This window comes from Kitasatospora sp. NPDC048545 (assembly GCF_040651155.1).
In the GTDB taxonomy this organism is placed as follows: domain Bacteria; phylum Actinomycetota; class Actinomycetes; order Streptomycetales; family Streptomycetaceae; genus Kitasatospora.
In genome coordinates, this window is record NZ_JBEZIQ010000002.1 from 114,396 (window position 1) to 172,066 (window position 57,671).

General features: G+C 75.4%; 43 protein-coding genes (1 of these 43 only partly in view). 19 read left to right on the plus strand and 24 right to left on the minus strand.

The annotated features are described in order from the left end of the window. Positions 1–3,192: the 5' portion of a hypothetical protein gene (locus AB0D10_RS02610; RefSeq protein ID WP_360249988.1), read on the minus strand. 27 nt of this gene lie to the left of the window's left edge; only the first 3,192 of its 3,219 coding nucleotides appear in the window; it begins with the start codon at positions 3,190–3,192; its stop codon lies beyond the left edge, outside the window. Positions 3,193–3,788: 596 nt separating this feature from the next. Between AB0D10_RS02610 and AB0D10_RS02615 the strand changes: the two genes are divergently transcribed. Genes AB0D10_RS02615 through AB0D10_RS02630 form a run of 4 tightly spaced genes read left to right on the plus strand, consistent with a single transcriptional unit; the run spans position 3,789 to position 11,381 of the window. Further along, entirely contained in the window at positions 3,789–6,722 is a 2,934-nt protein-coding gene (locus AB0D10_RS02615; protein ID WP_360249991.1) for a hypothetical protein, read from the plus strand. Then, on the plus strand, positions 6,719–7,906 hold the full coding sequence (locus AB0D10_RS02620; protein ID WP_360249994.1) for an aminoglycoside phosphotransferase family protein: 1,188 nt from the start codon (positions 6,719–6,721) through the stop codon (positions 7,904–7,906). Before AB0D10_RS02615 ends, AB0D10_RS02620 begins: the two co-directional genes overlap by 4 nt. Further along, positions 7,885–9,816: a glycosyltransferase gene (locus AB0D10_RS02625; protein ID WP_360249997.1), complete on the plus strand. Its 1,932-nt coding sequence runs from the start codon at positions 7,885–7,887 to the stop codon at positions 9,814–9,816. Before AB0D10_RS02620 ends, AB0D10_RS02625 begins: the two co-directional genes overlap by 22 nt. After that, on the plus strand, positions 9,813–11,381 hold the full coding sequence (locus AB0D10_RS02630; RefSeq protein WP_360250000.1) for a family 16 glycosylhydrolase: 1,569 nt from the start codon (positions 9,813–9,815) through the stop codon (positions 11,379–11,381). Before AB0D10_RS02625 ends, AB0D10_RS02630 begins: the two co-directional genes overlap by 4 nt. A gap of 58 nt (positions 11,382–11,439) precedes the next feature. Here the strand turns inward: AB0D10_RS02630 and AB0D10_RS02635 are convergent, their stop codons facing one another. The 7 genes from AB0D10_RS02635 to AB0D10_RS02665 all read right to left on the minus strand — a co-directional run bounded on the left by AB0D10_RS02635 (position 11,440) and on the right by AB0D10_RS02665 (position 20,881). Further along, positions 11,440–12,258 (minus strand): polysaccharide deacetylase family protein, encoded by an 819-nt coding sequence (locus AB0D10_RS02635; protein ID WP_360250003.1) that lies wholly within the window; start codon positions 12,256–12,258, stop codon positions 11,440–11,442. Then, positions 12,255–13,373: a glycosyltransferase family 2 protein gene (locus AB0D10_RS02640; protein WP_360250006.1), complete on the minus strand. Its 1,119-nt coding sequence runs from the start codon at positions 13,371–13,373 to the stop codon at positions 12,255–12,257. Before AB0D10_RS02640 ends, AB0D10_RS02635 begins: the two co-directional genes overlap by 4 nt. Beyond that, positions 13,370–14,740 carry a hypothetical protein gene (locus AB0D10_RS02645; RefSeq protein WP_360250009.1) on the minus strand — a complete coding sequence of 457 codons (1,371 nt, stop codon included), beginning with the start codon at positions 14,738–14,740 and terminating at the stop codon, positions 13,370–13,372. Before AB0D10_RS02645 ends, AB0D10_RS02640 begins: the two co-directional genes overlap by 4 nt. Before the next feature lie 7 nt (positions 14,741–14,747). After that, the gene (locus tag AB0D10_RS02650; RefSeq protein ID WP_360250011.1) at positions 14,748–16,064 is read right to left on the minus strand and encodes a glycosyltransferase; all 1,317 of its coding nucleotides are present in this window, start codon (positions 16,062–16,064) and stop codon (positions 14,748–14,750) included. Further along, positions 16,064–17,197 carry a glycosyltransferase family 2 protein gene (locus AB0D10_RS02655; protein WP_360250013.1) on the minus strand — a complete coding sequence of 378 codons (1,134 nt, stop codon included), beginning with the start codon at positions 17,195–17,197 and terminating at the stop codon, positions 16,064–16,066. Before AB0D10_RS02655 ends, AB0D10_RS02650 begins: the two co-directional genes overlap by 1 nt. 569 nt (positions 17,198–17,766) lie before the next feature. Continuing rightward, entirely contained in the window at positions 17,767–19,881 is a 2,115-nt protein-coding gene (locus AB0D10_RS02660; RefSeq protein WP_360250016.1) for an EAL domain-containing protein, read from the minus strand. A gap of 193 nt (positions 19,882–20,074) precedes the next feature. Beyond that, entirely contained in the window at positions 20,075–20,881 is an 807-nt protein-coding gene (locus AB0D10_RS02665; RefSeq protein ID WP_360250019.1) for an SAM-dependent methyltransferase, read from the minus strand. 201 nt (positions 20,882–21,082) lie between these two features. Here AB0D10_RS02665 and AB0D10_RS02670 point away from each other — a divergent pair, with 201 nt between their 5' ends. Next, the gene (locus AB0D10_RS02670; protein ID WP_360250022.1) at positions 21,083–22,864 is read left to right on the plus strand and encodes a glycoside hydrolase family 15 protein; all 1,782 of its coding nucleotides are present in this window, start codon (positions 21,083–21,085) and stop codon (positions 22,862–22,864) included. 94 nt (positions 22,865–22,958) lie between these two features. Further along, on the plus strand, positions 22,959–23,462 hold the full coding sequence (locus tag AB0D10_RS02675) for an SRPBCC family protein (RefSeq protein WP_360250025.1): 504 nt from the start codon (positions 22,959–22,961) through the stop codon (positions 23,460–23,462). Between the two features lie 152 nt (positions 23,463–23,614). On the opposite strand, the gene AB0D10_RS02680 is transcribed toward AB0D10_RS02675, so the two are convergent. Next, the gene (locus tag AB0D10_RS02680; protein WP_360250028.1) at positions 23,615–24,205 is read right to left on the minus strand and encodes an antibiotic biosynthesis monooxygenase; all 591 of its coding nucleotides are present in this window, start codon (positions 24,203–24,205) and stop codon (positions 23,615–23,617) included. A 208-nt stretch (positions 24,206–24,413) separates the two neighbouring features. Here AB0D10_RS02680 and AB0D10_RS02685 point away from each other — a divergent pair, with 208 nt between their 5' ends. From AB0D10_RS02685 to AB0D10_RS02715, 7 genes are all read left to right on the plus strand, one after another. Further along, entirely contained in the window at positions 24,414–25,691 is a 1,278-nt protein-coding gene (locus AB0D10_RS02685) for an aminotransferase class I/II-fold pyridoxal phosphate-dependent enzyme (protein WP_360250030.1), read from the plus strand. Between the two features lie 301 nt (positions 25,692–25,992). Further along, entirely contained in the window at positions 25,993–27,264 is a 1,272-nt protein-coding gene (egtA, locus tag AB0D10_RS02690) for an ergothioneine biosynthesis glutamate--cysteine ligase EgtA (RefSeq protein WP_360250653.1), read from the plus strand. After that, positions 27,261–28,721 carry an ergothioneine biosynthesis protein EgtB gene (egtB, locus tag AB0D10_RS02695; protein ID WP_360250032.1) on the plus strand — a complete coding sequence of 487 codons (1,461 nt, stop codon included), beginning with the start codon at positions 27,261–27,263 and terminating at the stop codon, positions 28,719–28,721. Before egtA ends, egtB begins: the two co-directional genes overlap by 4 nt. Then, the gene (gene egtC, locus AB0D10_RS02700) at positions 28,721–29,470 is read left to right on the plus strand and encodes an ergothioneine biosynthesis protein EgtC (RefSeq protein WP_360250034.1); all 750 of its coding nucleotides are present in this window, start codon (positions 28,721–28,723) and stop codon (positions 29,468–29,470) included. Before egtB ends, egtC begins: the two co-directional genes overlap by 1 nt. Before the next feature lie 45 nt (positions 29,471–29,515). After that, positions 29,516–30,487, plus strand: coding sequence for an L-histidine N(alpha)-methyltransferase (gene egtD / locus AB0D10_RS02705; protein WP_360250036.1), 972 nt, complete (start codon positions 29,516–29,518; stop codon positions 30,485–30,487). Between the two features lie 191 nt (positions 30,488–30,678). Next, entirely contained in the window at positions 30,679–32,103 is a 1,425-nt protein-coding gene (locus tag AB0D10_RS02710) for a sugar porter family MFS transporter (RefSeq protein WP_360250039.1), read from the plus strand. A 293-nt stretch (positions 32,104–32,396) separates the two neighbouring features. Continuing rightward, entirely contained in the window at positions 32,397–33,527 is a 1,131-nt protein-coding gene (locus tag AB0D10_RS02715; protein ID WP_360250656.1) for a nitric oxide synthase oxygenase, read from the plus strand. Between the two features lie 109 nt (positions 33,528–33,636). Here the strand turns inward: AB0D10_RS02715 and AB0D10_RS02720 are convergent, their stop codons facing one another. Next, a complete protein-coding gene (locus tag AB0D10_RS02720) occupies positions 33,637–34,299 on the minus strand; it encodes a TetR/AcrR family transcriptional regulator (protein WP_360250042.1) in 663 nt (220 codons plus the stop codon). Positions 34,300–34,484: 185 nt separating this feature from the next. Between AB0D10_RS02720 and AB0D10_RS02725 the strand changes: the two genes are divergently transcribed. From AB0D10_RS02725 to AB0D10_RS02740, 4 genes are all read left to right on the plus strand, one after another. After that, on the plus strand, positions 34,485–35,648 hold the full coding sequence (locus AB0D10_RS02725; protein ID WP_360250045.1) for an acyl-CoA dehydrogenase family protein: 1,164 nt from the start codon (positions 34,485–34,487) through the stop codon (positions 35,646–35,648). 30 nt (positions 35,649–35,678) lie between these two features. Next, positions 35,679–36,878: an acetyl-CoA C-acyltransferase gene (locus tag AB0D10_RS02730; protein WP_360250048.1), complete on the plus strand. Its 1,200-nt coding sequence runs from the start codon at positions 35,679–35,681 to the stop codon at positions 36,876–36,878. Between the two features lie 40 nt (positions 36,879–36,918). Continuing rightward, positions 36,919–37,677 carry a 3-oxoacyl-ACP reductase FabG gene (gene fabG, locus AB0D10_RS02735; protein ID WP_360250051.1) on the plus strand — a complete coding sequence of 253 codons (759 nt, stop codon included), beginning with the start codon at positions 36,919–36,921 and terminating at the stop codon, positions 37,675–37,677. A 347-nt stretch (positions 37,678–38,024) separates the two neighbouring features. Then, positions 38,025–39,395, plus strand: coding sequence for a S53 family peptidase (locus AB0D10_RS02740; protein WP_360250054.1), 1,371 nt, complete (start codon positions 38,025–38,027; stop codon positions 39,393–39,395). 207 nt (positions 39,396–39,602) lie between these two features. On the opposite strand, the gene AB0D10_RS02745 is transcribed toward AB0D10_RS02740, so the two are convergent. Continuing rightward, complete coding sequence (locus AB0D10_RS02745; protein ID WP_360250057.1) at positions 39,603–41,663, minus strand: hypothetical protein; 2,061 nt, start codon at positions 41,661–41,663, stop codon at positions 39,603–39,605. 404 nt (positions 41,664–42,067) lie between these two features. On the opposite strand from AB0D10_RS02745, the gene AB0D10_RS02750 reads away from it, so the two are divergent. Continuing rightward, positions 42,068–42,577 carry an HAD domain-containing protein gene (locus AB0D10_RS02750; RefSeq protein WP_360250060.1) on the plus strand — a complete coding sequence of 170 codons (510 nt, stop codon included), beginning with the start codon at positions 42,068–42,070 and terminating at the stop codon, positions 42,575–42,577. Between the two features lie 235 nt (positions 42,578–42,812). Here AB0D10_RS02750 and AB0D10_RS02755 read toward each other — a convergent pair whose 3' ends face one another. From AB0D10_RS02755 to AB0D10_RS02815, 13 genes are all read right to left on the minus strand, one after another. Beyond that, positions 42,813–46,745: a LysM peptidoglycan-binding domain-containing protein gene (locus AB0D10_RS02755; RefSeq protein ID WP_360250063.1), complete on the minus strand. Its 3,933-nt coding sequence runs from the start codon at positions 46,743–46,745 to the stop codon at positions 42,813–42,815. Further along, a complete protein-coding gene (locus AB0D10_RS02760; protein WP_360250066.1) occupies positions 46,745–47,140 on the minus strand; it encodes a hypothetical protein in 396 nt (131 codons plus the stop codon). Before AB0D10_RS02760 ends, AB0D10_RS02755 begins: the two co-directional genes overlap by 1 nt. A 214-nt stretch (positions 47,141–47,354) precedes the next feature. After that, the gene (locus AB0D10_RS02765; RefSeq protein ID WP_360250069.1) at positions 47,355–47,837 is read right to left on the minus strand and encodes a TadE/TadG family type IV pilus assembly protein; all 483 of its coding nucleotides are present in this window, start codon (positions 47,835–47,837) and stop codon (positions 47,355–47,357) included. Next, a complete protein-coding gene (locus AB0D10_RS02770) occupies positions 47,834–48,208 on the minus strand; it encodes a TadE/TadG family type IV pilus assembly protein (protein ID WP_360250072.1) in 375 nt (124 codons plus the stop codon). The genes AB0D10_RS02765 and AB0D10_RS02770 overlap by 4 nt, the downstream gene beginning before the upstream one ends. Before the next feature lie 38 nt (positions 48,209–48,246). Next, positions 48,247–48,531 carry a hypothetical protein gene (locus AB0D10_RS02775; RefSeq protein WP_360250075.1) on the minus strand — a complete coding sequence of 95 codons (285 nt, stop codon included), beginning with the start codon at positions 48,529–48,531 and terminating at the stop codon, positions 48,247–48,249. Positions 48,532–48,639: 108 nt separating this feature from the next. Beyond that, the gene (locus tag AB0D10_RS02780) at positions 48,640–49,518 is read right to left on the minus strand and encodes a hypothetical protein (protein ID WP_360250077.1); all 879 of its coding nucleotides are present in this window, start codon (positions 49,516–49,518) and stop codon (positions 48,640–48,642) included. Beyond that, positions 49,515–50,477 carry a type II secretion system F family protein gene (locus tag AB0D10_RS02785; protein WP_360250080.1) on the minus strand — a complete coding sequence of 321 codons (963 nt, stop codon included), beginning with the start codon at positions 50,475–50,477 and terminating at the stop codon, positions 49,515–49,517. The genes AB0D10_RS02780 and AB0D10_RS02785 overlap by 4 nt, the downstream gene beginning before the upstream one ends. Beyond that, positions 50,477–52,081 carry an ATPase, T2SS/T4P/T4SS family gene (locus tag AB0D10_RS02790; RefSeq protein ID WP_360250083.1) on the minus strand — a complete coding sequence of 535 codons (1,605 nt, stop codon included), beginning with the start codon at positions 52,079–52,081 and terminating at the stop codon, positions 50,477–50,479. The genes AB0D10_RS02785 and AB0D10_RS02790 overlap by 1 nt, the downstream gene beginning before the upstream one ends. Next, positions 52,071–53,438 (minus strand): hypothetical protein, encoded by a 1,368-nt coding sequence (locus tag AB0D10_RS02795; protein ID WP_360250086.1) that lies wholly within the window; start codon positions 53,436–53,438, stop codon positions 52,071–52,073. Before AB0D10_RS02795 ends, AB0D10_RS02790 begins: the two co-directional genes overlap by 11 nt. Next, entirely contained in the window at positions 53,438–54,226 is a 789-nt protein-coding gene (locus tag AB0D10_RS02800; RefSeq protein ID WP_360250089.1) for an SAF domain-containing protein, read from the minus strand. The genes AB0D10_RS02795 and AB0D10_RS02800 overlap by 1 nt, the downstream gene beginning before the upstream one ends. Before the next feature lie 124 nt (positions 54,227–54,350). After that, positions 54,351–55,241, minus strand: a complete 891-nt coding sequence (locus AB0D10_RS02805) for a hypothetical protein (protein WP_360250092.1) — start codon at positions 55,239–55,241, stop codon at positions 54,351–54,353. Between the two features lie 50 nt (positions 55,242–55,291). Beyond that, a complete protein-coding gene (locus tag AB0D10_RS02810) occupies positions 55,292–55,699 on the minus strand; it encodes a hypothetical protein (protein WP_360250095.1) in 408 nt (135 codons plus the stop codon). Between the two features lie 353 nt (positions 55,700–56,052). Continuing rightward, positions 56,053–56,904, minus strand: a complete 852-nt coding sequence (locus AB0D10_RS02815; protein ID WP_360250097.1) for a hypothetical protein — start codon at positions 56,902–56,904, stop codon at positions 56,053–56,055. A 246-nt stretch (positions 56,905–57,150) separates the two neighbouring features. Between AB0D10_RS02815 and AB0D10_RS02820 the strand changes: the two genes are divergently transcribed. Further along, positions 57,151–57,594: a pyridoxamine 5'-phosphate oxidase family protein gene (locus tag AB0D10_RS02820; RefSeq protein ID WP_360250100.1), complete on the plus strand. Its 444-nt coding sequence runs from the start codon at positions 57,151–57,153 to the stop codon at positions 57,592–57,594. The last annotated feature ends 77 nt before the right edge of the window (positions 57,595–57,671 follow it).

Sequence of the window (57,671 nt, forward strand, 5' to 3'; positions counted from 1 at the left end):
CTGGACACCGAGGCACACCAGGGGAAGGGCGATCAGGACGGCGGCCCAGAAGGCGCTGTGGCCCCAGAACCCGGCGATGCCTCGGTAGAGCGGACCGGCCACCGGAATGCGCAGCGCCTCCATCGGCCCGAGCGGCGGCGGCAGGGCGCCGAGCAGCATGGTGCCGAGCAGCCAGAGGGTGAACAGCCGGCGCGCCGTGCGGGGCCCTGCCAGCGTGCCGGCGAACGACACGGCGGCGAGCAGCACGGTGAAGCCGGTCTGGTAGTCGGCGCCGACCAGGCCGGTCCCCCAGGACTCCGGGGTCGGGTGGTGCCCGGTGGCGGCCAGCCGCACCTCGACGGTGGCCCCCAGCAGGACCACCAGCACGAACGTGCAGCCGAGTGCGAAGCGGACGCGTTCGCGCGTGCCGGCGCTGCCCGGGCTCCAGGCCCGCGCGACCGGTGCCGACCCGCTCCGACTGCTGCCGCCCTGGCCGGTTCCGCTGCGGCCGGTCGCGTTGCGGTCCGTCGCGTTGCGGCCGCTACCGCTGCGGCCGGTTCCGCCCCGGCCGGTCTCGCCGGCCCTGCCACCCGCGGCCCCGGCCCCGGCTCCGGCGGGCCGGGTCAGGCGCCGCCACTGCTCGGCGGTCCGGATCCGGGCCTCGTGGACCGTCCCCGTCAACCGGGCGGCCCGCTCGGTCAACACCACGGCCACGACGACACCGACGGCCGCGGCCACCCCGGCCCAGCTGCCCATGCCGCCCTCGAACACCACCACCCGGTCGACCACGGCGGGCGGCGGCTTGAGCACCGTCATCGGCGGCCCCAGGCGCAGGTACCCGATCGCCCCGGCCGCAGCCGCGGCCAGGGCCAGCGTCCCCCGGCCGACCCGGGCGGGGAACACCACCAGGATGACGGCGGCCGCCGCGGCCGCTCCCAGCTGCGGCGCCACCGACCGGGCCGCCAGCTCCCCGGCGGTGCGCAGCCGGTCACCGAACGCACCGTTCGGCAGGACCGCGAGCGCGTTGCCGGCGTCGACGCTGATCCTCGCGAGCGCGCCGGCCCAGAGCACCAGCGCCAGGCCTACCAGCACCAGCAGGGCTGCGGCCGCCTGGCGGGGCAGCGCGGTCCTGGCGTTCGCCCACCAGATCCGGGCCCGGGGGGCCAGGTACGCCCGCAGGCGCCGCGCGGCCGGTCCCGGGCCGTCCCGGCCGTCCGTCCGCCCGGGCGCGTCCTCCGCGACGGCGGCACACCTGGTCCGCAGCGCCTCGGCGGCGACCAGGGTGGCACAGCCCGCCACCGTCCCGGGGGTGGCGCGCACCGCGCGGCGGCGCAGCGCCGACCAGCGGCGCCGCACCCCGTCCGCCGTCCCGCGGCCCGTCGCCGCCCTGGCCCAGGCCCAGGCGACCAGCGCGACGTCCGCCACGACCGCCGCCACCAGGGCCAGGACGGCGGACACCCGCACGGGCAGCAGCAGCCGGTGCAGTGCGGTGGGCAGCGGCGACAGGCGGCCCAACAGCCGGGTGTGCTCCTCGGGCTGGACGGTCAGCCAGACCGCCAGCCGGTAGGACTCGGCCCGTTCCTCGACGCTCAGCCCGTCCCCGGTCCGCCGGCCGCCGCCGAGCTCCCGGGCGGCCCGGTCGGTGTCGGCCACCACCTCCGGCACGCGGGCGAGCGCCAGCAGCCGCCCGCAGTGCTCGCCGTGGCACTCCGGGTGGTCGCAGTCGTAGCGGGCGGCGACGGTGTGCACCGAGGCGGCGAGCAGTTCGTCGATGACGGCGACGGCGTCCGGCGCGGCGGCGATCCGGGTGAGGCCGGCCGAGTCGATCGGGCGCTCGCGGTGGACCGGGGTGGCCGAGGGTGCGAACGCGGCGCCGAAGGCGAGGACGGCGAGCGCGGCCGCGTCGGCCCGCCGGGTGCCCCGGGCGATGTCGACGGCCCGGAGGTAGTGCAGGTCGAACAGGGTGTCCCTGACCTCGTCGCGCAGCCAGGCCAGCAGCTGCTGCGCGCCGCCGTCGACGAGCCACTCCGCGGCCTCCCCGGAGCGGTTCAGCATGGTCCAGGCGAGCACCGAGGGGGCGTGGTACGGGTCCCCCAGGAAGGTGACGGGCCGGTGGGCGTAGCCGCCCACGGCGCCGGCGGCAGAGCCCTGGGGGCGCACGACGGCGGGGCTGGCGCCCTCCAGCCAGCCGGTGACCTGCTCGGCCTTCCAGCGGTGGGCGGGGTTCCTGGTCAGCAGGCCCTGGAGCAGCATGAGCCGGCGCGGGTCGGTGACAGCGGAGAGGTCCGCCTGCTCCCCGAAGACCAGGTCGTACTGCAGCACCTCGTCGCTGACCAGGAGGCCTTCCGCGTCCAGGTAGTGCGGGCGGCCGGAGAACAGCTCGTACAGCACGTTGCCCAGGCCCCACCACGGTCCGGCCGGGTGGTTGGCCCCGGCGAGCTGCTCGGGGGCCATGTAGGCGATGGTGACCTGCATCTCGGGCGAGAAGCTCCGGCTGGCGGTGAGGCGGGCGACCCCGCCGAAGTCCGAGATCACGAACTCCCCGGGGCCGCCGCCGGGGCGCACCAGGACGTTGGAGGGCTTGAAGTCCACCGGGTTGCGCTGGATCCGCCGCTGCCAGAAGTCGAGCATGGCGACGAGTTCGCGGATGATCCGGTCGGTCTCGCGCGGGTCGGTGTGCCGGCCCTCGCGGTGCAGGGCGGCGATGTGGTCGGCGAGTGTGACCGGCAGGTACTCCATCGCCACCCAGGCGCACTCCGTCCCGGCGTGCTCGACCCGGCCGAAGTCGATGATCTCGGGGACGTGCCGCCGGTACGCCTCGGTACGCAGGTGCCGCAGCAGTTCGGCGTCCATGGCCTGGCCCGCCCGCGCCACCTTCACGGCGGCGTCCCCGCCGCCATCCGTGCGCCGGACGTGCCAGACGGTGCCCTCGGTGCCCGAACCGGCGACCTCGTAGGGCTCGTACCGGTTCAGCAGGGCGGCCGGGAAGGCGCCGCCGAAGTGGCCGCCGCGGGCGGGCGCCGGACGGCGGGTGACGGTGCTCGGGGTGGCGTCGCGCGGCGGCGGGACGACCCTGGTCGGCGCGTCCGGGTGGGCGCGGAACCGCTTGAGCCTGGAGGGCGGACCGCCGGTCGGGGCGTCCTCCGGGCGGCCCCAGGGCCGCCGGTCCACCCGCGTGCGCGGTTCCGAGCCCGTCGGCACCCCGTCGGCCATCCTGTCGCTCCCCTTCCAGCCGACACCTTGACGCATCATCATGTCGCAGGCGGCTGACGGAGGTCGCCGAGTTCGACCGGTTTCGGACCGGCCCGTGGCCAAGACGTTACCCACCCCGCCGCCCTGGGCCCGGGCCGCCCGCGGGCACCGCGGCGACGGCGCCCGGCGGTGCCACGCGGCGCCGGGCGGGCACGCAGCGCGGCCGGGCGGACACGGATCAGGGCTGTCGTTCCCGGCCGGGCCGGTGCACGCTGGACGGAACGGGGGGCTCGACGAGGAGGCGCCCGATGCCCGTGCCGGTCCCCGGTCCCGCGGTCGCCGCTCTGGCGGTCGCCGTCGCGGATCCGGCCCGGTACGTCGCGGATCCGGCCCTGGCGGGCCGGGGGCGGTCCGGGCCCACGGCCGCCGCGCCGATGGCTCCGGGGGCGCACGGCCCGTCCCCGGCACGGGTCTCCCCCGGCACGACGCGCCGTCGTACGCCCCGCGGGCGGCTGGGGAAGCAGGCGGGACGCCGGGTGCCTAGAGTGGGAAGGCACAGCGGCTGCTCGGCTCCGCGGGCGCTGTCCCCTCCTTCGGGAGCTCACGGGAGTCCACGAATGAACGATGCGCAGACCGCGGCGGCCGACGGTGAACGATCACCGGTGGACCTGCACCTGGCCGTGCCGGAACTGACCGACCGCCTGCTCGGACGCGCCGCCGGTGGACAGTGGCTGGACGCCTTCCTGCTGAGCGCCGGGCTGGTCCAGGTCGTCGAGGACGTGCTGGAGGGCACCGCATGGCGGCCCCGCCGACTGGTGGAGCACCTGGCGAAGGGCGGCCGGCCCGGCGCGGTCGGCGCGGCCCGGGCCGGACTGCGGACCGCCACCGGACTGTGGCTGGCCGCGCCGCCCGCACGCCGGCTGCACGCGTGGTGCGGGCGGGCGGGAGCGCTGCGCGACCGCCTGGCCCTGCGGGCCCTCCTGGAGGCCGCACCGGCGGGGGGTCCGGCACCGGACGGCCCCGACGGCGCCGGCCCTGCCGCCGACCTGCTCGCCGAACTCGCCGCCGCGGTGGCCGGGTTGGCCCGGCTGCCCGGCGCCCGCATGCTGCTCGCCGGGGCGGTCCAGCGCCCCCCGGCCTGCTTCCGCAGCTTCGACCAGCACCCGCAGGACTGCGTCGCGCTGGCCCGGCTGGTCGACGCCCGCCACCCGGACCCCCACCGCCCGGTGCTGGTCCTCGGCGTGCGCACCTCCGGCAGCTACCTCGCGCCGCTGCTCGCGGCGCAGCTGCGCCGGCTCGGCCACCGGGCGGTGACGGCCGGCACCACGCGTCCGGGCACGGCACTGCTGCCGGGACGGACGTCGGTGGTGCGCGACCTGCGGCGCCGGGGCGGCCTGCTGCTGCTCGTCGACGACCCGCCGGTGACCGGCGGGTCCCTGGCGGGCCTCGCCGCGCAGGCGGTCCGCGGCGGCTTCGACCCGGCGTCGGTCGTCCCGGTCCTCGCGACCCTCGACGACGCGGGCGCCCTGCCGCCGGCCCTGCACGGCCTGCCCTGCGTGGTCCTGCCGGGCCGCGACTGGCACGTGCGGACGCTGCTCTCCCCCGGGGCGCTGACCGCCCTGCTGCCCTCCGTGCTGCCGCCCGGCCGACAGCTTCTCGACCTGTCGGTCGGCCCGCAGGGGCCGCTCTCCCGCCGCTCGCACCTGGCGGTCGTCTGCTCGGCCCGCACGGCCGGGCCGGACGACGGGGTGGACGGCGGGGTGGAGGACGTGCCGCTGCTCGCCGAGTGGACCGGCGTCGGCTACTTCGGGGCGTACGCGCCCGCGGTCGCCGGGGCGCTGGCCGGTCTGGTCCCGCGTCCGCTCGGCTTCGCCGACGGCGTGCTCGTCCGGGCCCTCCCGACGGCCGTCCCGGGCGGCGGACCGGCGGACGGACCCGCCGACGGGCCGTCGGACCGGGCGGCGAACGGGTCGTCGGCCGGGTCGTCGGCGGGGTCGTCGGACCGGCGGGTCGTCCCGCCCGCCGAGGTCGCCCGGTACGTGGCCGCCCGGCAGCGCCTGCTGGCCGTCCCCGCCGACCGGAGCCTGCGGCTGGCCGGGCGCGACCCCGTCTGGGAGGCCGCCGCCCGCCAGCTCGCGCCAGCCTTCGGGCGCCTGCACACCGTGCTGCGCCCGACCCTGCTCGACCCGCTGACCCGCGCCCTGCTGGCCTCCGACCGCCCCTGCGTGACCGACGGTCTGACCGCGCGTCACCGCTGGACGGCCGACGGCGCCGGCGGCTGGCACAAGACCGCGTACGCCGACGGTGCCTTCGGCCACCTCAACCTCGCCAGCTACGACGCCGCCTACGACCTCGCCGGCGCGGCCGGCCCCGACGACGGCCCTGAGCGCGGCCCCGACGACGGCCCGGTCCCGGCCCCTCCGGACGAGGACGCGGAGCTGCTCGCCGAGTACCGCCGCGCCACCGGCGAGGAGGTCTCCGCCGCCCGGTGGTGCCTGCTACGGCTCGTCCAGGCCCGGCACACCGCCCTCCAGGACGGGCTGGAACCCACCGAACGCACCCGCGCCGAAGCCCGGCGGGCCCAGGCCCGGGCGGTGCAGCGCTTCCTCGCCGGTGTCTACCTCGCGGACCTGGTCGAGGAGCCCCGCGGCCCCTGCTGCGTCCTCGACGTGGACGGCGTCCTGGAGTCCGACGTCCTCGGCTTCCCCGCCTCCTCCCCCGCCGGCATGCTGGCGCTGCGCGCCCTGCGCGCCCACGGCTACCGCACGGTGGTCGCCACCGGACGCTCCGCCCCCGAGGTCGCGGACCGCTGCGCCGCCTACCGGCTGCCCGGCGGGGTCGCCGAGTACGGGGCGGTCCTGGTCGACGCGGCGACCGGCGGCACCGAGGTCCTGCTGGACGACGGGCGCCGCCGGGCCGGTGACGGCGGGCTGCGCGGCCGGCTGGCCGCCCTGGAGCCGCCCGCCGTCACCGACCCGCTCGCCCGCTGGTGCGTCCGCGCCTCCGTCCGCGCGCCGCGGGACGGCCGACGCCGCGCCTTGGCCCCGGAGACCGTCGCCGCCCTCCTCCGCGAGGCGCCGTTCGGCGAGCTCTTCACCACCGTCCCGGGCCGGGCCCAGACCGACTTCATCCCGCACGGCACCGGGAAGCTCGCCGGGACCCGCGCCCTGCTGGCCCGGCTCGGCGCCGACGGCCCGCCCGCCCTCGCCGTCGGCGACGGCGTCGCCGACGTGGACCTGCTCGGCTGGGCCGCGACCGCCGCCGCCCCGGCGAACGCCGAACCGCCGGTCAGGGTGGCCGGCGTCCCGGTGGCCCGCCGCGCCTACCAGGCCGGGCTCGCCGACGCCGTGGGCCGGCTGATCGGGCACCGCCCGGGCGGCTGCCCGCGCTGCCGGGCGCTGCGGCCGCCCGCCGACGCCCGCGCGCTGCTGGCCCTCCTCGCGGTCCCGGAGGCCGGCCGGGCGGGTGCGCCGCTGCGCCTCGCCCGGCTCGCCGGACAGGCCGCACGCACCGTGGCGGCCACACCGACCCACCGGGGCCCGGGCAGATGAGCCCGGCGGCGCAGAGGCCGGACCGCACCCCCGGGCCGCACGGCGCCCGGGTCCGGTCCCTGCTGCCGCCCGCCCTCCACCGGTACGCGCCGCTGCGGCGGCGGCCCGCCCGGCTGCCGCTCTCCCCGCGGGCCCTGCTGCCGCTGCGCCGTCCGCTGCTGGTCTACGGCCCGGCCGACCGGCTGAAGGCCCGCCGGATCGCCCGCCGGCTGGAACTGGACGGCACCCACACGCTGCGGCCCGGGCCCCCCGGGCTGACCGACGTCCTGGTGCTCTCTCTCGACGCCCCGGGCCGGGACCGGCTGGCGGTCAAGCACGCCCGCACCGGCCCGGCCGTCACCTCGCTCGACCACGAGTGGCGGGTGCTGGAGGCGCTCGCCGCCGACGAGCGGCTCGGCAGCTGGCGCGCCCTCGTCCCCGCACCCGTCCGCCGGGCCCTGACCGGCCCGCTGCCGCTGATCACCGAGACCTGGCTGCCCGGCACCACCGCCGACCGGCTGCTGCCCACCGGCCCGGGCCCGGACCGGACCGTCGCCGAGCACGCGCTCACCACCATCGCCGGACTGCACCGGGCCACCGGGCGCACCGAGACCGCCACCGGCCGGCTGGTGGCCTGGGTCGACGAGCCGCTGGACGCGCTCCGCGCCGGCATCCCCTGGTGCCGCACCGGGACCGGCGCCGTCGGACTGGCGCGCGTGCGCGCCCGGCTGCGCGCCGGACTGGCCGGCGCCGAGACCACCGTCGCCTGGACCCACGGCGACTTCCACGCCGGGAACGTGCTGCTCGACGAGCCGACCGGCCGGGTCACCGGCGTGATCGACTGGGGCGGCGCCCGGCCGGACGGCCCCTGCGCCATCGACGCCTACACCTTCGTGATCGCCCTGACCTGCCGCCGCGAGCGCCGCCAGCTCGGCAGCACCGTACGGGAGATGGTGCGCCGCGGCGCACTGCCCGGACCGGACCTCGCCCTGCTCGACCGCACCCGCGCCGACCTGGTGGACCTGCGCCGGGACGGCCCGGCCGGACCGCCGGACGGCGCCGTGCTGCCGCTGCTGACCTGGCTGTGGCACATCGTGTCGAACGTGACCAAGGCCCCCCGCTACGCGCGCAGCCACTGGTGGGTGACCCGCAACGTGACCCCGCTCCTGGAGGAGGCAGCCACATGGCCGGCGACCCGGTCGTGACGCCGCTGTCGGCGTCCCGGACACGCCCGTCCGACGGGACGACGCACCGCCGCCCCGGGTGGACGGCGCGGCTGCCCGCGCTGACGGCCCGCGCCCTGCTGCCGGTCTCGCTGTTGCTGTGGCTGCTGTCACTGCACAGCGTCGACCTGGACCGGATGGGCGACCTCGGCCTGCTGCAGGTGCTCCCCGTCCTGTACTGGGTCGCGGTGGGCATGCTGACCGCCGGCTTCGTGCTGGCCCTGCGCACCCGCAGCCTCCGCCAGTGGTGGCTCGCCGCCTACGTCCTGGCCCTGATCGCGGTCGTCCACGCCACGCCGACCCTCCTCTACGCCAACCTGCGGTACTCCTGGGCCTGGAAGCACGTCGCGGTGATCGACGCGATGCTGCGCCACGGCGGGCCGGTGCCGCACGCCGGACTGCTGGACCCGTACAACCAGTGGCCCGGGTTCTTCGTCGTCAACGGCCTGCTGCTGCGGGTCACCGGCCTGCACTCGGCGCTCGGGTACGCGAGCTGGGGGCCCCCGCTGTTCAACGCCCTGCTGATCGCCCCGCTGCTGCTGCTGTACCGGGCGGTCAGCTCCGACCGGACGGTGGTGTGGGGCGCCGTCTGGGTCTACTTCTCCTGTTCCTGGGTGGGCCAGGACTACTTCTCCCCGCAGGCCTTCGCCCTGGTGCTGTACGTCGTGGTGATCGCCTCGGTGGTCCGCCGGCTGCCCGACCGGGCCGCCCCCCGCGCCCCCGGCCGGGCGCCACCGGGCGGGGCACACCGGTCCGCGGGGCCCGGGGCGGGCAGCGGCGCGACCGGCGGGTGGGGGCCGCTGCGGCTGCCGATGGTCCTGGTGCTGGAGGCCGCGATCGTCTGCTCGCACCAGCTCACCCCGCTGATGCTGATCAGCTCACTGGCCGTGCTGGCGGTGCCCCGCCGCAACCGCCGGGTGGTGCTGCCCCCGCTGCTAGCCGCGGTCGTGATGACGGCGGTGTGGGACGCCACGGTGGCACGGCCGTACCTGGCCGCCAACCTCGGCCAGTTCGTCCGGGCGCTCACCACGCCGGACTCCAACATCACCTCCGGGTTCGCCAACCTCGGGACGGCCTCGGCGGACCAGGCGATGGTCGACTGGATCGACCGGGGACTGTCGGCCGCGGTGGTCCTGCTGGCGGTCATCGCCGTCGTCCGCCGCCCCTGGGTCCGGCGCACCCCGATGCCCTGGCTCGCGCTGGCCCCGGTGCCGCTGCTGGCGGCCAACAGCTACGGCGGCGAGATGCTCTTCCGCGCCTACCTGTTCGCGCTGCCCGCCACCGCGTTCCTGCTGGCCGCGCTGGTGCTGCGGCCCACGCCGCGGCCGCGGCTGCGCTCGGCCTGCGCACTGGTCCTGCTGCTGGCCCTGCTGGGCGGGCTGTTCTTCGGCTACGACAGTAAGGAACGGATGAACCGGTACACCGATGCCGAGGTCACCGCGACGCAGCAGCTGTTCGCGGCCGCGCCACCGTACTCGGTGGTGGTGTCCGTGACCGGGAGCGTGCCGGGCATCTACGAGCACTTCGAGGACCACCCCCAGGTGCGGCTCGCCGAGACGTCCGAACCGACCCGGAAGCTGTTGACGCAGGACCCGCTGGGCGGGCTGGAGGCCGCCCTCGGCTTCACCCATCCGGGGGTACCCGCGTACCTGGTCCTGAGCCGGGCACAGGCCGCCGAGACCTCGCTGACCGGCGTGCTGCCGGCCGACACGGTGGACCGGCTGTCCGACGTGGTCGCCCGCACCCCGGGCTTCGAGCTCGTCTACCAGAACGGCGACGCGGCGGTCTACCGCTTCGTCCCCAACCCGCTGCCCGGCCAGGAGACCTCGCCCGTCCCCCCGGCCGTCCAGGCACCCGCCCAGTCCTTCCTCCGGCCGGGAGGCGGCCCGTGAACAGTGACCCGTCCGCCGGTGGGCCCGTCGCCGGTGACCCGTCGGCCGGCGACCCTTCCACCGGTGACCCTTCCGCCGGTGACCGGTCGGATGGCGGACCGTCGGCCGGTGACGCCTCCGTCGGTGCTCCGTCCACCGGCGACGTCCGGCTCGGCTGGGCCCTGGCCGCGTCCGGCTGGGTGACGCTCGCCGTCTACGCGCTGGCCGACGCCAACCCCGTCCGGGTGGCCGTGGCCGGCGTGTTCCTGCTCTGCTGCCCGGGGCTGGCCGCGGTGCGGTCGGCCCGGCCCCGGCTGGCCGCGAGCGGCGTGCCGATGGGACGGCTGGAGTCCTGGGTGATGGTGGTGGCCCTGAGCCTGGCCATCGACACGGTGATCATCGTGGCCTTCTACCTGAACGGCGGGTTCATCAGCGGCTGGCCGCTGGCCGCCGTAGCCGGTGCCACGTCGCTGCTGGCGTTGCCGCTGTGCCTCCCGCGCGGCCGACGTCCGCACACCCCACGCCCGCGCGCCCGGCCCCCGGGCGACGACACGCGGACCCCGGGAGCGGGCGGCGGCGGGGAAGCCGACAGCGGGGCGGACGACCACGGCGGGGCGGACGACCGCCCGGCGAACGACCGCCCGGCGAACGACCGCCGAACGGACGACCGCCGGACGGACGACGCCCGGCGCGCCGACCGCCGACGACGGCGCGGGGCGGCCGGGGCCGCACTGGCCGCCGTGCTGCTGGTCGCCGGGTGCGCGACGGGCGGCGGGGGCAGTGGGCGCGGCGCCTCCGGCTCGCCGTCGGCCCCGGGCGGCGACGGCGGGGCGAGTGCCACCGGCCCGGCCTCGACCGCCCCGGCGGCCCCGGGCTCCTGGCACCTGGCCTTCCAGGACGACTTCGGCGGCGACCGGCTCAACCGCTCGAACTGGACCACCTGCTACGACTGGAACCAGAACGGTTGCACCAACGCCGGCAACCACGAGCTGGAGTGGTACCGCCCGCAACAGGCCACGGTGGACGACGGCAGGCTGACGCTGACCGCGCACCGGTCGGCCACCACGGGCAGCGACGGCAAGACCTACCCGTGGACCTCCGGCATGGTCTCCACCGGGCGGGACTCCTGGAACGCGCAGCCCCGGCACACCTTCACCTACGGGTACTTCGCCGCCGCCGTGCGCATTCCCCCCGAGGAGGGCATGTTCCCCGCGTTCTGGCTCCTGCCCGAATCCCGTACCACCCCGCCGGAGGTCGACGTCGCGGAGTTCATCTCCACCACCCAGTACGTCCAGATGACCGTGCACTTCACCGGGCCGAACGGCGAGGACAAGGACCAGTGGGAGCGCTACGGCCCGCAGGACTTCCCGGCGGACTACCACGTGTTCGCGCTCGACTGGGAGAGCGACTCGCTCACCTGGTACGTCGACGGCGTGCAGCGCTACCGGGTGACGGAGCCGGAGAAGATCCCGCACGTGCCGATGGAGGTGCTGCTCAACCTGGCCGTCGGGTACCCGAGTGCACCGCCGCAGAACGTCGACTCGGCGCACATGACGGTGGACTGGGTCCGGGTCTGGCAGCACTGATCCCCCGCCCCCGGCAGCGCTGCCCCGCTCAGGAACCGGCGGGTCGGGAACCGGCGGGTCAGGGACCGGCGGGCGGCCCGCCGGCCGGGCTGCCGAGGCCGGCCCGCAGCCGACGGTAGGCGCGCCAGCCCTTGGTGCGCAGGCGTTCCGGGAACGGGGAGACCGGTGCGCCGGTGCCCTCGACCCACTGGCCGAACAGCCGGCGCGGGGTGTCCCGGCGCACCATCAGCCGGGCGATCCGCAGCGGTTCGTCGGCCGAGGAGCTGAAGGCGTCGGCGACGGCGCAGGCGCTGGTCCAGCCGGCCTCCTGGACGCAGTGGCGCACGGCCGGGCTGGAGTAGCCGTGCGGGTAGGCGAAGGAGTGGGCCGAGTGGCCCAGCAGGTCCTCCAACTGCTCCTTGCAGCCCCCCACCTCCTCGCGCAGCCGCCGCCGGGAGACGGTGTCGAGCTGGGGGTGGGTGCGGGAGTGTCCGCCGATCTCGATGCCGAGCGCGTCGAGGTTGGCGAGCTGGCGCCAGCTGAGCATCTCGGCGGGCGGCAGCAGGCTGCCCTCGGCGGAGTGGCCGGGGGTGTGCAGGGCCCCGGTCGTGACGAACAGGGTGGCGGGCAGGTCGCGTTCGCCGAGCAGGGGGGCCACGGTCCAGTAGAAGTCAGCGAAGCCGTCGTCGAAGGTGAGCACCGCGCAGTGGTCGGGCATCGCCGGTCCGCCGCGCAGGGCGGTGACCAGGCGGTGCAGCGGGACCACCATCCGGCCGGCCGCGGCGAGCCGGTCGAGGTGCTCGGTGAAGACCCTCGGCGTGACGGCGAACGGGGCGATCCACTCGGGCGGGTCGTCGCTGACCGAGTGGTACAGGAGCACCGGGACGACCGGTGTCACGGCCCGCCTCCGGGCCGTCCCGGCACCTCGTCGGCGGCCGGCGCGGCGGATCCGGACGGCACGGCCCGCACGGCGGACGCCGACGTCACGGCCGAGGCGGTGGACCCGGACGGCACGGCCGAGGGGGCGCGCCCGGCCCGGGGTGCCGTGCCGGGCGCAGCCGTCCCGGCCCCACCGGACCCGGACCCGCCGGACCGCGGCACGAGTGCCCGGACGCGGCCGAGCGCGTACCCGGCCACGGTGAGCGCCACTCCGGCGACCAGTGCGCCCGCGCGTCGCGGTCCGCCGCCGCCGGGGCGCAGGCAGCCGCCGAGCGCGCGCGGCACGGTCGAACGCAGGTAGCTCCGTTCGCTGGCGAGGGCGGCGCCGGCCCCGCGGTGGCGGGCCACCGCGGCCTTGGACCAGCCCTCGGCGTAGCAGCGGGAACGGAAGTAGGCGAAGGCGGCCCGGCCCGGCGGCACGTGGTGGTGGACGACGGCGGCCGGTTCGTGCAGCAGCACGGCCCGGGGGTGGCGCTCGGCGAGGCGGAGGCAGAACTCGGTCTCCTCGCAGCCGAGGGGGCGGGTGCCGACGCGGCCCAGGTCGGTGCGGAAGCCGCCGACGGCGAGCGCCTCGCGGCGGCGGAAGGACATGTTCGCGCCGATGAAGTTCCGCACCGGGCTGCGGTGGACGGGCAGCCCGCGGTAGGAGCAGCCGACCACCCAGTCGAACTCGGGCGGGAACCAGTCCGGCCGGGTGCCGGCCTCCCAGCGGGCCACCACCAGGCCGCCGACGCCGTACACGTCCGGGTCCCGGTAGGGCGCGCACAGGCGGACCGTCCAGTCGGGTTCGGCGGCCGCGTCGTCGTCGAGGAAGGCGACCACCTCGTGGCGGGCGGCGCGCACCCCGGTGTTGCGCGCGCCGGACAGGCCGCGCCGCTCCCGGTTGGTGAGGACCCGCACGTCGGGGAACGCCGCCGCGGCCCGGCGGGCGAGGTCCGGGCAGTGGTCGACGACCAGTACGACCTCCTCGGGCGGTTGCCGCTGGGCGCGCAGGGAGTCGATCGCCTCGCACAGGTCGGCCCAGCGGTCGAGCGTGTAGGCGCACACGATGACGGACAGGCCCGGGGTGTTCACGGCCGACTCCGTTCGGTTGTCGGGAGCCACCGCGGCAGGGCGCACAGCAGCGGCACGGCGAGGACGGTGGCGGCGATCAGCCAGGCCAGACCGACACCGACGAGGCCGAACAGCGGCAGCAGCCAGACCGTCAGACCGAGCACGAGGACGCAGTAGGCCCCCTGCAGGGCGATGATCGGGCCCAGTCGCTGCCGGGCCCGGGCGGTGTCGACGGCGACGCTGAGCACCAGGTGCGGCACGGCGGACAGGGCCAGGAGCCGCAGCAGGGCGGTGCCGTGTTCGGCGTAGCCGGAGCCGAACAGCGACAGCAGCCATGGCGCGGCCACGACGGTGACGAGCACGCCGGCCGCGACCAGGGCCCCGGCGTGCCGCAGCACCCGGCGGCCGTGCTCGGCCAGCCGGCCGGGCGCCCCGGCGGACTCGACGATGAGCGAACTGCCCATGTTGAGCGCGACGAGGTAGAAGGTGTAGGCGATCACCCAGGCGAGCGAGTAGTAAGCGATCTGCTCCGGCCCGAGGGTGTCCAGGACGACCAGCGGGACGACGGTCGCCGCGGTCAGCCGCAGCAGGGCGCCGAGGTAGTCCGCGGTGGCGTAGCGGGCGAGCCGCGGGACGGCGCTCGCGGCGCTGCGGCCGGGGGCCCGGGCGGGCAGGATCCGGCGGAAGAGCAGCGTGTTGGCGGTGACCAGGGCGACCAGCAGGGCTCCGGCCCAGGAGATCAGGATCCCGGCGTGCAGCGCCCAGCCCGCCAGGCCGGCCAGCAGCACGATCTTCACGACGGCGAACAGGGCGTTCTCGCCGAGCACCCAGCCCGGCCGGCGCAGGCCGGTCAGCGCACCGTCCTGGAGGACGAAGAGCGTGTAGCCGGCGGTCATCGCGAGGAAGGCGAGGGCGACCGGCGGGCTGCGCAGGAAGCCGAGGTCCGGTGCGACCACCGGGACGAGGACGAGGAAGAGGCTCCCGACCACCACGTTGGCGGCCGTGGCGATCAGGTAGCAGCGGATCAGCAGGGTCCGGGTGCCCGGGCCGGCCGCGGGCACGAAGCGGATCAGCACGTCGGCGAGGTTGAGTTGGCCGATCTCGGAGATCAGCGCCGCGGCCGTGAGCACGGCGTAGCTGAGCCCGACGAACTCCGCGCCGTACCAGCGGGTGGCGAGCATCCAGAAGACCGCGCCGAACCCCGCCGTGAGGACCGAACTGGCGGTCAGTACGTGCCCGTTGCGCAGCAGCGGCTCACCGGCCGTCGCGGCGCGCAGCCGGGCCCGCACCAGGGCCGGGTACGAGCACTCGCAGGGCAGCGGCAGCGGGCAGGAGCACGCGGGACGGCCTCCGGCGGGCACGACGGCGGGCACGGCGCGCGCGGACACGGGCCGTTCACCCCGCCGTCCGGCTCGCGGCCCGGGCACTGCGCAGGCTGCGCGCGTAGCCGAGCGGCCCGTAGACCAGGCCCTGGAGTTCGAGCCGGGCCAGGCGCCTGCCGGGGCGGCGGCCCGCCGCGCCCGGGTCCGGCCGGGTGCGTGCGCGGCGGACCGCGTACCGGATGCCGCTGGGGAGGCGGCGCAACAGGGCGGGCAGCATGGCGGGTTCGTGGTGCAGGGCGGCGGCGAGGTAGGCGCCGAAGCCGGCGCCGTAGCCGAAGGCCTGGGCGGGAACGGCATCCATGGTGCGCCGGTGGCGGTGCCAGACGATGGCGTCCGGCGCGTAGGCGAGGGCGTGGCCGGCGACCAGGATGCGGAAGAAGGAGAGCAGGTCGTCGCCGCCGCGGGCGGGGGTGCCGGTGCCGGTGGCGGGGTCGAAGCCGCCGAGGGCGCGCAGCGGGGCGGTGCGGAAGGCCATGTTGGCGCCGGACCCGAACCGGCCTGCGGCGAAGGGGAAGAGCGGGTCGGCGGGCCCGTCGGCGAGGGTCCAGGTCCGGGCGGCGAAGCCCTTGGCGAAGCCGCCGTGGCATTCGAGGGCGGCCTGGGCCGGGGTGTCGAGCTCGGCGGGCAGGATCAGGCCGGTGACGCACCCGATCCGCCCGTCCTCGGCGAAGGTCTGGGCGAGGGCGGCGATCCAGCCGGGGTCGGCGAGGGTGTCGTCGTCGGTGAAGGCGGTGATCTCGCCGCGGGCGGCGGCGAGCCCCGTGTTGTGGGCCCGGGCCAGGCCCGCCACCGGCTCGCGCAGGTAGCGGACCCGGCCCCGGTACCGGTCCCGGACCAGGCGTTCGGCGGTGTCGTCGGCAGGGGCGTTGTCCACGACGATGACCTCGAACCGCGGATAGCCGTTCCGCAGCAGGGAGTCGAGGCAGGGTCGCAGCAGGCCCGCCCGGTTGTGAGTGGCGACGACCACGCTGACCGTGACCGGGTCCGCGGGCACCCGGGCGCGACCGACCCGACCGGGACGCGCCGCGGGTGTCGCGGTGGACAGGGCGGGAACGCGAAGTTCCCGGTGAGCGGCGTCGACCAGCGCCCGACGCAACGCGGCGCTCTGGCCGGCTGCCCCGGTGGCCGTGACCAGCCCGAGCGGGTGTCCGTGCAGCCGCACCAACGCCAACACGCGTCCGTCCGGGGCGGCAGCACCGAGACCGCCGGGCGAGCGCAGCCCGCTCGGTTCGTCCAGGTCCAGGTCGACGACGCGAACGGGGGTGTGGAGCGAGTTTCGAGCGGCGGGGCGCGGGCAGGCTGCTGCGGTGCGCCGGTCGGTGCCATTCATCAGTGCTCCCCCGCGGGGGCGTTCGCCGGGGACCGGGCGCCGGGGCGCTCGGCGATCAGGGTCCTCAGCACCCGGCGGCCGTCGGAGACGGCGTGGAGGTGCGAGCGACCGCTGCGGCGGGGGAGTTCCAGGCTCGGCACTTCGGCGATCCGCAGCCCGGAGCGCAGCGCGTGCGCGGTCATCTCGGCCTCGATCTCGAAGCCGGTCGAGCGCAGGTCGAGCGCGTCCAGGAAGGAGCGGCGGAAGGCGCAGTAGCCGTAGCACAGGTCGGTGAGGCGCGCGTCGTACAGTCTGTTGACGACGGCGAGCAGGGCCCGGTTGCCGAGCGAGCGGATCCGGGTGAAGTCGAGCGAGCCGCCGCCGGCGATGCAGCGCGAGCCCTTGACGAAGTCGAACCCGTTGTCCAGGAAGTGCAGGAAGTGCGGGATCTCGCCGGGCCACATGGAGCCGTCGGCGTCCATCATGACGATGTACTCGCCGGTGGCGGCGGCGAACCCGGTGCGCAGGGCGTTGCCCTTGCCGGCGCCGCGCTGCTGGACGCTGCGGACCGTCGGCAGGCAGTACTGGGCCATCGGGAGGGTGGCGTCGCTGGACGCGCCGTCGACCAGGATGACCTCGTCGACGCAGCGGGGGATCTGTTCGAACACCCAGGGGATGTTGCGGGCCTCGTTGTGGGCCGGGATCACCAGGCTGACCGTGTGGGTGGTGACGACGCCGTCACCGGCGCGGCGCATCGGGCGGTCCGTACGGCGGCGGCCGATGCGGTCCTCGGCCCGCCGCTTCTGGTCGTCGGCGCGCCGGTTCGGGTGGCCCTGCGCGGCCCGGCCGTCGACCGAGGGGGCGGGCGCGGGCGCGGCGGGGAGGGCGGTCGGCGCGACGGCTGGGACGGTCGGCGCGGCGGAGGGAACGGCCGGGGCGGCGGAGGCGGCGGCCGGCGCGGGGGCCGCGGCCGGGGAAGGAGCCGGGCGGACGGCCGCCTCCGGTGAGTGGCCGGGTGGCCCGTCGGCTTCGGCGTCCGCCGGGGCGCCGGTCGACCCGTCGGGCGGGGCGTCGGGTGCCCGGCAGCCCGGGCCGGTCTGATCGGGCTCGGAGCCGGGGCTCCGGGCAGGGCGGAAGTCTGCGTTGGAGGGCATGAGAATGCTCATCTGAGCGGCCTCTCGGAGGGAGGCGGCGGGCGGGCGCCGGCGGCGCGGCCCCTGCTGGCCGGTGAACGGGCGACCGGTGCGGGCGGATACGCGCGGGTCGAGCCCGGTGGGGAAGCCCGGGGGCGGAACCCAAGGGCTGACGATGGAGAGCGCTGTGACGGCCGAAGGGGGTGCGCACCGCCGCGGTGCTCCCGGCGCCCGGAGGCGCCGATCGTACGAACTGGCCGAATGCTCCTCCCACACCCTCGAGTGAAAGGTGGCCAGGACCCCATCCTCCGCCAGTACTGACAGTCACGTCAAGGGGCTTCTGCCCGCTTATGTCGCTACTTTTGATGACACTCAGTGAAATTCTGGCGGTATGGCGCCCCGACGGGACTGCCGAGCGCCGTCGCGTTCGGGCGCCTGGAGGCCGGGGCGGCCCACCCGGGCCGCCGCAGACGCCCCGGGGATCGGGAACTCGGGGCCACCCGGGGTCGCCCGGGGCCCAGGAAGGCCACGGGAAGGCCACGGGAAGGCCTGGGTGATCCAGGCGGGTCCGCGGCAGGGCCAGGAGGACCTCAGCCCTCGACCGGGCGACCCTTCGGCTCCTCCACGATCCGCCGGGCGATCTCGTTCGGCCGCACCGGGCGGCCGAAGTGCCAGCCCTGCGCCCAGTCGCAGCCGATGGTCCGCAGCCGCTCGGCGTCCCTGGCGGTCTCCACGCCCTCGGCGGTCACGTTCAGCCCGAGCGCGTGCGCCATCGACACCAGCCCGCTGACGATCCGCCACCCGGTGGACTCGTCCTTCCCCGGTTCGTGCAGGTCGCCCACGAAGGACCCGGCGATCTTCAGGCCGGAGACCGGCAGGTCGCGCAGGTAGGCCAGGTTGGACCAGCCGGTGCCGAAATCGTCGACGGCCAGCGACACCCCGAGGTCGACCAGCCCGTGCAGGGTGCGCAGCGCCTCGTCCTCGGGCCCGACCACGGTCGACTCGGTGATCTCCAACTGCAGCCGGGCGGGGTCGAGTCCGGTGCCGTCCAGGATCCGGGCGAGGTCGGACACCAGCCCGGCGCTGCGGGCCTGACGGACCGCCAGGTTGACGTTGAGCTGCGGCGCCGCGTCGCCGAACCGCTTGATCCAGTCCGCGGCCTGACCGCACGCCTGCTCCAGCACCCAGCGGCCGAGCGGCATGATCAGCCCGGTCTCCTCGGCGGTGGTGACGAACTCGTCCGGGCCGAGCACGCCGAGCTGCGGATGACGCCAGCGCACCAGCGCCTCCACGGCGGCCAGCCGGCCGTCGGCGAGGCGGTACAGCGGCTGGTAGTCGATGAAGAACTCGCCGCGGTCGAGGGCGGCGGGCATCCGCACCGACACCGCGTAGCGGCTGACCGCGCGGGCGTTCTCCTTGGGGTCGAACAGCGTCCAGCGGCCGCGGCCGGCCTCCTTGGCGCGGTACAGCGTGAGGTCGGCGGCGCGGACGGCGGCGCCCGGGGTCGTGGTGGACACCCGCCGCTCCAGCACGCCGACGCTGGCCCCCACGGCGAGCTTGTGGTCACCGATCAGCACCGGCCCGGCCAGCGCCTTGAGCACGGACTTCGCGGCGGCCACCGCCTCCTGCTCGCCCCGGCACTTCTCCAGCAGGACGACGAACTCGTCGCCGCCGAGCCTGGCCACCAGGTGGCCGAGCGGCGTCAGGGCGGCCTTCAGCCGGGCGGCGACCGCGGACAGCAGCTGGTCGCCCATGTCGTGGCCGAGGCTGTCGTTGACCACCTTGAAGCCGTCGAGGTCGACGTAGCAGAGGCCGAAGCGGGCACCCGGCTCCGGGTCCGCGAACAGCTTCTCCAGCCGCTCGAAGAAGGCCGCGCGGTTGGGCAGCCCGGTCAGCGGGTCGTGGGTCGCCTGGTGGCGCAGCCGCTCCTGGAGCCGGTAGCGGTCGGTGACGTCCTCCAGCATCGCCACCTGGTACTGCGGGGTGCCGTCGTCGTCGCGGATCAGCGAGACGGTCAGGTGGGTCCAGACCACCTCGCCGTCCTGGCGGTAGTACGGCTTGTCGAACTGGAAGTACTCGCGCTTGCCGCTGATCAGCTCCTCGTACGCCTCCCACACGCCCGGGGTGTCCTCGGGGTGCACGAGGTCGCCCACCCGGCGGCCGATCATGTCCGCGGGGCCCGCGCCGAACAGCTCCTGCAGCGCCTTGTTGACGGCCATGATGTTGCCGTCGGTGTCGCCGATGCCGATGCCGATCGCGGCGCTCTCGAACAGTGCGCGGAACCGGGCCTCGGAGGCGCGCAGCGCCCGTTCGGCCTCCTTGCGGGCAGTGTCGGCGGCGGTGCGGATCGCCTCCTGCTCGCGCAGCGTGCGCTCGCGCAGCGCGGCGGCCCAGCCGGCCGCGAAGGCGCCGGTCAGGACAGGGCCGCGGCCGTCCCCGAGCCGCTGCACCTGGAGCAGTTCGACGGCCCGGGCCAGCAGCACCGGGTCGGTGAAGTGCGCGTCGACCAGTTCGGCCCCGGCCTGGGTGGCCAGCCGCGGCTCGAAGGGCTCACCCTCCTGGGCGCGGTGCAGCAGCGCGGCGGTGCGGGCGACCAGCCGGTTGAGCAGGTCGGGGTGGACGGCGATGCCGTGGTCGGCCGAGAGCAGCCGGGCCCAGTCCTCGTGGAACCGGTCGGCGCCGCCGGGTGCCGGGACGGTGTTCATCGGCGCGCCCCGGGTCCGCCGTCCGGCCGCGAGGCGCCGTCCGGCCGGGGCCTGACCGCCGTCCGGAAGGCGCCGTCCGGCCGGGGCGTGTCGGGCGCGGTCGGTGCCGCGCGCCGGCCCGTGCCCAGCGGTCTGCTCCCGGCGGCCGCCGCGCGGGGCGGGCGGCCGTCGGTGCGTCGTCCGTCGCGTCCGCTCAAGGGCGGAACCCCACGCCCGCCACCCCGGTCATCCGCTCGGGGTGCTCGCCGACCGACTCCGGCTGATCGGGGCGCCACTGCGGAAGGTAGACCACGCCCGGCTCGACCAGCTCGAAGCCGGCGAACATCGCGGCGATCTGCTCACGGGTGCGCATGGTCAGCGGGGTCGGCGTCATCCGGTAGAGCTTCTGGTGGTCCTCCGCCTGGTCCGGGCGGCCCTCCAGGGAAGCGTGCGAGAGCACCAGCGCGCTGCCGGGCGGGAGGGCGTCGCGGATCACGCCGACCAGCTTCCACGGGTCCTCGTCGTCGCTCACGAAGTGCGCGACGGCCACCAGCAGCACGGCCACCGGCTCGCCCTCCGCCAGCAGCTCGGCCACCTCGGGGCGGGCCAGCAGGTCGTCGACGTCTCGCAGGTCGGCCTGGACGACGGCGCTGGCCCGGTCGTCCTGGAGCAGCAGGCGGCTGTGTGCGACGGCGACCGGGTCGCGGTCCACGTACACGACCTTCGCCTCCGGCCGGATCGCGCGGGCGATCTCGTGCACCGCACCGAAGGTCGGGATCCCGGAGCCGATGTCGAGGAAGCGGGTGACGCCCTGCTCGGCGAGGAAGGTCACCGCGCGGCGCAGGAAGGCGCGGTTGGAGCGCATGATCTGCGGCAGCTCCGGCCACAGCGCCAGCGCCTTGCGGGCCATCTCCCGGTCGACCTCGAAGTTGTGCGAGCCCCCGAGGTAGTAGTCGTAGACCCGCGCGGCGTTCGGTTTGTCCAGGTCCGTACCCTCCGGTACCCAGCTCGGTCGCCGCATGCCTGTGACTCCTTCACTCCGGTTGCGGGGAGGCAGTGCCACGGGGGCACTGCTGTGACAGCTGAGACTACAAGCACAGAAGATCCTCCTCCGCACCCCGAACGGGTGCAAGCGGAGTGCCCGGCTCCCGGGGCCTCCGGGCCTCCCCGGCACCCCCTCCTGCGGTGCGGGGTACCGGGGATGCGTCCCACAATGGGCGTGATGACCGGAGGCATCGAGGACTACGCCCTCATCGGCGACCTGCAGACCGCCGCCCTCGTTGGCCGGGACGGATCGGTCGACTGGCTCTGCCTGCCCCGCTTCGACTCCCCCAGCTGCTTCGCCGGACTGCTCGGCGACCGGGACCACGGCTCCTGGCGGATCGCCCCGGCCGGCGCCGCCGAGTGCCACGCCCGCCGCTACCGGGGCGACACCCTCGTCCTGGAGAGCGAGTGGCAGGCCCCCGACGGACGGGTGCGGATCACGGACTTCATGCCGCAGCGCGGCCGGGGCGGGCAGCGCGACCCCCAGCTGATCCGGATCGTCGAGGGCCTCGACGGCACCGTCCCGATGCGCGGCGGCCTGCGACTGCGCTTCAACTACGGCCGGATCGACCCGTGGGTCCGGCGCACCGGGCACCACCGGGTCGCCGTCGCCGGACCCGACTCCGCCTGGCTGCGGGTGCCCCCGGGGGTCCACACCTACGGACTGGACGGCGTCACCGTCTCCGAGTTCACCGTCACCGCCGGACTGCGCGTCCCGTTCGTCCTCACCTGGCAGCCCTCCCACCTGGCCTCCGCCCCGCGCACCGACCCCGAACAGGCGCTGCTCGCCACGCTCGACCGGTGGCAGCGCTGGGCGTCCGGCTGCCGGTACCGGGGCGAGTGGCGCAGCGCCGTCCTGCGGTCGCTGCTCACCCTCAAGGCGCTCGCCTACGCCCCCACCGGCGGGATCGTCGCGGCCGCCACCTCCTCCCTGCCGGAGCGGATCGGCGGCACGCGCAACTGGGACTACCGCTTCTGCTGGCTGCGCGACTCCTCGATGACACTCTCCGCCTTGCTGCGCGGGGGGTTCCGGGAGGAGGCCGCCGCCTGGTGCCGCTGGCTGCTGCGCGCCATCGCCGGAGGTCCCCGCCACGTCCAGGCCGTGTACGGGGTCGCCGGGGAGCGGGTGCTCGGCGAGACCACCGCCGGCTGGCTGCCGGGCTACGAGGGCTCGCGGCCGGTCCGCTTCGGCAACGCCGCCGTCGACCAGCTCCAACTCGACGTCTACGGCGAGGTGGTGGACACCCTCCACCTCGCACTGCTGGCGGGACTGCCGATGGAGCGGCACGTCTGGACGCTGCTGCGCTCGCTGATGGACCACCTCGAACAGCACTGGCGCGAGCCGGACGAAGGACTGTGGGAAGTGCGCGGCGGACGGCGGCACTTCGTCCACTCCAAGGTGATGTGCTGGGTGGCCGCCGACCGCGCCGTACGGCTCGCCGAGACCACCGGACTGCCCGCGCCGGTCGACCGCTGGCGGGCGCTGCGCGACGCCGTCCACGCCGACGTCTGCGAGAACGGCTACGACCGGCAACGCGGCGTGTTCGTCCAGCACTACGGCGGGCGGGGGCTGGACGCGGCCACCCTGTTCGTGGTCAAGAGCGGCTTCCTGCCGCCGGACGACCCCCGGGTCGTGCGCACCGTGGACGCCGTCCGGGACGGGCTCGACCACGGCGGGCTGGTGCGCCGCTACCGGGCCGGGACAAACGGCGACGGGCTGCCGGGCGGCGAAGGCGCCTTCCTGGCCTGCTCGTTCTGGCTCGCCGACGCGCTCGCCGCGACCGGGCGGACGGACGAGGCACGCGCCCTGTTCGCACGGGTGGTCGGGCTCGCCAACGACCTCGGGCTGCTCTCCGAGGAGTGGGACCCGTACGCCCGCCGCCAACTCGGCAACACGCCACAGGCGTTCAGCCACGTGGCGCTGGTCAACACCGCCTTCACCCTGGCCGAACCGGAGTAGCGGCGACGCCGGGGGTGGCGGTGCGAGCCGGGGCGGGGTCGCGGTACGGGCCGGAACGGGTCCGGGAGGCCCGACGCGGGGCTAGGGTGGGGCCGTGGACCCCAACCACTACCGTTTCCAGGGCGTTTGGCGGCTCGCGGCACCGGCACCGGCCGTGTTCGCGGCGCTGGAGGACATCGGGAACTACCCCCGCTGGTGGCCCGAGATCCTCGACGCCCGGCGGACCGGGGAGGATTCCGGGGAGGTGGTGGTGCGCGCCCTGCTGCCGTACCGGCTGGTGATCGGCCTGGAGACACGTCGACGCGACCCGGCGACCGGGGTGCTGGAGGTCGCGATGCGGGGTGACCTCGACGGCTGGTCGCGGTTCACCGTCGTCCCGGAGGCCCCGGAGGTCCCGGCCGGCGGGGGTGCGGGTGAGGAACGGGCGGGCACCCGGGTGCTGTTCGAGGAGAACACCCGGCCGGGGAAGGCGCTGCTGCGCCGCCTGGCCCTGCCGCTGCACCCGGTGTTCCGGGCCAACCACGCGGTGATGATGCGCCGGGGGCGGCGCGGGCTGGCGGCGTACCTGGCGGGCGGCGCGACGGAGGGGCACGGCTGACGGATGACGGAGTCAGCCGACGACTTTCAGCGAACCAGATGACAGCTGACAGATTTCGAAATCTGTCAGCTGTCACCTGTTCGCCAGTGTCCGTTCGCGGCCGCCGTCGCCCGCGTCACCGAGCCTCCGCCACCCGTCGGCGGCCCGGCACCTCAGCCCTTCGCGTCCCGGAACAGCCACCGCCGCAGCGCCCGCGTCACCACCGGGAGCGCCGCGTACGTCATCAGTACGCTGATCAGCGGCGCGGTGACCAGCGGCCGGACGGCCACCGGCAGGCCCGTCAGGTGCGGCCCGAGCACGACCGCGGAGACCACGACCAGGGGCGCGATGGCGACGGTCGAGGCCACCGCCATCTTCCAGCGCACCGGCGGGCGGCGCTGTGCGGCACCCGGGGTGGTGGCGAACCAGCCCTCCATCCCGTGGATCTCGTGCCGGTGGACCTCGTGGTGGTGGCCGTCCGCCCTGGCGAAGCAGGCCGCCCGCACGGGGGAGGTCTGCCAGGAGCGGAAGGCCTCGGCGTCGCGGAAGTGCAGCAGCAGGTGCCAGGGGTCGTCCGGCCCGGACGGGCGGAGCAGACCGGTGCCGAGGTTGCCCGCGTGCTCCGTGGCCGCGGCGAGGATGTTCTTCGCCCACAGTTCGAAGGCCTCCTCGAAGCCCGGCTCCACCCGCCGCGCCACGAACAGCGTGAACTCCTCGCCCTGTTCCTCCTGCTCACCGACCGCCCCCCGTGCCGTCGCCGCCATCCCGCCGCCCCTCTCCCCGTGCGTCCGCGTACGTTCCCGTCCGGCCCCGTACGTCCCCGTGTGTGCGCCCGCGCGCCTCCGGGGCCGCGAGCCGCCGGGCAGCCTACGGGCCGCCGGGTGATCCGCCCACCCGTGCCCGAACCGTGGGACGCGACGGCCCCACCGGGGCTAGCGTGGCCGGAGCGTCCCGACGCACCGGAGGCCCGCCATGACCCCGACGCACGCCACACCCGACACGCCCACCGGCCCCACCGGCTCCCCGGGCTCCGGCCCCACCGGCTCCGACTTCGCCCCGGACTTCGGCTTCGACGCCCCCTTCGACCGCACCGGCACGGGAAGCAGCAAGTGGGCCCGCACGGATGGCGTCCCCGGGGTGATCCCGATGGGCCTCGCCGACATGGACCTCCCCGGCCCGCCCGCCATCGCCGAGGCCCTGCGCCGACGCGCCGGCCACCGCGCGTACGGCTACACGGTGTGCGATCCGGCCGGCCGCTCGCTGGTGGCCGACTGGTACCGCGCCCGGCACGGCGTCGAAGTCGATCCGGACTGGGTCCTGCTGTTGCCCTGCGGCCCCCGCACCGCCCTGCGCGTCCTGCTGGAGACCGTCGTGCGGGGGGCCGAACGGCCGGACGCCGGGGGGACGCCGGCGCCCGTCCTGTTCCCGACACCCGAGTGGGGCGGCTTCGCCCAGCTCTGCCGCGCGGCGCGCATCGGGTACCGGGAGCTGCCCCTGGCCGCCGGCCCGGACGGCCCGCGACTCCCGCCCGGGCCGTTCCCCGGCCCCGCCGCCGCCGTCCTGCTCAGCAGCCCGCACAACCCGTCCGCCCGGGTCTGGCCCGCCGACCAGCTGCGCGCCCTGGCCGGTCGGGCCGCGGAGGCGGGCGCGCTGCTGGTCTCGGACGAGGTGCACGGCGACCTCACCCATCCCGGTCACGTCCACCCGGTCGCCGTCGCCACCGTCGACCCGGCGCACCGGCACCTCGCCGTCACGCTCAACTCGGTCGGCAAGACCTTCAACTGTTCGGGGATCCCCAGCAGTTTCGCCCTGGTCCCGGACCCCGCGCTGCGCGCCCGGTTCGCGGACGCCCTGGCCGGCTACGGCCTGTGGGAGGGCGGCCTGTTGGAGCAGACCGTGCAGCGGGCGGCGCTGTGCGAGGGCGGCCCGTGGCTGGACGCGCTGCTCGCCTACCTCGCCGCCGCCCGTACCCGGCTCACCGGCGTGCTCGGGCCGGCCGTCCGCTCGGCCCCGCAGGCGTCCTACCTGCTCTGGCTGGACGCCGCCGCCCTCGGGCTGCCGGTTCCGGCCGCCCGCCGGGCGCTGCTGGAGCGCTGCGGCCTGGAGGCCTCCGACGGTACCGACTTCGGCCCCGGCGGCCACGGTTCGCTGCGGTTGAACTACGCCCTGCCGGGCCCGGTCCTGGACGTCGTCCCGGCCCGGCTGGCGCTGCTCGGGCGGCCGGGCGCGGCGGGCGCCGGCCTCCGGTGACCCGGGCATGTGCCGGGGTCACGCACCCCGGGTGAGCGCCCGCGCACAGCCTGCCGAACTCCCCTACATCACCCGTTCGCCATGCCCCTGACCTGCAGAAACGAACGTTCACACGATTTTTGCGAAGCGCCCCCGCATGCTCCGTAGCAGACTGGGCAAGGTAGACCGGGCCGCAATCGTGATCCCGAGGATGGTGAGTCCGGTGATACCGACATCCCGCACCACTCCGCCCGACCGGCAGAGCACGCCACCACCCCCGACGGGGGTGACCCCGCTGACCGAATCGGGGGCGCGCAGCCACGTGTCGGGCGTCTGTTTCAAGATCGGACCGCCTCGACTGGTGGGTGTCGAGGTCGAGTGGTTCGTCCATGACGATCGATGTCCCACCCGGCCCGTACGGCCGCAACTGCTCCACGCCGCGCTGGAGTCGCTGCCCCTCGGCGGCACCGACGGCACCTCGCTCCCCTCCGGTTCGCGCCTCACGCTCGAACCCGGCGGACAGGTCGAGCTCAGCTCCCCGCCCGCCATCGGCCTCCTGGCCTGCGTCGACGGCACCCGACGCGATCTGACCGCCCTGCGGGCCGCCTTCGCGGCCCAGGGCCTTCGACTCACCGGCACCGGGACGGACCCGCTCGCCCGCCCCCGCCGGATGGTGCTGGACCACCCCCGCTACCTCGCGATGGAGCGCTTCTTCGACTCCGCCGGGCCCTGGGGCCGGATCATGATGACCGGTACCGCGTCGGTGCAGGTGTGCCTGGACGCCGGCGAGGCGGACGGCCCGCACGCGGTGGAACGCCGCTGGCAGCTGGTCCACCGGCTGGGCCCGGTGCTGGTCGCCGCCTTCGCCAACTCCCCGCTGCTGGACGGCAGGCCGACCGGCCACCGGTCGACCCGGCAGACCGTCTGGTCCCGGATGGACCCGACCCGCACGCTGGCCCCGGAGCCGGACCACGGCGACCCGCGCGAGGCCTGGGCGCAGTACGTGCTGGACGCCGAAGTGCTGTGCGTGCAACGGCCGGAGGGGCTGCCGTGGACGGCCCCGCCCGGGGTGAGCTTCCGCGACTGGATCCGCGGCGCGGGCGAACGCCCGCCCACGCTCGCCGACCTGGACTACCACCGCACCACCCTCTTCCCGCCGGTGCGCCCCCGCGGCCACCTGGAGCTGCGGATGATCGACGCCCAGCCCGGGGACGGCTGGATGGTGGTCGCCGCGCTGGTCACCGCGCTGCTGGACGACCCGGTGGCCGCCGACACCGCACTGGCCGCGCTGGAGCCGCTGGACTCCTCCGACCGGGCGGACCGGTCCGGCGGTCCGCGGCCGCCGCGCAGCGACGCCTGGCGCCGCGCCGCCACCCTGGCGGTCGCCGACCCCGAACTGCGCCGCGCCGCCCTCGCCTGCTTCGCCGCCGCCGACGCCGCGCTGGGCCGCCTGCCCGGCGCCGGGTGGCTGCGCACCGCCGTCGCCGAGTTCGCCGAGCGCTACCCCGCGCGCGGCCGCTGTCCGGCCGACGACCAGCTGGACGCCCTGCGCTCCGGCACCCGACGCACTCCCACGGAGGAGGCCGCACCATGACCGACGTCCGACCGAACGGCCCGATCGCAGCCCCCGCCGAGGGATCCGGCGCGGCCCGCGCCACGGGGACGGCCCGCGCCTCAGGGACGGCCGCCGCCACGGAGACGGCCCGCAGTGCCGGTGCGACCCGCGGAATCGAGGCCGCCCGCGGCATCGAGGACCTGCGCGAGACCATCGCCGCCGAGCTGCTGGCCGCCCGCGCCCGGACCGCCGCGCTGACCGACTGCGTCGAGGACCGCGACCTGACCGCCCAGCACTCCCCGTTGATGTCCCCGCTGGTCTGGGACCTCGCGCACATCGGCAACCAGGAGGAGTTCTGGCTGCTGCGCAACGTCGGCGGCCGGGAGCCGATGCGCCCGGAGATCGACGGGCTGTACGACGCCTTCCAGCACCCCCGGGCCGAGCGCCCCAGCCTGCCGCTGCTGCCGCCCGACGAGGCCCGCGCCTACTCGCACGAGGTGCGCGGCCGGGTGCTGGACATGCTCGCCGCCAGTCCGCTGGAGGGCGCGCCGCTGCTGACGGCCGGCTTCGCGTTCGGGATGATCGCGCAGCACGAGCAACAGCACGACGAAACCATGCTGATCACCCATCAGCTGCGGGCCGGCGAGCCGGCCCTGGCCGCTCCCCCGCCGCCCCCGGCACCGGCCGACGCGGCCGGACTGCCCGCCGAGGTCCTCATCCCCGCGGGGCCGTTCACCATGGGGACGGACACCGAGCCGTGGGCGCTGGACAACGAGCGCCCGGCGCACACCGTCGACCTGCCGGACTTCCTGCTGGACACCACACCGGTCACCAACGCCGCCTACCAGCGCTTCATCGCGGACGGCGGCTACGACGATCCGCACTGGTGGACGGCGGAGGGCTGGGCGCACCGGCAGCGCGCCGACCTGACCGCCCCGCTGTTCTGGCAGTACCGGGACGGCGCATGGCTGCGCCGCCGCTTCGGCGCCGTCGAACCGGTCGAGCCCGACGAGCCGGTGCTGCACGTCAGTTGGTACGAGGCCGACGCGTACGCCCGGTGGGCCGGGCGGCGGCTGCCGACCGAGGCGGAGTGGGAGAAGGCGGCGCGGCACGATCCGGTCACCGGGCGCTCCCGCCGCTACCCCTGGGGCGACGCGGCCCCCGGGCCCGAGCACGCCAACCTCGGCCAGCGCCATCTGCGCCCGGCCGGGGCCGGCAGCTACCCGGAGGGCCGGTCCCCCTACGGCGTACGGCAGTTGATCGGCGACGTGTGGGAGTGGACGGCCAGCGACTTCCGCCCCTACCCGGGCTTCCACGCCTGGCCGTACCAGGAGTACTCGGAGGTCTTCTTCGGCCCCGAGTACAAGGTGCTGCGCGGCGGCTGCTTCGCGGTGGCGCCGGTCGCCTGCCGGGGCACGTTCCGCAACTGGGACTACCCGGTCCGCCGGCAGATCTTCGCCGGGTTCCGCACCGCACGCGACCTGGAGCGCGCCTGATGTGCCGTCACCTCGCCTACCTGGGCGAGCCGGTGGCACCGCAGGACGTGCTGGTGCACCCGCCGTACGGGCTGCACCGGCAGTCCTGGGCGCCCCGGACGCAGCGGTACGGCACCGTCAACGTGGACGGCTTCGGCCTCGGCTGGTACGCGGACGGCGACGAGGTGCCCGCCCGCTACCGCCGGACCGGGCCGATCTGGGCCGACGCGACCTTCGCCGACCTGGCCCGGGTGGTCCGCACCCGGGCACTGCTGGCCGCGGTGCGCTCCGCGACCGAGGGCTGCGCGGCGGGCGAGAGCGCGGCCGCGCCGTTCGGCGCCGAACGCTGGCTGTTCAGCCACAACGGCGCGGTGGCCGGCTGGCCGGGCAAGCTGGACGCCCTGGCCGCACTGCTCCCGCCGGCCGAGCTGCTGGAGCTGGAGGCCCGCACCGACTCGGCCCTGCTCTGGGCCCTGACCCTGCACCGGCTGCGGGCAGGCGCCGGGCTCGGAGAGGCGTTGGCGGGCACCGTCGCGGACGTCGCCGCGCACACGACCGGGCGGCTCAACCTGCTGCTCACCGACGGCACCGCGATCGCCGCGACCACCTGGGGCGACACCCTGCACCACCGGCCCCTGCCGGACCTCGGGACGGTGGTGGCCTCCGAGCCGTACGACGACGAGCCGGGCTGGACGCCCGTCCCGGACGGCTCGCTGCTGCTGGTCGACGCGCGCGGCACGAGCGTCCACCGACTCCCCGGCCGCGACTGAATCCCCACTCTCCCTTCATCTTCTGAACAGAGGAACCACCCTGTCATGGACACCTTTGATCTCACCCGACTGCTGCCCGGCGACCACTTCAGCACCGCCCTGCGCCACGACGTGCAGCACGGACTCACCGCCGACCCCAAGCGGCTGCCGCCGAAGTGGTTCTACGACGCGCGCGGCAGCGAGCTGTTCGAGGAGATCACCCGGCTGCCCGAGTACTACCCGACCCGCGCCGAGCGGGCCATCCTGACCGCCCGGGCCGGCGAGATCGCCGCGGCCACCCGGGCCCGGACCCTGGTCGAGCTGGGCTCCGGCTCCTCCGAGAAGACCCGGCTGCTGCTGGACGCCCTGCGCGCGCTCGACACCCTGGAGACCTACGTCCCGGTGGACGTCAGCGAGAGCGCGCTGACCTCGGCCGGCGGCGCGCTCGCCGCCGAGTACCCCGGGCTGGCCGTGCACGGCGTGCTGGCCGACTTCACGGCCCGGCTCGGCCTGCCCCCGGACGGCGGCCCCCGCCTGGTCGCCTTCCTCGGCGGCACCCTCGGCAACCTGCTGCCCGAGGAGCGCGCGGCCTTCCTGCGCGGCCTGCGGGCCGCCCTCGACCCGGGCGACTTCCTGCTGCTCGGCACCGACCTGGTCAAGGACCCGGCGGTGCTGGTCGCCGCCTACGACGACTCCGCCGGGGTGACCGCCGAGTTCAACCGGAACGTGCTCAACGTGCTCAACCGCGAGCTGGGCGCCGACTTCGACCCGGACGCCTTCGAGCACGTCGCGCTCTGGGACGCCGACCGGGAGTGGATCGAGATGCGGCTGCGCTCGCTGCGCTCGCAGACCGTGAAGATCCCGGCCCTGGACCTGCCGGTGCACTTCTCCCGCGGCGAGGAGCTGCGCACCGAGGTGTCGGCGAAGTTCCGCCGCGAGCGGGTGGCCGCGGAGCTGGCGGCCGCCGGGCTGCGGCTGAGCCACTGGTGGACGGACCCGGAGGGCCGGTTCGGGCTCTCGCTCGCCTCCCCGGCCTGAGCGGGCCGCCGGTCGGCCGCCCGGTCACGCACCGGGCGGCCGCCTGCCCGGAAACGCGCGGGCGACCCAATTTGCTTGTTCACCTTACGAATTCTCTGAGCACGGATCCCCCTCCCCGTGTACAAGAGTTAAACGAACACGGGTTACGATCGCGGCTACCGAGCTCAGAGTTGAGTACCAGGAGTCAGATCGTGAGCGTCACCCAGAAGCCCTCCGGGGCGGTCGAGGCACCCGCGCCCGGCCGCCTCGGTTTCGTCGTCTTCATCACCGCTGCCGCGGCCCTCGGTGGGTTCCTGTTCGGATACGACAGCTCCGTGATCAACGGCGCCGTCTCCGGCATCCAGGAGAAGTTCGGCGTCGGTGACGGCGTGACCGGCCTGATCGTCTCCTCGGCCCTGCTGGGCTCGGCGGTCGGCGCGGCAGTGGCCGGCCGGTTCGCCGACCGGTACGGCCGCATCAAGGTCATGAAGGCAGGCGCGCTGCTGTTCGCGGTCAGCGCGGTCGGCTCGATGCTGCCGTTCTCCGCCTGGGACCTCGCCCTGTGGCGCGTCCTCGGCGGAGCCGCCATCGGCATCGCCTCGGTGATCGCCCCGACCTACATCGCCGAGGTCGCGCCGACCAAGTACCGGGGCCGGCTGGCCTCCTTCCAGCAGGCCGCGATCGTGCTGGGCATCGCGATCTCCCAGCTGGTGAACTGGATGCTGGCGCAGGCCGCCGGCGGCGACACCCGCGGGCAGCTGCTCGGCCTGGAGGCCTGGCAGTGGATGCTCGGCATCTGCGTCGTCCCGGCCGCGGTCTACTTCGTGCTCGCCTCGGTCATCCCCGAGTCCCCGCGCTACCTGATCCAGGCCGACCGCCTGGCGGACGCCCGCAAGGTGCTAGCCGAGGTCGAGGGCGAGGGCGTGGACACCGACGCCCGGATCGCCGAGGTCCGGGCACTGATCGCCTCCGACCACCGCCCGCGCTTCCGCGACCTGTTCGGCGGCCGCTCCGGCCTGCTGCCGATCGTCTGGGTCGGCATCGGCCTGTCGGTCTTCCAGCAGCTGGTCGGCATCAACGTGATCTTCTACTACTCGTCGATCCTGTGGCAGTCGGTCGGCATCGACCAGAGCAACTCGCTGATGATCAGCTTCATCGGCTCGGTCATCAACATCCTCGGCACCGTGATCGCGATCGTGCTGGTCGACCGGATCGGCCGCAAGCCGCTCGCCCTGATCGGCTCGGTCGGCATGGCGGTCGCGCTCGGCACGGCCGGCTGGGCGTTCTCCTCGGCCACCGGCAGCGGCGACAACCTCACCCTGCCCGACCTCCAGGGCACCGTCGCCCTGATCGCCGCCAACGCCTTCGTGCTGTTCTTCGCGCTGTCCTGGGGCGTGGTCGTCTGGGTGATGCTGGGCGAGATGTTCCCGAACCGGATCCGCGCCGCCGCACTCTCCGTCGCCGCCTCGGCCCAGTGGATCGCCAACTGGGTGATCACCGTCTCGTTCCCCTCCATGGCGCGGTGGAACCTGTCGGTGACCTACCTGATCTACGCCGCCTTCGCGGCGCTGTCCATCCCCTTCGTGGCGAAGTACCTGAAGGAGACCAAGGGCGTCCGTCTGGAGGACATGGGCTGACAGCCGCACATCGGCTGATCCGACCATCGGACCTTCGGCCCCCGCACCCTAGCGCCCCGGCGCGGGAGCGGGGGCCGAATCGTTCACTCTCTGCGGTGGGCCGGGCACCTCCGGTACTCCTGTGCGGCAGGAGGGATGTGTCCTTGATCTTCAACCGGCTTCGCCCCCGCAGAACCCCGGCCGCCGCCACGACCGGCGGCTGCCCGTACGCCCACACCCACGCGCGCCCGTCACCCCAGGAACGACCGACGCACCCGGAGCCGGGCGGCCCCCGCGCCCAGGACGGCCCACAACTGCCGCCCCCGCCGCCGCCGTTCACCGACCCGGACCAGGCCGCCGACTTCGTCCGGCAGTTCCACCACGAGCGGCCCGCCGCCGGCGGCCCCGGGCCGCGGCTGCGCGCCGTCCTCGACGAGATCGACCGCACCGGCAGCTACCGGCACACCCCCGCCGAACTCACCTACGGCGCCAAGCTCGCCTGGCGCAACGCCGCCCGCTGCATCGGCCGGCTCTACTGGCGCAGCCTGGTGGTCCGCGACCTGCGCCACCTCACCGAGCCCGACGACATCGCCGCCGAGTGCTTCGAGCACCTGCGGCTGGCGGGCAACGGCGGACGGATCCGCCCGGTGGTCTCGGTATTCGCCCCCGACCGCCCGGACCGCCCGGCCGCCCGCATCCTCAACCAGCAGTTGGTCCGCTACGCGGGCCACCGGGTCGGCGAGGACGTCGACAGCGAGGACGTCGACAGCGCGGACGTCGTCGGCGACCCGGCCGGTGCCGCGCTCACCACCCGGGCCCGCGAGCTGGGTTGGAAGTGCGCCGAGGACCGCTTCGAGGTGCTGCCGCTGCTGATCCAGCAGCGGCCCGGCGAACGGCCCGTCCGGTACGAACACCCGGACGACACCACCCTGGAGGTGCCGCTCCTCCACCCCGACCACGCGTGGTTCGCCGACCTCGGACTGCGCTGGTACGCGGTGCCCGCGATCAGCGACATGACCCTGGAGATCGGCGGCGTCCGCTACCCGACCGCTCCGTTCAACGGCTGGTACATGGGCACCGAGATCGGCGCCCGCAACCTCGCCGACGCCGACCGCTACGACATGCTCGGCACGGTCGCCGAGCGGCTGGGACTGGACACCTCCAGCGACCGCACGCTCTGGCGCGACCGCGCGCTGATCGAGCTCAACGTCGCCGTGCTGCACTCCTTCCAGGAGGCGGGGGTGACGATCGCCGACCACCACACCGAGTCGGAGCGCTTCCTCAAGCACGTCGCCCAGGAGGCGCGGCTCGGACGGCCGACCCCGGCGGACTGGAGCTGGATCGTGCCGCCGGTCTCGGGCGGCCTGACGCCGGTCTACCACCGGTACTACGACCCGGTCGACCCGGCGCTGCGGCCGGCCTTCGTCCCGCGCGAGGCCTGGTGACGGGTCCGCTCCGGGCGCCCCCGGTACGGACGCCTCCGGTACGGACGCCGGCGTCCGTGCCCGCGGCACCGGCACCGGGGCGGGCACCCGCACGGCGGCCGACGGTCCGTCAGCAGCGTTCGGGCAGCCGGGAGTAGCGCAGGGCGAGCCCGTCGAGCAGTGCCTCCAGACCGGTCTCGAAGGCACCCTCGTCGACCGTCCCGCGGTGTCCGGCCAGGCGGTGCGCCTCGCCCAGGTGCGGGTAGTCGGCCGCGTCGTAGACCTGAGCGTCCGCCGGGAAGCCGGCCGCGAACGAGGCCAGCGCGGAGCCGGTGACGAAGTAGCGCATCAGCGCGCCGATCCGGGTCGCCTGGCCGCGCGGCCACCCCGCCTCGACCAGGTGACCGAAGACGGCGTCGGCCAGGCGCAGCGCGTTGGGCCGCCGGCCCGGCCCCTGGGCCAGGACGGGGACGATGTTGGGGTGGGCGGCCAGCGCGGCGCGGTAGGAACGGGCCCAGTCGCGCAGCGCCTGCGCCCAGGGGGTCGCATCGGCCGCCGGCGCCCCGGCGCCCCCGAACATCGACAGGTCGACTTCGCCGATGACACTGTCCACCACCGCGTCCAGCAGTTCGTCCTTGGTGGCGAAGTGGTTGTAGAGCGAGGGCCCGCTGACCGAGAGCTCGGTGGCGAGGCGGCGGGTGGAGAGGGCGTCCAGCCCCTCGTCGTCGATCAGCCGCAGCGCCGCGGCGACGATGCGCTCGCGGCTGAGCAGCGGGGTGCGTGGGCGGGCCATCTCGGCGGCTTCCTCCGGTTCCTCCGGCCGGGTTCCCCCGGCCGGGTGCGGTGGGGACCGATTCTGACAGGTGCCCCTTCCCAGCACGGGCCGGGCGGGGCTACAGTCCCCCCATAAAACTTGCAGCGCTAGTTTAATCGGTCCGGACCCCGCCCGGGCCCTGGACACCGGATTCGGGAGCCGCCGTGAACCTGGAGTTGTCCGAGGAGCAGAGCGCCGTCCGGGACCTCGCCGCCGCCTTCACCGACCGCGAGATCGTCCCGTACGCCACCGCCTGGGACCGCGCCGAATCCGTCGACCGCGCAATCGTCGGCAAGCTGGCGGAGGTCGGCTTCCTCGGCCTGACCATCCCCGAGGAGTACGGCGGCAGCGGCGGCGACCACCTCGCGTACTGCCTGGTCCTGGAGGAGCTCGGGCGCGGCGACTCGGCCGTGCGCGGGATCGTCTCGGTCTCGCTCGGCCTGGTCGGCAAGTCGATCAACGGCTTCGGCACCGAGGAACAGAAGCGGCACTGGCTGCCCCGGCTCACCTCGGGCGACGCGCTCGCCTGCTTCGCGCTCACCGAGCCCGGCACCGGCTCGGACGCCGCCAACCTCACCACCCGCGCCGTCCGGGACGGCTCGGACTGGCTGATCAGCGGCGCCAAGACCTTCATCACCAACGGCACCTGGGCCGACGTCGCCCTGGTCTTCGCCCGCACCGGCGGCGACGACCCGGAGCAGCGCGGCCACCGCGGCATCACCGCCTTCCTCGTCCCCACCGACCTGCCCGGCTTCACCCGCACCGAGATCCACGGCAAGCTCGGCCTGCGCGGCCAGGCCACCGCCGAACTCTCCTTCGACGACGTACGGGTGCCGGACGGCGCCCGGCTCGGCGAACTCGGCAAGGGCTTCACGGTCGCGATGGCCGCCCTGGCCAAGGGCCGGATGTCGGTCGCGGCCGGCTGCGTCGGCATCGCCCGCGCCTGTCTGGAGGCCGCCGTCCGCTACGCCGGCGAGCGCGAGCAGTTCGGCCGGCCGATCGCCTCGCACCAGCTCGTCCAGGAACTGCTGTCCGGCATCGCCGTGGACGTCGAGGCCGCCCGGCTGCTCACCTGGAAGGTCGCCGACCACATCGAGCGCGGCCTGCCCTTCGCCACCGAGTCCTCCGTCGCCAAGCTCTACGCGAGCGAGGCCGCCGTCCGGTCCGCCAACAACGCGCTCCAGGTCTTCGGCGGGTACGGGTTCATCGACGAGTACCCCGTCGGCAAGTACCTGCGCGACGCGCGGGTGATGACCCTCTACGAGGGCACCAGCCAGATCCACCACCTGCTCATCGGACGCGCCCTCACCGGCGTCAACGCGTTCTGACCCACCCCTTCCGACAAGGAGCCCGACGACGTGCGTCCCGTCTACTTCGCCGCAGCCCGCCGCACACCCATCGGCCGGCTGCGCGGAGCGCTCGCCACGGTCCGCCCCGACGACCTCTCGGCCACCGTGCTGCGCGCCCTGCTCGCCGACGTACCCGCCCTCGACCCCGCCCGGATCGACGACGTCTACTGGGGCGCCGCCAACCAGGCCGGCGAGGACAACCGCAACGCCGCCCGGATGGCCGTCCTGCTGGCCGGCCTGCCGGAAACCGTCCCCGGAGCCACCGTCAACCGGCTCTGCGCCTCCGGCCTGGAGGCCGTCACCCTCGCCGCCCGGGCCATCGGCTCCGGCGAGGCCGACGTGGTGCTGGCCGGCGGCTGCGAGTCGATGACCCGCGCCCCCTTCGTCCTCCCCCGCCCCGACGAGGCGCTGCCGCACCGGATGGAGACCTTCGACACCCGGCTCGGCTGGCGCCTCACCAACCCCCGGATGGCCGAACTGCACGGCGTGCTCAGCATGGGCGAGACCGCCGAGGAGGTCGCCACCCGGTACGGCATCACCCGGGAGCGCCAGGACGCGTTCGCGCTGCGCAGCCACCAGCGGGCCGCCGCCGCCCGCAAGGACGGGCACTTCGACGCCGAACTCGTCCCGGTCGCACGGCCGGACGGGGTGACGGTGAGCCGGGACGAGAGCATCCGCGAGGACACCAGCCCCGCCAAGCTCGCCGGGCTCAAGCCGGTCTTCCGCCCCGGGGGCACCGTCACGGCCGGGAACGCCTCGCCGATGAACGACGGCGCCGCCGGGCTGCTCCTGGTCGGCGAGGAGGCGCTGCACGACCTCGGACTGCAGCCGCTGGGCCGCTACGTGGCCGGCGCCTCGGCCGGGGTGCACCCCGACGTCATGGGCATCGGCCCCGTGCCGGCCACGGCGAAGGTGCTCGGGCGGGCCGGCTGGTCGCTCGCCGACCTGGAGACCGCCGAGCTGAACGAGGCCTTCGCCGCCCAGGCGCTGGCCTCGGCCGACGGCATCGGGTTCGACCCGGAGCAGGCCGACGAACTGGTCAACCCCAGCGGCGGGGCGATCGCCCTCGGCCACCCGCTCGGCGGCTCCGGCGCCCGCATCCTCACCACCCTGCTGCACCGGATGCGCCGCACCGGCGCCCGGCGCGGCCTCGCCACCATGTGCGTGGGTGTGGGGCAGGGTACGGCCGTGCTGGTCGAGAACGTCTGACAGCGGACACACACCACTTCCACACCTCCAAGGAGTTCACATGACGCGGTTCGCGGGGAAGGTCGCCGTGGTGACCGGCGCGGCACAGGGCATCGGAGCGGCCACCGCCCGCCTGCTGGCGGAGGAGGGCGCGGCGGTCGCCGTGGTCGACCTCAGCGCCGAGCGGGCGGCCGGGACGGTCGCCGAGATCACCGCCAAGGGCGGCACCGCCCGGGCGTACGGGTGCGACGTGGCCGACTACGACGCCGTCGAGGCGGTGTTCGCGCAGATCGCGGCCGACCTCGGCGGGGTGCACGTCCTGGTCAACAACGCCGGGATCACCCGGGACAACCTGTTCTTCAAGATGCCCAAGGCGGACTGGGACGCGGTGCTGACGGTCAACCTGACCAGCGCGTACAACTGCAGCCACGTCGCGCAGAAGTACATGGTGGCGCAGAAGTACGGGAAGATCGTCTCGCTCAGCTCGCGCTCCGCGCTCGGCAACCGCGGCCAGGCCAACTACGCAGCCGCCAAGGCCGGCATCCAGGGCCTCACCGCGACCCTGGCGATCGAGCTCGGGCCGTTCAACATCAACGTCAACGCCGTCGCCCCGGGCTACATCGCCACCGCGATGACCGCGGCCACCGCCGAGCGGATCGGCAGCTCCGCCGAGGACCAGCAGACCGAGGTCGCCGCCCGGACGCCGCTGCGCCGGGTCGGGCAGCCGGAGGAGATCGCGTCGGTGGTCGCCTTCCTGGCGAGCGAGGACGCCTCGTACGTCAGCGGGCAGACCCTGTACGTCAACGGCGGCGCCCGGTAGGCGGCCGGCGGGGTTCGGTCGGCAGGCCGGCCGACGGGGTTCGGTCGGCAGGTCGGCGGCGCGTGGTCGCCCGGTCGGCCGAACACGGCGGTCCCGGTTGAACAGGGCGATGAGCAGCAGATACGCTTGATATTCATTGAATATCACTGACGCGCCATCACATGGCCGTCCCAGGTGCACGGTTACCTTCACCTGGGATGGCCTTTACCTTTTCTCGTGGCCGAGCATGACCATGGCGGTGATCATATGACCCCACCAAATGACTATGGCATGATCATGCGGCGCTCGATGGGATGGCCCAATCGACCTGACCGGACCCGGTCGGGCCCTGCGTCCCAAGGAGATCCATGGGCAGCCCCGCTTCCCTCCGCCGCGCCCTGGCCCTGCTCGCCGTCGGGGCCACCGCCCTCACGGCCGGCACCGTCGCCGTACCGGCCGCCGGCACGGCGATCGCCGCCCCCTCGCACGACCTCGCGGGCGTCCACGTCCGCCCCGCCTCCTTCGGGCACCACAACGTCCAGGCCCGCCCGGCCCCGCTGACCACCACCCAGTGCGTCAGCCAGATCGGCATCCACTGCTACTCGCCGCTCCAGTACCGCGAGGCCTACAACCTCAAGCCGCTGTACGACCAGGGCGTCACCGGCAAGGGCCGCACGATCGTCATCGTCGACTCCTTCGGCTCGCCGACCATCCAGCACGACCTGGAGGTCTTCGACAAGCAGTGGGGCATTCCGGACACCAACGTCGAGGTGGTCAAGTGGGGCAACGTCCCCGTCTTCGACCCGAAGAACCCCGACCACACCGGCTGGGCCGGCGAGACCACCCTGGACGTCGAGTACGCCCACGCGGTCGCCCCCGACGCGCACATCATCCTGGTCGAGACCGGCGTCGCCGAGACCGAGGGCACCACCGGCCTGCCCGAGATGATGGACGCCGAGAAGAGCCTCATCAAGCAGGGTCGCGGCGACGTCATCTCCCAGAGCTTCGGCGCCACCGAGAACACCTTCCCGGGCTTCGACAAGGGCGACTTCAAGTCGATCAAGGACCTGCGCTACGCCTTCCAGGCCGCCGCCGACCGCAACGTCACCGTGCTGGCCGCCTCCGGCGACAACGGCGCGACCGACGCCAAGGAGAACGGCACCGACCTGTACCCGTACAAGGTCAACTCCTGGCCGTCCTCGGACCCGCTGGTCACCTCCATCGGCGGCACCCAGCTCACCCTGGACGACTCCGGCAAGCGCACCGCGGACGACAAGGTGTGGCACGACCAGTCCGGCGCCGGCGGCGGTGGCGTCTCCGGCGTCTTCGAGCGCCCGTGGTACCAGGCCGGCGTCGCCAACGTCACCGGCAACCACCGCGGCACGCCCGACATCAGCATGAGCGCGGCCGTCGACGGCGGGGCCTGGACCTACGAGTCCTACGACCCGACCGCGGTCGGCTGGCACCTCACCGGCGGCACCAGCGAGGCCACCCCGATCTTCTCGGGTGTCGTCGCGCTCGCCGACCAGCTCGCCGGCTACCGCCTCGGCCAGATCAACTGGCGCCTCTACGGCCTCAGCCTGCTCCCGAGCGAGTGGAGCGGCATCAAGGACGTCAAGCAGGGCGACAACGGCTGGAACGGCGTCACCGGCTACAACGCCGCCCCGGGCTACGACCTCGCCAGCGGCCTCGGCACCGTCGACGCCGCCAAGTTCGTCCACGCGATCGCCGGTCGGTGACCGCTCGGCGGTCCGGCCGACCCTGATCGCGGCTGACCGCTGACGAACGACAGCGGGCGGATGACAGATTTTGGAATCTGTCATCCGCCCGCTGTTTGCTGTTCGCCGTCCGCGGTACGCGGGGCGCGGTGCGATGTGGACTGCGGGCCACGAGCCGCAGCTTGCTCACTTGCTTGCTGCGGCCCGTTCCCGTCTCCTGCCGACCGGTCAGGCGGTGGCGGCCAGCTGGGCGAGGTAGCGCTCGGCGGCACGCAGCTTGCGGCCCTCCGGGCCCGGAAGGTAGGCGCGCAGCTCGATGATCTCCGGGGCGATGCGGATCGCCTCCGCCCGGTCGGTGATCGAACGCCAGCAGGCCTCGGCGTTGGTGGCCGCCTGCTGGGTCTCCGGGTGGTCCGGGCCCTGCGAGCGGAGCAGCGTCAGCGCCACCTCGCGGTAGATGTCCGCTGCCTCCGCCGGGCGGCCCGCGAGCCGGCACACGTGCGCCCGCACCTGGCGCACCTGGAGCACCGGCTCGGAGACGGCCCCGTGCTCGGCGATCGCCTCCAGTTCGAGCGCGAAGGCCAGGTCGGTCGCGGCGGCGTGGTCCCCGGCATCCGCGCTGCGGACGATCCGTCCGATGACTTCGCGGTAGTCCGCACGCGGCCGGGCGTCCACCGGGGTTTCGGCCGGAGCCTCGGCGTGATCCTCGGCGGGGGCTTCAGCGGGCGCATCGCCGGTCGGCACCGCGTCCTGCGACACGGCGTGGGCAGGCACGGCGTCGGCAGGCACGACGTCGACGGGGACCTCACCGGCGGGCGCCTCCTCGGCGGCCGGTGCGGTGGCCCGGGGCTCCTCTGCGACATCGGCGACGTCGGCTACATCCACGCTCTCAGCGGACTCAACGGGCTCAACGGGCTCAACGGACTCAGCGGGGTCGACGGCCTCGGCGGGCTCGACGGCCGCCTCCGTCTCCTCCGCCGTCACCGTGTCCTCCGCCTGCGGGAGTTCGGTCCCGGCGAGGGCAGCCGCGTCCCCGTCCTCCGGCCGTCCCTTGAGGAGTGTCACGCCCATCGAGGACGCGGCGTCCTCGGGCACGGCGTCCTCGGGCACGGCGTCGGCCGGGGCGGGCTTGCGCAGGGTCACCCCCGGCGCCGCAGCGGCCTCTGCGGGGAGCTCGACGGACTCCCCCGCCTTCAGCAGGCTGACCGGGCGGGCCGGCCGGGGCGGGGTCGGTGGCACGCCGGGCTTGACCAGGCTCACCCGGCCGCCCGCGGTCACCGGAGTCGTGGGAGCGACCGGCACCGGCCAGGCGGCGACGTCGTCCTGCGGCCGCGCCGGACGCGGCACCAGCGGGGCCTGCGGCGGTGGGAACTCCGCGGGCACCACGTCGGCGACCGGCGCCGTGTCCGCCACCGGCGGCAGGTCGGCCACCGGGCCGTCGCCGCGCCGGGCGGTGTTCCGGAAGACCGGCCGGTCGGGGGCGTGCGTGGCCAGGATGACCACGTCCGGCCGCAGCACCGAGTACACCTGCTGGCGCAGCTGCTCGGGCGCGAGCACCTCGCCCGCGCCGGGTCGGCCGCCGTGCAGCGCCTCGATCAGGGCGCGGGTGAAGGTGCCGATCTGCTCCGGGTCCGGGCTGACGACGGCCCACAGCGGGATGCCCTCGCTGAGCGGCGAGACGGTGCCCTGCAGGTACGGCCAGGCGTTCTGGTCGGCGCTCAGGTCGGCGATGACGAGGGTCTGCCACTCGGCCGGACGGTGGCTCAACTCGGCGGCGACGGCCTGCCAGGACAGGCCGTCCTGCTTGGCGTCGCGCAGGGTCAGCTGGAGCTGGCCGCCCCGCTTGTCGGCGACCACGTGGCCGCCCACGTGGACCAGCAGCGGTCCGGGGTGCCGGGAGGCGGCGCGCAGGTGGGCGAGGACGGTGTGCGGGTCGCTGGCGCCGGGGAGGTGGACGGCGTCCACCGCGTCGGCGGCGAGCAGCACCTGCGGCGAGACGGCGGCGAGCATCGCCGAGAGCACCGGAGCCTGGGTCGGACCGCCCCGGCCCCAGGTGCGGCGGCCGGAGTTGCCGTACCCGCCCTCGATGACCAGGATCCGTCCGCGCGGCGCGGCACCGAGCCCGCCGGGAGCGGCCGCGCCCGGCACACCACCCGGCATCCCGCCCGGGGCGGGGAAGGGCGGCGGTGTGGCCGGGGACGCCGGGCCCGCGGCGGGCAGGCCGGTGAGGGTCCATCCGGTGGGCGGGACGGGCGGCGGAACGGGGGGTGCGGCGGGCGGCGCGGGCAACGGCGCGGCCGTCTGCGCGACCGGGGCGGGCGCGGCGGCGGGCGCCGGAGCCGGTACCGGAGCCGGAGCCGGAGCGGCCGGGGGCGTGGGCGTGGGCGGCGGCTCGTAGAGCGCGGCAGGCCCCGGTGGGTGGGCCTCGGCCGGGAGGCGCGGGGCCGGCGGTACCGCGTCCCAAGGGTCCGAGTCAGCTGCCGGGTCGGGACCTCCGGAAACCGCTGTCGTCTCCGCCATCTCCTGGTCACCGCCCCGCCCCGCCGCTCCCGCGGCGTCTGATGCCCTCGCCTGTGCGGTGCCTGCCACCACACTCCCGTGCGCGCCACCCTACGAGATCCCGGCGCACCCGATCCAGGCCGGGTCGCCGATCGGCGCGGCAGGCCACCCTCGGTGCCCGCTATCGTGCCGTCATGACCGGTACCGACGGCCCTCTGCTGTTCCTCGACGTGGACGGACCACTGATCCCCTTCGGGGACCCGCCGCCGGGCGGATACCCCACCTACCGCAGCCCGTACGGGTCCGGAACCGTGCCGGGCGGGAACCCCTTGGCGGCACGCGTCGACCCTGCACTGGGACCACGACTGCTGGGCCTGCCGTGCGAACCGGTGTGGGCGACGACCTGGCTGGAAGACGCCAACGAGTGCCTCGCACCGTGGCTGGGCCTGCCGCAACTGCCCGTCGTGGAATGGCCCCTGGAGGAGGAGGACCAGCCGGGCGGCATCCACTGGAAGACCCGCACCCTGGTCGCCTGGGCCGCCGGCCGCCCGTTCGTCTGGGTGGACGACGAGATCACGGAGGCGGACCGCCGCTGGGTCGCGGCCCACTCCCCGGTCCCCGCGCTCCTCCACCGGGTGGACCCCCAACGCGGCCTCACCGAGGCGGACTTCGGCCTCCTGGAGACCTGGCTGCGCAGCGCCTGAACGCCGGATCCGGCGACGTCGATTCGCCCGTTGCCGGAACAGGTGTGTACTGACGGACCCGAGCAGCGTGCCGAGCACCGCGATCAGACTTCCGAGCACCGCACTCCTCCTGCTGCGCACCCCGTTCCCCGCCCGACGGCGGCCTCGCCCGGCCACCCGGCCACGGCGTCTCCCGGCCGCGCGGCATCGACGGATGCCGCGCGGCCGCGGACGGTCCCCACCCGCGGCGGAGGCCTCAGGAGCCGGCGAGCAGGTCCCGCAGCAGCGCCACGGTGTCGGCGTCGAGGTCACGGCCGGTGCGCCGGCTGAGGGCGTCCAGGCGGTTGACGGCCCGCAGCAGTTGGTCCCGGGCGCCGGCCGAGGCATAGGCGTAGAACAGGTCCCGGTGCAGGAGTTCGACGTCCGGGGCGACGGCGAGGCCGCGGAAGACGGCGGCCTCGGCGCTGCGGTGGTCTCCGTACTGCAGGCGGCGGGCGGCCAGTTCGTGCGCGGTGTCGACGATCGCCGCGATCATGTCCTGACGCTCGGCCTCGGCCCAGCCGTACGATGCGGGCGGGGCCTCGGCGAACGGGGCGCCGCGGACCAGGGCGAGCGCGTGGGCCAGGGCGGCGTCGGCGGTGGCACTGGTGCTGCGCATGCCGCGCCGGTAGAGGCCGCGGAACTCGTCCCAGTCGCAGGTGACCGCCGGGGTGAAGGAGTAGCCGTCGGTGGTGTCGGTGGGCAGGAAGTCGCGGCCCTCGGGCGAGGTGCCGAACCAGGCCGCCAGGTCGGCGAGTTTGCGCGGCAGCGGGCTCTTGGCGTCGACCGCGGGATGCGGGTCGAGGTGCGCGGCGCCGGGGTGCAGGTCCTGGTCGAGGGCGTGGTGGTCGGAGCCGGGGCGCAGTGCGAGGTAGACGGCGAGCTCGGTGAGCCGGGGCAGCGCGCCGGGTTCGGCGGTGCCGAGGACGCCCGCGACGTCCACCGGGCCGAGCAGCCGGATCCGGGGCGCGTTGCGCGGGGCGTGTGCCTCCGGGGAGCGGAGGATGGCCAGCAGGTCGTCGCTGTCGCTGCGCCCGGCGGTGGGCCGGGTGACCGGGGCGACGGCGGCGGGGCCGGGCTCGGGCGCCGGGGCGGCCGCCGGTCCGGCTGCCGGTCCGGGCTGTGGGACCGGCTGTGGGACGGGCCCGGCAGCACCGTCCTCTTCGTCCATGGCCGTGTCGGCGGAATCGTCCTCGGCCTCGGCCTCGGGAGCGGCCTCGGGAGCGGCCGCGGTCCCGGTTGCGGTCCCGATGGCGGGGGACGCGGGAAGGGCTTCGGCGGACGGCGTCTCCTCGGCGGCCGGTTCCGGCGCGCCGGGCTCCGGCACGACCGCCGGCGCCGCCGGAACCGGCGCGATGGAGCGGACCGGCCTGACCGGCTGCACGGCGAGCACGGCCGTCGGGGTGTCCACCGCACCGGCGGCTTCGTCGCCCGCCCCGGGCCCGGTCTCGTCCGCCTCCGGCACGCTCGGGCGCCGCAGGTCCCGGGTGGCCTCGTCGCCTGTCGCCTGCCTGCCCTGTCCGTTGACCGCGAAGCGCGCCGGACCGGGCGGGACCGCCGCCGGGCCCGTCGCACCGGCCGAACCGGGCGCACCGGTGGGCGCCGGGGCGGGCGTCACCGGGTCCGTGCCCGCGAACGGGCTGGCCCCGGTGCCGATGACCCGGGCCAGCAGCCGCGGGCCGGCGGCGGTGTCCGTACCGCTCTCCGCCGCACCCCCCGAGGCCCCGACGGCGGCCAGCACCGGGACGGCGACGGGCAGTTCGGTGGTGTCGGTGTCCTCGGGCCCGTCCAGGGTCCAGGCCGGGGCGGGGTGCTGGGTGGTGTCGTCGGCGACCCGGAGAAGTGCGGCGACCTGGTCGTACTGGTGCCCGGTGAGCCGTTGCAGCTCGACGGTGAGGTGCAGGCCCGGGATGGCGGCCTGGCCGCTGGTCGGGAGCGTCCACCGGGCGACCGGTCCGGTCCCGCGTTCGGGGGCGCGGGTGATGACGGCGACGCAGGTGCGCGGGCGGCCGTCGAGCAGCCGGCCGAGTTCGGCGGGGATCTCGCCGCCGGGCTGCTGGGCGCAGAGGACGATCTCGGGGGTCCACGATTCGTCGGCCTGGCCGCGGCTGCGGGCGTCGCGCGGGCTGGCGGCGTCGGCGGCGACCAGGGTGGCGCGGGCCTTGGCGGTGCGCGGGCCGAGGGCGGCGAGCGCGGCTTCCAGGGTGGGGTGGCGGTGGACGCGTTCGGCGGCCGGGCCGCTGATCGGCACCTCCTCGGCGAGGTCGACCAGGTGCAGGTGGAGCCGGTCGGCGAGCGGGCTGTGCGCGAGCTCGATGGCGAGGGTGCGCAGCACGTCGCGGGCGTCGTCCGGGTGGCCGGAGAGGTGGAGCAGCCGGACGGCCTCCAGGTCGGCGAGGACCACCGAGCCGTCGGGCGAGGTGCCGAGGGTGACCAGCGCGGGGTACGGCGCGGCGGTCCTGCGGGCCTGGGCGCCGTTGAGCAGGTCCCCGGAGTCGGCGCTGCACCACCAGACGTTCGCGGCGTGCGCGGCACGGAACGGCGCGATCGGGGTGGCCGGGCCGGACAGGTGCAGCTCGACGGTGTGGTCGGGGGTGATCCGGGCCGCGACGATGGCGGGCAGGCGCTTGCCGCCGCGCACGGTGTTGCGGGCCAGGGTGCGCAGCGCGCGGTCCAGGAGTTCCAGTCCGGCCTGGTCCTGCCGGGCCAGGAGCTCGTTCTCGAACGCGGCGGCCTCGCCGGCGGGCATGGCGATGCGGTGTCGGGGGCGGCGGGTGCGCTGCTGGGTGCCGCGCTTGTGGGCGACGGTGCCGACCATGATGGCGGCGAGCAGGACACCGACGGTGGAGGCCGTGAGGGCGATGGAGTAGTCGTCGCTGGGGGCCGGTTCGGCGTGCGCGGCGGGGGCGGGCGCGTGCGTGGGCGCCGGAGCCGACTGCGGCGCGCCCTGCGAGGGTGCGGGAGCCGGGGTCGCCGGGGCGGGCGTCTGCCCCGGCGAAGGCGCCGGAGCCGGGGCCGGAGCAGGCGTGGCTGCGGCCCCGGGCAGCGTGAGCACCATCCCCGGCACCACCACGTCCGGGTTCGTCAGCTGCTCCCCGTCCGGCGCCTGCACCCCCTTGTTCGCCTCGAACAGCTTGGGCCACTCCTCCCCGTCCCCCAACTCCCGCTGGGCGATGGCCGACAGGCTGTCCCCGGCCTGGACGGTGACGGTCCGCTGCCCGGCCGCGCCCGTACCGGGTTCGGTGCCGGCCTGGGGCGTCGTGTCCTGAGGAGTCCCCTGTGTCGCCCCGCCCGCCGGCGCGGGCGCCGGGGCCGGGCTCTTCGCCCCGTCCGGCTTGGCGTCGGCCGGCATCAGCAGTTCCCAGCCGGGCTGGATCGGCCGGTCGGCGTCGAATCGGGTGCCCGAATCGTCCATCGCCCGGCCGTCGTTGAGCTTGGCGATCTCCACCCACCGCTCGCCCGAGCCCAGTTGGCGTTCGGCGATGGACCAGAGACTGTCGGCGGGCCGGCTGTCCCGCACGGTGTAGGTGGGCTGCTGCTCCGCGGCGGGTGTCAGGGCGGGCGCGGACTGCGCGGCGGGCAGCGCCGCCCGCTGCACGCCCGGGGTCAACTGCGCCTGGACGGCCGGGGTGTGGGCCGGTTCGGGGACGGCCGCGAAGGCCGAGCCGGCCACCGGCAGCAGGGCGAGCACCGAGCCGACCAGCCCGGCCGCGAGCCGCTGGCTCCAGCCGAAGGCCGGGATCCGGCGGGCGATCCGACCGCGCAGCTGGGCGGGGACCTCCAGCAGGACGGAGAGCGCGAAGCACGCCCAGCCGAGCCAGCCGATCACCACGAGCGCCCACAGGAACAGCCGTCCGTCGTCCGGACTGGTGAGTGCCTCACCTACGCCGCCCGGCGCGACTTCGCCCATGCCGGCGACCGCGTGGGTGCCGTACAGCAGCAGCGCGGGAACGCCGATCAGCAGGACGAGCAGGGTGACCAGCGCGGCGAGCGCGGTGATCAGGGCCCCACCGCGGCCGCGGCGGCGCGGCGGTCGGGGTGCGGGGGCGGTGGGCCGTCGTGCGCCCCCGCCGCCTCGATGCGCGGCCCCGGCCCGGCCGGTACGGGCCTGGGCGGGTCGGGCCTGGTCCTTGGCACGTGGCGCGGCCATCAGTCGGTCTCCGCTTTCTCGACTCCGTGGACGAGGGTCGCACTGCCCTTGCCCGTTACCTTCCGCTCCCCGAGGGCGCCCAGCAGGACCGGCCGGTAGTCGGCCTGCACGGTGACGGTGACGACCTTGCCGTCACCGGAGAACTCGATGTCACCGGCCCGCAGGCCGTACAGGCCGAGGTAGGCGTCGGCGGCGTCCCGGACGTACTTCTCCTCGACCTTGAAGCCCGCCCCCTGGAGCACGGCGGCCTGGTCGAGCTGCTGTCCGCCGACCCGCGCGGCCTCCTGGGCGTAGGCATCGGTACGCTCGGCGACCCGCAGGCGGCCGCCCGCGTCGATCACCAGGGCGATGACGAGCACGACGTAGGCCGCGCAGATCGCGACGAAGAGGGCCACCGCGCCCCGGTCGGACCGGCGCGTCCGCGTCCGCCGCCGCAGACGGCTCACCACCGGCATCCCCTCCCCGCAATCCGCACGCTGCTCTCCCCACCGGCCCCCACCGGGCGCCGCTCGGTACCGTTGTGTCATCCCCCGAGCGCTCTCCGCTTGCGTCTCCCCCGCGCGGGCCGCCTCCAATCCCCCGTTCTCCGGGCGGTGGGGGCGCGCTCCCTCAGGTGCCCCGGTAACGGTCCACCACCGAGGTGAACTCGCCGACGAGGTGCTTCGTCACGGGTACGCCGGACGGTCCGCCGAGCAGGTCGGCCAGTTCGACGTCGCAGACCACCCTGACCTTGACGGTCGTGACCGGGCCGCCCGGCAGCCCGAGTTCCCCCTTGACCACCTGGACGTCGCCGTTCCGGCAGGACACGCCCTGCTGGCGCAGCGACGCGAGGGCGGAGTCCTTGGCCGGCTGGTCCATCCCGTCCACGCTGCGCTGCAGCGAGGCGGTCCTGGCCCCCGCGCGGGCGGCGGCCTCGACGCTGCCCGCCGTGGTCTGCACCCGTCCGGCGGCGATGGCCACCAGGACCAGGCCGACCACGGGCGGCACGACGATCGCCGCCTCGATCGCGACCCCGCCGCGGTCCCGCCGTCGCGGGCGCCACCGGCGCAGGAGCCGACCGGAGGGGCGCGCACCGGGCAGCCCCCGTCTCACGGCTTCACCACCGGCGGGACGAAGCGCTCGCGTGGCGCCTCGGCGAACTGGGTGATGGTGGGCGCCGAGAGCCCGGGTACCAGCAGCGGCGGGGTCAGCTCGACGGTGACCCGGATGGTCCCGGGCGTGCTGCCGTCGGTCCGCACCGTGTAGCCGTGCGCGCCCTGCCGGTCGAGGAAGTCCCGGGCCTGGCGCCGCGCCGCCTCGTTCTTCACCTCGTCCGTCGCGTTCCCCTGCACCCGCCCGGCGTCCACGCCCTCGCGGGCGGCACTGAGCGCGACCTGCCGGTCGTACCACCACAGCGAGGCCTGGACGACGAGCAGCAGGAGCAGCAGGACGACCGGGAAGACGATGGCGAGACTCACGCTCATCGACCCCCGGTCGTCACCGCGGCGGAGAGGACGGTGCATCACTTCGTGGCGCCGCCCGCGCCGCCCGGCATGTTCGGGTCCTGCTGCACCTTCTGGACGACCTTGTCCTTCAGCAGGTACAGCGCGGTCGCGACGGCTCCCGCGACGAACACCAGCGCGATGATGGCGAGGGCGAGTTCGATGCTGATCGCGCCGCGGTCGCCGCGCGCACGGGCGGCCCGCAGCCGGCCGAGCCGCAGGGTGAACAACAGCAGGGCGAACTGCACCGGCAGCAGGACGGGCCGCAGCACCCGGCCTGCCAGCTGGGCGAGTCGTACGGTCATCGGGTTCTCCCGGGGGATGTGGCGGTGTGGTGTGGTCGTGCGGAGTGGTCGTGCGGTGTCGGCTGCTCTGGAGCGGAATCCGGTCGGGCGTCGGGCGGGGGCGGGGCGTCAGTTGAGCATCTGGTGGAGCGCGGGAAAGACGATCAGGACGGTCATCAGCAACGTCAGCGCGGCCCCCGGCGCGACCATCCGCTCGCTGTCGGCGTTGGCGCGGGCGAGGTCCTCGGCGAGCAGCTCGCCGCGCAGACCCTTGGCACGGGCCCGCAGGGTGTCGTACACGGCGGCGCCGTCGGTACCGGAGAGCCGCATGATGTCGGCCACGTCCTGCAGCGGGCTGAGCCCCAACTCCTCGGCCAGCGCGTCGAGTCCGGCCCACGGCGGGAGGCGGTCGGTGGCCGCGCGCTCCAGCGCGTCGCGGATCCGCCGGAACACCGCGCCCTGCCCGACCGAGGCGGCCCGGCGCAGCGCCTCGGCGGGGCCGCAGTCGGCGGCCCGCTCCAGCGCGACGAGTTCCAGGTACGCGGCGATGCCGTGCAGGTACTCGGTGCGCGCCTCCTTGGCTTCGCCGCGCACGACGGCGTCCGGGACGAACCACAGCAGTCCGGCCAGCAGGGGCCCGGCGACCAGCGGCAGCGCGAACGGCAGGCCGATGTCCATCAGCACCGCCATCGCGCCCAGATAGGCGGGCAGCACCAGGCCGATCGCGGCGAACAGCAGCTTGTGCACCATGAACCGGGCCGGGGTACGGCCGATCAGGGAGAGTTCGCGGCGCGGCACGGAGACGCCGCGCAGGTGGACGGACCGCTCGCCGATCCGGTCGAACCAGCGCGGCCGCTCGTCCGGGTCCTGCGCGCGGTCGGCGGGGACGGCGTGCAGCCGGTCCAGCGCCTGGCGCAGGTCCGGGGGTGCGGGCCGCAGTTCGGCGACCAGCAGGGCGAGGCCACCGGCCGCGACCGCGCCGGCCAGGACGGACCAGGGGGAGATCACCGGACCTCCCCGAGCTGCTCGGCCGGCACCGGTTCGGGCGCCCGGGCGCCCGCCCGCCGCCCGCTCCTGCTGCGCCGGTCCGGCGTGAGCAGCCGGGGCACCGGCGGGTGGGAGGCCAGCGCCCGCATCCAGGCGATGATCGCGACGAACAGTGCGGCGACCACGGCGAGGACCAGCTGGCCGAGGAAGGTCCCGTACGGCCGGGTGTACTCGGTGTTGAAGGAGCCGACCGTGACGACCAGCACGATGATGCCGACCAGCCAGCGGATGGTGGTCCGGTGCTTGGCCCGGTCGGCCTCGATGGCACGGCGCTGGCGGACCTCCTCGCGCACCGAGTCGGCCATGTCGGACAGCGTGCGGGCCAGGCCGGGGCCGCTGTCGCCGGCCCGCAGCACGAGTGCGGCGAGGACCTTGTCGGCGGTGGCGTCGGCGAGGCTGTCGGCGAACGCGTGCAGCGCCTCCTCGGGCCGCCAGCGGGCCTGCAGCCGGGCGGCCAGCTCGCCGATCTCGTCCTCCAGGGCGGCGGGGGCGGTGCGGCGGCTGGTGATGATGGCCTGGTTGAGGCCGACGCCGAGCAGCAGCACGTCGGCGATCCGCTGGGTCCACTCGGACAGCGCTTCGAGCCGCTCGATCCGGTGGGTGTCCGGGCGGGTGGTGTCGAACAGCCAGGGCAGGCCGAAGACGGCCAGCGGCACCAGCAGCGCGGTCAGCGGGATGCCGGTGAACAGCCAGGCCAGCGGCGCGCCGACGAGCGCGATCGGCAGCTGGACCCGGCGCAGCCGCACCATCCGGGGCGCGGCAGACCCGGGGGCGCCGTACCAGAACACGTGGGCGCGCCCGGCCAGCGGGTTGGTCGCTCCGGCGGCGTCCTCGTCGACGGGCTCGCTGCCGCGGGCCCAGGCCACCAGGGCGACCAGGCCGCCCGTGACCGCCAGCCCGCACAGGGCGAACAGCAGCATCACCGCGCGCCACCGCCGATCCGCAGCTGCAGCGGGGTGGCCCAACTCCCGTACCGGGAGCCGAGCAGACCGGCGTCGAAGCCGGCCCGGCGCAGGTCGTCCAGGCACTGCGGCGGGGTGTGCGGGACGGCCCGCGGCTCACCGAGGTCCGGCCGGGGGCCGAAGACGGTGTTCAGCGCGGGCCTGCCGCTCTCGCCGAGGCCGGTGACCTCCAGGACGTGGGAGACGTAGCGGTGCCGGCGGCCGCCGACGGCGGTCTCGTCGACCATGGTGACGTGCACGATGAGGTCCAGGGCGTTGGCGGTGAGCCGGTAGGCGAGCGAGTCGGTCATGTGCGAGCCGTACTCCAGGCAGAGTTCGGCGATGCGGTCGACCACCATGTGCGGGCCGCGGGCGTGCAGGGTGCACATCGAGCCGCCCTCGCCGTTGGTCATCACCCGCAGCATCGGGACGACCTCGCCGGAGCGGACCTCGCCGACGATGATGCGCGAGAGGGTCATCCGCAGCGCGGCCGGGATGAGGTCGCCGATCGACAACTCCCCGGCCAGACGGCCCTCGACGCGCTCGCCGTTGCCCTCCCGGGCCTCCATCGGGACGACCTGGCGCAGGTGGCCGAGGGTGTGCAGCCAGAGTTCGAACTCCGACTCCAGGGTGCCGATCCGCTCGTCCGGCGGGATCTCGGCGGCCATCGCGCGCAGCAGGCTGGTCTTGCCGACGCCCTGGGTGCCGGTGATCATCACGTTCTTCCTGGCCCGGATCGCGGCGGCCAGGAAGGCGGCCAAGGTGGCGTCCAGGGTGCCGAGTTCGACCATCTCGGGGAGCGTGGCGGAGGCCACCCGGTGGCGCCGGATCGCCACGTACGGGCGGGGCGTCACCTCGGTGAGCGCCTGCAGGCGCATGCCGCCCTCCAGCCGCAGCGCGAGCGTCGGGCTGGCGGTGGACAGGCTGCGCTCGCCGCCCCCGTGCTGGCGGGCCAGGTCCTGCAGCAGCTCGATGAGTTCGGCGTCGTCCTCGGCCACCGGCGGGACCTGGCGCAGGGGCTGGTGCACCTTGGAGACCCAGACGTCGTCGCAGCCGTTGATCAGGATGTTCTCGATCTCCGGGTCGTCCAGGTAGGGCTGGAGCCGGCCGGCCCGGAAGAGCAGGTCGAAGACGGCCTCGGCGAGGGCGCGATCCTGCTCCCGGGTGGGCGGGATGCCGTGGGTCTGGGCGTAGGCGTCGGACCAGCGGGCGACGGACTCCTCGATCAGTGCCCGGCCGCGCTGGCGGCGGGTCGCACGGTCCGGCTCGGAGCCGGAGGTGGCGGTCAACCGGCTGATCTGCTGGTGCAGTTCGGCTGCGACCTGGCGCTTGAGCTCGCGGGCGACCTGCGGGTCGACGGCCGGCCGGGTGGCGGCGCCGCGCAGGTCCAGCGAGGGCAGCTGGGCGGGGACGGCGGTCGGGGCCGCGCCGGGCGGGACGGGACCGGGCGCGACGGGACCGGGCGCGACGGACTGCGACGCGACGGGGCCGGGTACGACGGGGCCGGTCGCGGGCGTCGGCACGGTCCAGGGCAGTGCGGCCGGGTCGGCAGCGGGACGCTGGTGCAAGGGGCTACCGCGCACGGAGCACCTCCCCGGGGTTGTGCGGGTACTGCCCGTTCACCTGCACCTGATCATCCGTCACGCTCGGCTGTTGAAGCGGGTACTGGTCGTCCTGGTCGGCCTGCTGCGGCGACTGCACGTGCGCCGGGAACGGCGCCGGCGCGGCCGGTTGCGGCGCCAGCCCGGCCAGCGGCGCCACCGGACCGGTGACGATCACCGGCGGGACCGGCTGCGGCGGGGTGTACGACGGCGGCTCGGCCTCCACGGCCTCGTAGGGCGCCCGGCCGTAGGCGGTCCGGCCGTGCCCGGGCCGACCGTGGGCCGACTGCCCGTACGGAGCCGGCCCGTGCGGGGCCTGGCCGTGGGAGGCCTGCCCGTAGGGGGCCTGCCCGTACGCGGTCGGCGGCGTCGTCGGCATCGGCCGGGTCGGCACTGGGGGTGACAGCGGATTCGGCGCCGCCGCCGTCGGAGCGCCCACCGTCGGAGCGCCGGCCGTCGGAGCGCCCACCGTCGGAGCGCCGGCCGGCCCCGCGACCGCCGGCCCGCCTGCGGTCACCGCCGCTGCCGTCACCGCCGCCGGTCCGGCGTTCGGCGCGAGCCGCTGCCGCCGGCGGCGGACCAGCAGCTGCACCTCGTCCGCCGCCGACCGCGCCGTCCGCATCAGTTCGGAGCGGACGAACCGCCGGTCGGTGGTGTCGCCGCCGTCGGAGAGCACCTTCGCCGTCCGGGTGGCGTACGGCAGGACGCCGAGCACCGGCAGCCCGAGTTCCCGCGTCACCTCGGCGCGCGCGTACGGCCCCTCGGCGACCAGCAGCAGTCCGAGCGCGTCCGGCCCGGTGCCGGCGGAGGCCAGGTCCTCGGTGAGGGCGGCCAGCCGGGGCCGGACCGAGCTCAGTCCGCGCAGCGTGGTCCGGACGGTCACCGCCACCACGTCGGCCCGGCGGGCCAGTACCGCGCCGGCGCCGGTGGCGCCGGACCGGCCGAGGTCCACGATGACGTCGTAGCCCTGCTGCTCGATGCCGTGCAGCAGTTCGGCGAGCGGCTCCCAGGTGTAGGCGAGGCCGGGGGCCTGGGTGGGGTCGGTCAGTCCGGGCAGCAGCAGGCGTCGGGCGTCGCCCTCGGGCGAGAGGTCGATCAGCTGTTCCCAGATGGCCTGGGCGAGCAGCCCGCGCCGGTCGGCGACGGCCAGGTTTCGCAGCCCGTAGACCGCCTCGACCCGGCCCTCAAGGGCGCCGGCGAGCACGGCGCCGCCGTCCGGGTCGGCCTCGACCAGGACGATCCGCCGACCGGGCTGGAGCGGCCAGGCCAGCAGCAGTGCCAGCGCGGTCGTGGTCGCGCCGGGCGCGCCCGGGCCGCCGACCACCGCGATCACCGCCATCAGGCGCCCCCCGTCGTGCTCGGGGCCCCGGGCGTGCCGGCCCCGGCGGAGGGTGCGCCCGCGGCGGGCGTCCCGGCGGCGGGCACGCCGCTCGGCGCCGGGCTCGGCGCGGCGCCCCCGGCCGCGGCGCCGCGCGGCGCCAGCAGCACCTGGATCCGTCCGCTCGCCACCCACTGCGCCAGCCGGGGACCGTCCGCCGTGCCGACCGCGACGTCGATCACCTGGCTGCCGTCGGTGTCGACCCGGCCGACGGTGATCACCGTCGCGGGCAGCGAGTCGGCCCGGCCGTTGTCGGGCGTGGAGACCACCACCAGCTGCACCCCGGGCTGGAGCCGGCTGGCGGGGAGCTGGCTGCGCTTGGCGGACACCCCGACCACGATCTGGCCGGGCTGCACGGTGAGGCCCTGGGCCAGGTCGCCACTGGTGAGCATGGCGCCGCGCTTGAGGTCGGTGGCGGCCCGCATGCCGATCGCCTTCGTCCGGTCCTGGGCCGACACCGGGTGCAGCGCCGGGTCGCCCGCGATCCGCGCCACCACCAGGTCGTCCTCGGTGATCACCTGACCCCATGGCACGTCCCGGGCGAGGGCCAGTACGGCGACCCGCTGGCCGGTGCTGTTGTAGAGGACGGCCCCGCCCAGCCCGCCGGCCGCGATCAGGGCGACCGCCATCGCCAGCACCGCCGGGCGCCGTCGCCTCGCCCGCATGGTCCGCCCGGGGGCGTGCGGGACCGCGCGCCCCCGGCCCTTGCCCGGGCCGCCGCCCTGCTCCTGCTGCTCCGGGAGCGCCACGGATGCCCCGGCGCCCGCGGGTGTGCCGGATCCCGGCGTCGCGAATGTACGGTTCTCCACCGGGTTCCGCCCTTCCCTCGTTCGTCTCTGGATCGTCAGTGGTCGAATCGCCGTCGTGGCGGGGTCAGTTGAGGACCTGCATCTCGGCGACCTTGAGTGTGAAGTCCGAGGACTGCGGGATGTCGACGTCGAAGGTCTTGGCATTCGGCCCGGTCACGACGACGTGGCCCTGCCAGTTCGCCGTCACGGTGCCGGCGAAGACGCCGTCCTTCCTGGTGCCCGAGCCGACGGCGAACTCGTACCCGCAGTCCGGGGACTTGGCGGCGCCGTACTTCGGGTCGTACGGCGTCCCGGGCTTGTCGCAGGTCACGCCGACGCCCTTGTCGAAGGTCCAGGTCACGTTCTTCAGCACGGGCGTGACGGTGACCGAGGCGCCGGGCACCGCGAGCGTCTTCGGCTCGGGCGCCTTGACGCCGTCCAGCCAGAGCCAGACCGGAGCCTTGACCACGGCCGTGACCTTGGGCGCGACGCCCGCGGCGGGCTTCGGGAACTTCATCTCGTGGGCGAGGCTGAGGCCGATGGCCGCCAGGTTCAGCACCGGCGGTCCGGCCGGCGCCTGGGACTCGAACACGCTCTGGACGCCGTCCGTGCCGCCGCCGGTCTGCGGGCAGATCTTGGTGTAGATCGTGCCTTCGCTGGACTTGTGCCCGTCCCACTCGGGTGCCCCCTCGGGCGGCTGCGGGTCCTGCACCTTGAAGTAGCAGCCCACGTCGCTGTTGAACCAGCCGCGTTCCGGGTCGTGGCAGGCCCACTCCACCCCGTGGTAGCTGCACACCAGCGGGCCGTCGGAGGAGTTGGTGCCGCCGCCGGACTGGGTGGACCCGGGCTTGGGGGTGCTGCCGCCGGTGTGGACGTCCGAACAGATCTTGTCGGGGGCGCACTGCTCGGCGCCCCCGATCGGTGGTTCGTCCGCCGACGCCGTCAGTCCCGAGGACAGCAGCAACCCGGCGGACAACGGTGCGAGGATCACGAATCGCCGGGCCCGATGACGTCTGTTCCGCTCGTTCAGCATGTCCGGTCCACCTCCCGCTTGAAGTCGTAGATCAGCCAACGTGCTTGGAACCAGCGCAGGGACGCCGTCGCCGGGTAGCGGTTCAACCGCTGGGCCGGGTCCTTCGCGGCCCGCGTGACGGCGTCGACGCGGTGCCAGTCGGACACGTCGACGCAGTCCTCGATCACGGCGGTCTGCGGATCGGCCTTGAGATCAATGGCCTTGACCACCGCGGAATTGCGCGGTGTTCCGATCATCACCAGTTTCGCGTCGTGCAGTTGGCGGAGGCCGACGAGGGCGTCCGACAGTGCGCGCCCGGAGGAGTACGACTCCAGCGTGAATCCGTCCGAATCCGTACGGGCGAAAGCCTCGGTCTGCGCCTGCCACCAGTCCTGATAAGTCTTCAGGGCGAGCCGGCCCATCGCTCCTTCCGGGCCGTCGGTCGGCGCGATGGAGGCGTTTGACGAACCACCCGAAGGAGTTACCGGAGCCGCTCCTGCAACGGTGGGCGCCGTCGTCCCGAGGTGATCGACGGAACCGCCGGAACCACCGCTCGCACAAGCCCCGAGCAGCAACACCAGAACCGCCCCACCGACCCCAACCGCCCCAGGGCGCAACACATTTCCGCGCTGCCGCATCGCCCACCTCGATCGCGACCGACCCGATCCGTGATCCACGGCCGCCAGAAGAATTCCGCTGTCCCGCCGGTCTTTCCGCTGGGGATCGATTCTTCGCCAACCCACCCCATCACGGCAACACCTCAGGCCCCCTGACCTTACGCGGAAGGCGGTTCCGTCGGGGCACTTTCCCGCCACAGAACAGCCAACAGTTCTTCGGAAAGCGACAATCCGGCCAATGCGCCCCGAACCGCTGCCCGATTGCGCATCAACAGGCGCCCGCCGTGCGGCGGAACGAGCAGGCGCGCGCCCGGCGCACCCGAACTACCGGCCGACTCCGCCCCGTCCGTCAGCGCCGCCACGGCGGGCTGGAGGTCCAGCGGTGCGACGGCCGCGGGGGCACCCGGGACGCCCTCCCGCAGGACGGTGGTCAGGGCCCGGCTGAACGAGCCCGCACCGCCCGGCAGTACGGCGTCCCGGCCGCGTCTGCCCGGGGCGTAGCGCCCGATCCGGCCCCACAGCGGGACGCGCGAATAACTCAGCAGTTCGCCCGCGCTGTCCTCGCCGCCGCGTTCCGTCGCCGCCCAGGTGTCCCGGTCGGCCACCGCGTCGACCAGCAGCAGCGCCTCCTCCTGGTCGCCGTGCACCATCGCGCTGACCACCCAGTCCCAGGCCAGGCCCCGGCGGTAGGCGTTGTCGGGGGTGCTGCCGCCGGTGACCAGGGCGAGCCGGCGCCCGCGCGGGTCGGCCACCAGCTGGCCGACCAGACAGACCACCAGCCAGCGTCCGGGGTGCTGGGCGGCGTCCCGGACGGCAGTGAGCATCGCGTTGGCGTCCGCGTCCGGCGGCGCCGTGACGACCCGGCAGCCGGCCACGCCGGTGTCGAAGAACATCCCGGGCAGCACCCCGGCCAGCAGTCCGGCGCCCTCCGGTGCGAGCGCCGCACCGCCGAAGGCCCGGTCGGGCCCGCCGTCCGCCCCGATCACCACCAGATCGACCCCGCCCGCCATCTGTCCCCCCTCCTGGCCGGCCCCGGCGCACCCGGGACCGCCGCCCGCCACTGTGGTCCGCCCGCCGCGCGCTTCGCGGGCGGGCCGCCATCCGCGTCACCGCCGGCCGCACCGTCCGGGTTCGCGTCACCGTTCCGCCGCCGGGCAGGCTATCGCCCCGGGCGGCCGCCGACGGGGCTCCCGACCCGTCCGCTCAGGGACCATGGGCCCTATCGACGCGTGCGCCGACCGAGGACGATCGGACGCATGGAGCCTGAGGACCGTGTGGAGACCCTGAGCGAGGCCGAGTGCCTGCGACTGCTCAGCACCGTGCCCGTCGGGCGCGTGGTGTACACCGAGCACGCACTGCCGGCCGTGCTGCCGGTCTCCTTCGAGGTCCTGGACGGGCGGTTGGTGCTCGCCGTGCGCCGGGGAAGTGCCACCGCGCGCGGGCTCGACGGCACGGTGGTGGCCTTCCAGGCCGACCTGCTGGACCCGGTCACCCGCACCGGGTGGAGCGTGCTGGTGCACGGACGGGCCGACGTGGTGCGCGAATCCGAGCAGGTGCGGCGGGTGCTGCGCTCCGGCCTGCGGCCGTGGGTGGGCGACCCGGAGCCGCTGTTCGTCGCCCTGGTGCCGGAGCTGGTCAGCGGCCGGCGGCTGTTCCCGACCGGGGTGGGCGCCGCGGGACGGGCCGCGCTGCGGCCGTGAGCCCCGCCCGCGCCGGGCCCCGGCGTCCGCCCCTGGCTCCGGCGTCCGCGCCGGGCTCCTGACAGATACCGATGGGT

Excerpts from the sequence above, each read along its gene's own strand:
- AB0D10_RS02810 (WP_360250095.1), bottom strand. The coding sequence starts at position 55,699 with ATGGGCCGGCTCGCCCTGAAGACTTATCAGGACTGGTGGCAGGCGCAG.
- AB0D10_RS02815 (WP_360250097.1), bottom strand. The coding sequence starts at position 56,904 with ATGGCGGGCGGGGTCGATCTGGTGGTGATCGGGGCGGACGGCGGGCCC.
- egtB (WP_360250032.1), top strand. The coding sequence starts at position 27,261 with ATGACCGACGTCCGACCGAACGGCCCGATCGCAGCCCCCGCCGAGGGA.
- AB0D10_RS02660 (WP_360250016.1), bottom strand. The coding sequence starts at position 19,881 with ATGAACACCGTCCCGGCACCCGGCGGCGCCGACCGGTTCCACGAGGAC.
- AB0D10_RS02770 (WP_360250072.1), bottom strand. The coding sequence starts at position 48,208 with ATGAGCGTGAGTCTCGCCATCGTCTTCCCGGTCGTCCTGCTGCTCCTG.
- fabG (WP_360250051.1), top strand. The coding sequence starts at position 36,919 with ATGACGCGGTTCGCGGGGAAGGTCGCCGTGGTGACCGGCGCGGCACAG.
- AB0D10_RS02755 (WP_360250063.1), bottom strand. The coding sequence starts at position 46,745 with ATGGCCGCGCCACGTGCCAAGGACCAGGCCCGACCCGCCCAGGCCCGT.
- egtC (WP_360250034.1), top strand. The coding sequence starts at position 28,721 with ATGTGCCGTCACCTCGCCTACCTGGGCGAGCCGGTGGCACCGCAGGAC.
- AB0D10_RS02785 (WP_360250080.1), bottom strand. The coding sequence starts at position 50,477 with ATGCTGCTGTTCGCCCTGTGCGGGCTGGCGGTCACGGGCGGCCTGGTC.
- AB0D10_RS02625 (WP_360249997.1), top strand. The coding sequence starts at position 7,885 with ATGGCCGGCGACCCGGTCGTGACGCCGCTGTCGGCGTCCCGGACACGC.
- AB0D10_RS02795 (WP_360250086.1), bottom strand. The coding sequence starts at position 53,438 with ATGGCGGTGATCGCGGTGGTCGGCGGCCCGGGCGCGCCCGGCGCGACC.
- AB0D10_RS02750 (WP_360250060.1), top strand. The coding sequence starts at position 42,068 with ATGACCGGTACCGACGGCCCTCTGCTGTTCCTCGACGTGGACGGACCA.
- AB0D10_RS02820 (WP_360250100.1), top strand. The coding sequence starts at position 57,151 with ATGGAGCCTGAGGACCGTGTGGAGACCCTGAGCGAGGCCGAGTGCCTG.
- AB0D10_RS02720 (WP_360250042.1), bottom strand. The coding sequence starts at position 34,299 with ATGGCCCGCCCACGCACCCCGCTGCTCAGCCGCGAGCGCATCGTCGCC.
- AB0D10_RS02775 (WP_360250075.1), bottom strand. The coding sequence starts at position 48,531 with ATGACCGTACGACTCGCCCAGCTGGCAGGCCGGGTGCTGCGGCCCGTC.
- AB0D10_RS02680 (WP_360250028.1), bottom strand. The coding sequence starts at position 24,205 with ATGGCGGCGACGGCACGGGGGGCGGTCGGTGAGCAGGAGGAACAGGGC.
- AB0D10_RS02655 (WP_360250013.1), bottom strand. The coding sequence starts at position 17,197 with ATGCCCTCCAACGCAGACTTCCGCCCTGCCCGGAGCCCCGGCTCCGAG.
- AB0D10_RS02740 (WP_360250054.1), top strand. The coding sequence starts at position 38,025 with ATGGGCAGCCCCGCTTCCCTCCGCCGCGCCCTGGCCCTGCTCGCCGTC.
- AB0D10_RS02620 (WP_360249994.1), top strand. The coding sequence starts at position 6,719 with ATGAGCCCGGCGGCGCAGAGGCCGGACCGCACCCCCGGGCCGCACGGC.
- AB0D10_RS02670 (WP_360250022.1), top strand. The coding sequence starts at position 21,083 with ATGACCGGAGGCATCGAGGACTACGCCCTCATCGGCGACCTGCAGACC.
- egtD (WP_360250036.1), top strand. The coding sequence starts at position 29,516 with ATGGACACCTTTGATCTCACCCGACTGCTGCCCGGCGACCACTTCAGC.
- AB0D10_RS02615 (WP_360249991.1), top strand. The coding sequence starts at position 3,789 with ATGAACGATGCGCAGACCGCGGCGGCCGACGGTGAACGATCACCGGTG.
- AB0D10_RS02650 (WP_360250011.1), bottom strand. The coding sequence starts at position 16,064 with ATGAATGGCACCGACCGGCGCACCGCAGCAGCCTGCCCGCGCCCCGCC.
- AB0D10_RS02685 (WP_360250030.1), top strand. The coding sequence starts at position 24,414 with ATGACCCCGACGCACGCCACACCCGACACGCCCACCGGCCCCACCGGC.
- AB0D10_RS02665 (WP_360250019.1), bottom strand. The coding sequence starts at position 20,881 with ATGCGGCGACCGAGCTGGGTACCGGAGGGTACGGACCTGGACAAACCG.